Raw genomic sequence first — 55969 nt, 5'->3', positions numbered from 1 at the left:
CCTGCCCGGCATTGACGATTTCTGCGGCCAGCTCCGCTACGCGTTCGTGGATATCTGGGGGTATTTTCATCATGTCGATTGGCAATGCGGGGGTTGAATTCTAGAGACTCAACCCGGCAAACGCGGGAAGCCATGGGCGTCTCGTTCCTCGGCCACCGCCTGGTCCTGTATCTGCTGGTGCAGGTTGCGGCGTTGGATCGGTTGTACGGGCTGGCCGCGGCGTTCGCGCACAGCATTGAGCAGGCATTGGTTTGCCAGCGCCTGCTCATCCTGTGCGGCAAACACCTCGCCCAAGGCTTCCCAGGCGTCCGCACCGGCATCCTGGGCGATGGCGCGGTGCAGGAACTCCTCGGCTTGCGCCCATTGGCCTTGACCAGCGGCCAGGCGCGCCAAACCCAGCAGCAGGGCTGGGCTGTTGGGATGCGACTGCAGCCAGCGTTGTGCGCTGGCGCGGCGAGAATCGAATTTCTCCACCGGCAGCTGCGTGTACAGGCTGACCAGCGCTTCGTCCCAGTGGCTGTCGAGGGTCTGCTCGATGCTGCGCAGGGCGACATCGGTCCAGTTCAATGCAACCGCGCGCTGTGCGTAGCGCGCCACCGCCTGCGGGCTGACCCGCAGCGACTTGGGCAGCACTTCCCAGCGTGCAGCAAGCGTATTGACGTCGCTGGCTTCGTCGAGCATCTGCAGGGCGAGCGTGGTTTCCAGTCCGGCAACGGCGCTTGGTGGCAGCACCTGCTGCTGGCGTAATGCACCCAATTGGCCGTACGCCTCCTCGGCGCGACCGGCGCGTTGCAATGCCTCGGTATGCAACCACAAGCCGCGTGGCGGCAGCGGTTGCAGGGCCGGCAGGTCCAGCGCGTTGATCGCCTCCAACGGCTTGTCCAGCTGCAACCAGCGCTCGGCGCTGTGCAGGGCGTGCAGGTGTGGATCGGCTTCGGCCAACTGTTGCAGGTGTTGGCCGGCGCTGCTGTTGTCCTCGCGTGCTTCAGCCGCGCGCATCGCGGCGACCAGGGCGATCGGGCGTACGGCTTTCTCGGTTGCGGCGCTCTGCAGCAGTTTTTCGGCGCGCTGCCATTGGCCGTTATCCAGTGCCTGCAGGCCATCGATCAGACGTGCGCGGCCCTGCTTGCGGCGATGCCGTGCCCAGGCCCGGAACGGGGTGCTGATCAGCGACCACAGCAGCCATACCAGCAAGGCGGCGATCAGCACCGCCAACGCGGCCTGCGGCAAGGTGGCGATGTAGTCGTGGTTGCCAGCACGGACGATCACTTCGCCCAGGGCGCGTACCGAGTCCTGGCCCAGCCACTGCGCACCAAAGATGCCGGCAGCGGCGACCAGCAACACCAGCAACAGGGAGCGGAAAGCCTTCATGGTGCGTCCTTGGCGGCGCGTGTACTGCGCAGTTGCTGCAGGGTGCTGCCAAGCTCGGGCAGGTTGGGGCGCAGTTCCACGCCGCGCATCTCGCGCAGTTCGTGGCGCCGCTGCTGGCGTTGTGGTGAATCCGGCCACAGCCGTTGCAGCCAGCCGTCGACACGGTCCAGTGCCTGCTGCCAGGCCTTGTCGTCGCCGCGCTCGAGGGCGGCGCGGGCCAGGCTCAGCTCGATCTGCAACGAATCGTTGGCGGCGATGCGCTCGGAGCGGGCAACCAGTACCTTGCCGTCGGCCGGGCGGATCTGCACCAGCGGCGACAGCATCTGCTGCCACCATGGCTGCTGGCTGTCGGCTGGCAGCTGCAGGTGTTCGGGCAGGCGTTCCAGTTCAGCGGACCACTGTTCAAGCTGTGCAGCGGTGCGGGCGCGCACGCCGGGGCCAAGCGCATCCAGCGCATTGCGCTCCTGGATCAAGGCCTGGCGCAGGTTGAGGTAGTCGGGGCTGTCGATGCCTTCCAGTGCGCTGGCGGCCAATGCATATAGGCGACGCGCACCGTCCAGATCACCGGCAAAGGTCAGCCGCTGCTGGGCCTGGTTGAGCAGCAGTTCGGCCTCCTCGCGGCGCACGGCCTGCGCGCCCTGGCGCGAACTGTCGGCCAGCTGGGCGAGGTTTTCTTCCAGCAGTGCGTTGCGCTGGCTCAGCCCCAGCACTTCATCGCGCAGCACGCGGTTGGTGGCGGCGGCGTCCTGGATGCTGCGGGCATTGGCGCGCTGGTCGCGGCGCAGGGCTTCCAGCCCCTGCTGCATGGCGGTCAGTTGCTGGGTTGCGCTGTCGCGGGCCAGGTCGGCCTGCTGCTGGCGGGTCTGCCAGCTGTGCCAGCCAAACCAGCCGGCAGCGCCAAGCGCGGCGATGGCGATCAGCGGCAGGAGCCAGCGCAGCGGGCGGCGCGGTTGAGCGGGTGCGACGTCTTCATTCATCGGGGGGCAACATCCTTGGCGGGCATGGCCACGACACAAGGGTGACCACGCTGTTGGTGCAGGCAAAGCATCGCCCGCGCGCTGCATGCCTGCAAGTCGCCTTTGTGGATGCGCTCAGCCTGCGGCCGGGAAAAGTGCGGCGTGGGCGGCGCTGGCCAGCTGTGCAGGCAGGGGCCCGGTGGCGATGCTGACGTTGCGGAAGCCAAGTTCGGTGGCAAGTTCGGCCAGCCGCGCGCTGGCGGCGACCGCTGCGGCCTGCTGCCAGCGCTGCAGCAGGTCCGGTGGCAGATACGGCAACACCGTCTGCAGTGCTTCGCCGCTGCTGATCGCCACAACATAAGGCGTGGACAGCGCCTGCAAGCGGGCAATGGTGGCCTTGCTGACCGGCAACGGCACCCGTTCGTAGACATCGATGCGTTGCAGCTTGGCGCCACGTTCGCGCACCTGTGCGGCAATCACCCCACGGCCACCTGGCGCGGTGACCAAGGCCACACGCAGGCCGTGCAGGTGCTGCATGGCGGGCAAGGCCAGCAGGCCCTCGCTGTCCATCCGCGTCGGCGCCTGCACGCTGGTTGCGCCACGGCGGCGCAAGGCGCGAGCGGTGCCTTCACCGACAGCTATCAGGCTGCCTGCACGAAGCTCGGCCAACGGCAACAGCCGCGCAGCGGCTTCGGCGGCAGCAGGGCTGGTGAACACCAGACGATCGTATTCGCTGGCTGCGTTCAGCTGCTCGCGGGTGGCCTCGTCGGTGCGCATCTGCAGCCGCCAGGGTGACAACGCCAGCGTACGTGCACCCAAACGCGCAGCTGCGCTGCGCAAGGTGTCGTGCTGCCCTTGCGGACGCATCGAGATGAGATGCCAGACCGTGTCGGCTGGCACATAGGCGGGGCGGTTCATTCCATGCATTATGCGGGCGCTTTCCGTTTTGCGTGCGCGTCCATGTCCGAACATTTTGATGACCCCGTGTTGCTGGAAAACCTTCAGCGCACTCTCTCCGCAATGCCGCCGGTTGCGGCGATGGGCATCCACATCGCCGGCTACGACAATGGCGTGCTGCGCATGCAGGCGCCGCTGGACGTCAACATCAACGACAAGGGCAATGCCTTCGGTGGCAGTCTGGCGTCGGTGATGACACTGTCGGGCTGGGCGCTGGTCAGCATGCGCCTGGGTTTGGCCGGCAAGCAGGCCGAGGTCTACGTGGCCGACAGCAACATCCGCTACCGCGCGCCTGTTTATGGTGACCTGCTGGCGACCGCGCGGCTGGCACCGGACCAGGATTGGGATGATTTTCTGACCACGTTCAGCAAGCGCGGCCGTGCGCGGGTGACGGTACGGTCGGCGATCGAAGGTGGCGCGGCCGAATTCGAAGGGCGCTTCGTTGCCTTCGGCAAAGGCTAAGATCGGCCATCACCGAGGGGGCCTGCATGTACCGAAACCTGTTCCAGTCCGTTGTCGTCGCCCTGTTGCTGGTGGCCGGTGCAGCCCAGGCAGAAGGGCCGAGCCGGTCCCAACGCAGCAAGTTGTTGCCGACCCAGGATGCCTATGTCGCGGCCGTGCGCTGGGGCGATTTCGACAAGGCGGAAGAGTTCATCGACCCGCTGTACCTGCAGCAGCATCCGATCACCGACCTGCAGCGTGAGCGCTACCGGCAGGTGCAGGTGTCCAGCTACCGCGAGCGTTCGGGCGGCACCGGTGCCGATGGCAGCATCGAGCGTCGCGTCGAAATGGGCGTGATCAACCGCAATACCCAAGCCGAGCGCAAGGTCATCGTCAACGAGCGCTGGCGCTGGGATCCGGAGGCCAAGCGCTGGTGGCAGGCAGCCGGTTTACCGGACTTCTGGCAGGGCCAATGAGGCATTGGTTGCATTTTCACCGGCTGTGCGACAATCCCTGCCCTCTTATCGACCCGTGACCTGAGTGAATTACGAAGAGTTGCTGGCCTTCGCCGGCCGAAATCCGATGCTGTCGCTGGCCCTGGTCGGCCTGACGGTGGCCATCATTGCCACCGAGATCGCCCGCCTGTTCCGTGGCTACAAGTCGCTCAAGCCGTCCGAATTGACCCATATGATCAATGCCGGCGGTGCGACCGTGATCGATCTGTCGGCTGCCGCCGACTTCGATAAGGGCCATATTGCCGGTAGCCGCAATGTGCAGCCGGCACAGTTGACCCCCGCGCACAAGCTGCTGGCCAACGCCAAGCAGAGCCCGGTGGTACTGCTGTGCCGTACCGGCAATGCCTCGGCAACAGCAGCAAAAACGCTGAAAAAAGCCGGTTATGAGCAGGTTTATGTGCTCGATGGCGGTTTGCCGGCATGGCAGGCAGCAGATCTGCTGTTGGTCAAAGGCCGCAACTGAGTCAGCAAATTTTCAGTCAGGGCTTGTGTAGGTGGGCAACCGCCCCCATCGCTGGTCTTGTACTAATCCCATTCAATGAACAATCTGTTCTGGAGTCTTGAGCAATGTCCGAAGAGAACACCAACGGCGTAGTCCCGGCCGACGAATCCGCCAACGGCCCGGCTTTCACCATCGAGAAGATCTACGTCAAGGACGTTTCGTTCGAGTCGCCGAACTCCCCGGTCATCTTCAACGAGAACGTGCAGCCGGATCTGCAGCTGAACCTGAACCAGAAGGTGCAGCGCCTGTCCGACACCGCTTTCGAAGTGGTGCTGGGCGTGACCCTGACCTGCAAGGCCGGTGACAAGACTGCCTATGTGGCCGAAGTTGAGCAGGCTGGCGTGTTCGGCCTGATCGGCCTGGAGCCGCAGGCAATCGACGTGCTGCTCGGCACCCAGTGCCCGAACATCCTGTTCCCGTACGTGCGTTCGATGGTGTCGGACCTGATCCAGGCTGGCGGCTTCCCGCCGTTCTACCTGCAGCCGATCAACTTTGAAGGCCTGTACGCCGAAACCCTGCGTCAGCGTCAGCAGCAGGGCGAGCCGTCGCTGGCCGACTCCGAGCCGGCTGGCAACGCCTGATCGGCGTCTGCGCTTCAGTATGAGTACGAACGACGCAGAAAAGATCGCCGTAGTCGGCGCGGGCTCCTGGGGCACCGCGCTGGCCACACTGTTGGCCCGGCACGGTCATACGACCGTGCTGTGGGGACGTGATGCAGCGGTAATCGAGGCGATTGATCAGCGTCATGAGAATCCCCGGTATCTGCCGGGGATTCCCTTGCCAGAATCCTTGCGCGCCAGCACCGACCTGGCTGCCACCGTTGCCGGGGCAGACTGGATCCTGGTGGTGGTGCCTTCGCATGCCTTTGCCGAAACCGTGCGCGCGCTGGCGCCGCTGCGGCCGGCCGGGGCAGGTGTGGCTTGGGCGACCAAGGGCTTCGAGCCCGGCTCAGGCCGTTTCCTGCATGAAGTAGCGCGTGAAGTGCTGGGCCCGGACGTGCCGTTGGCCGTCGTTACCGGCCCGTCCTTCGCCAAGGAAGTCACCCTGGGCCTGCCCACCGCGATCACCGTCCACGGCGATGACGACGCATTCTCCCAGCAGGTGGCCGACGCCATGCACGGTCCGGCATTCCGCGCCTATACCGGCGACGACATGGTCGGTGCCGAGTTGGGCGGGGCGATGAAGAATGTGCTGGCGGTAGCTACCGGCGTAGCCGATGGCATGCAGCTGGGCCTGAACGCCCGCGCTGGCCTGATCACCCGCGGCCTCAATGAAATGCTGCGGCTGGCGGCTGCCATCGGTGGCAAGCCAGAAACCCTGATGGGTCTGGCCGGCCTTGGCGATCTGGTGCTGACCAGTACCGGCGACCTGTCGCGCAACCGTCGCCTGGGTCTGGCGCTTGGCCGCGGCCAGAGCCTGCCCGATGCGGTGAAGGAAATCGGCCAAGTGGTGGAATCGGTGCAGACCGCCGATGAAGTCATGCGTCAGGCTGACCGGCACGGCATTGACCTGCCGATCTCCAAGGCAGTGCAGTCGGTACTGCACGGCGAACTCAGCCCATCCGAAGGCCTGCAGCAGCTGCTGGCCCGTGAGCAGAAGCCGGAATACCCGGACACGCTGTTCAAGTAAGGATGAGCGAAGTTTGACGAAGAAGCCCGGCAATGCCGGGCTTTTTTGCGCGTCCTGTAGTGCTGAGCCATGCTCGGCAGGGGCTCTACCGGTGAAGCTTCTGCCGAGCATGGCTCGGCACTACCGCTTTAGCCCCTCTCCCGCTTGCGGGAGAGGGTTGGGGTGAGGGCAGCTTTCGCTGGTAAAGCCCCTGCCGAGCATGGCTCGGCACTACCGGCGGGCGCCGCCCAAAAAAAAAGAAGCCCGGTCGGGGGAGGACCGGGCTTCCAGCGGCGCGTGGGAGAGAGGTCACGCGCCATACAACACCGCTATCTGTTACTTGTTGCTTTGTCGCTTACCAGCTGAAACGCGGGCCGACGAACCATTCCTTGTCGCCAGCCTTGGCCAGCTTCACTTCGCCGGTCAGGCCCCAGTTCGGGTTGAACTTGGCGGTGGCGCCAACGCGGCCGTAGAACTCGCCGTCCGGATCGTAGCCACGCTTCTTGCTGTAGTTCTCGTAACCGGCCAGGGCGTAGCCCTCGATGTTCTGGGTGAAGGCAGTGCGCACGCCGACTTCAGCGCTGTAGCCGCTGAACTTCGGGCCGTACTCGAGATCCAGCTTCTGGTAGGCCGCACGGGCCAGCAGGTCGGTGTTCGGGGCCACGGTGTAGTTGTAGCCAACACCCAGGCGCCACTGGTCCACGTCAACCTTGCTCTTGTCGGTTTCCTGCGCGTTGTACTCACCGAACACATGGAAGTTCGGATGTACCGCGACCGAGCCCTTCACCGCAAAACCGTCGGCGTCGCCGCCCTTGGTATCGGTGTTCACATAGCCGCCTTCCACATAGTTGTAGGACAGGCCATCGGCAGCCGAAGCGGCGAACGGCAGGGCGGCCAGCAGGCCCAAAGCGATCAAAGAAGTCTTCATTTCGGCATTACCTCGTTATTGGTCTTGATCGTTACGGCCTGAATCTGTGGCCGTTCGATAGTTGTGAATTATCCGTTAGCCGACGGAATCCACCCTGAATATAAAACTGACCAGTACATAAATTAAGGTGAAGAACGGGGAACTTTGCGAGTGGCCAGTGAAGTGCTGAAAACGGCCGAAATCTGTCGCCGGCCGCGTCGGCGTCCGTAGCTGCGCTGCGGAAGGGTGGCTGATCGAGTCTGACGAGCGTAGCCCTCGCCTTTGGCGCATCGGCTGCCAACCGTCGTCGGGGTGGGGGATGAGCAGCAGGATGCTGGCGTTGTCCGTCCTGGTTTGTCAGGAGCGAGGCGATCAGTGGAAGCAAGTGAGGCGCGTGGACACGCAGGACCGCGTTTGGCCGCTGTTGTGATTTCTGGAGTGAAACCAAATGAAGCGAATTTCCAACGTTTGGCGACAACTAGTTTCGCTGACGAATCTGTGCGTTTTCAACGCAAAACATGGGTGTGGTTTCAAGCTGATTCCCATGTTGCTCCCCAAGGCAGCTGCCGATAATCCCCCATGTGTGCTGCATTGATTGCTTGCGCCGCCAATGCGCTTCACGCCAGCAGGGAGACTTGTTGCCGTCTTTGAAAAATGAAGGGACGCCCGCCATGTAGCGGTGCGCCAGGCTTGGACGGGTGCTACGGCACGCGGCCTTGATCGGGACCTGAAAGCGTTTGGCGCGCTGCACGGTCGTTTGATGGCCATGTAGCAGACACCATCAAGATGGCGATTCAATGCGCCAGGGTAGAGCGCTCCAAACCCTTGATTGGAGCGCTACGACGAGTGGCTAGGGCAGACGTCTATACGTTGCTTTGATCAACCACGCGGCATCAGACACGCGTTTGTCGGCAACGAACTCCAGCAATAGCGCCGGAGGGCGCGCCGCCGTGCGCGTGCAGATAGCGCCATGACCCACAGGCTCAGTTCTGGGGTCAGGTGCACAGCTGCTGCAACCCAGTTGCACGGCCTATTCAAGTCAATGGAGACAACAAGTGAACGCAGTGAGTTACGGCCAGATCCCGCAGACGGCGAAGTTCAAACATCTCGATGTGTATGCCGGAGGCAGCGTCCCTGTGATCGAGGCGATCATCGACGATCAGGGCAGCAGGACGGGTGATATCGGCAACGGTGGCTATACCGATGATGGTCGCCCGGAGATCACCGGCAAAGGCAATCCCGGTGATCTCATCCATATCTATGATGGTTCCGAACTGCTGGGACGTGTTCGGGTGGCAGCGAATGGTGTGTGGACGTTCACACCGACATTTCCGTTGTCTGATGGCAGGCACAGCATCACCATCCTGCACGAATCCGACGACGGCGATGTCAGCGATCTGTCCGAACCGTACGTCATCTTCGTTGACAAGGTCGCGCCAGACGCGCCGTCAATAAGCGAGGTGCTGGATGATGTTGGGCCGCAAACCGGCGCGATCAGCAATGGCGGTGGCACGGATGACAATACGCCCACGCTGTCGGGCAAGGGCGAGGCAGGTGCTACCGTCACCATCATCGACAATGGTCGGGTGATTGGTGAGACGCTGGTCGCCGACGACGGCAGCTGGGTGTTTACTCCGGATGCCGAGCTTGCTGATGGTCAGCACGAGTTTGAAGTGGTGATGACCGACCAGGCCGGCAATGCCTCCGACCATTCGGAGAAGCACATCATCGTGGTCAAGGCAGCGGTGCCCACGCAGATTGCCACCGTCACCGCGATGGGCAAGGACTGGGGCGTGAGCAGCAGCGATTGGCTTACCAATGATGGCGGCGCCGGGCGCCTGATGCAGGGTTCGCTCAGCGCGCAACTGGCTGCAGATGAACGCCTGTTGGTGTCCACCGACGGTGGCGTGAGCTGGAGCGTGGCGTCGGTGGATGGTCTCAGCTGGGCCGCGCAGGACAACAACAGCCACAGCGGCAACTGGTCTATCCAGACCATGGTGGTGAATGATGCCGGCCGCAGTGGCGAAGTGGAATCGCGAGCTGTATTCCTCGATACCTTGGCCCCGGATGCACCAACCAAGCTCAGCGTCGACGGTTCCTACCTGACGGTGGCATTCAAGACAGCGGCCGTGTCTGCTGGTGACATCGTCAGTGTTGTGTTGAATGGACAGCGCTTTGATCAGGCGCTGACCGTCAAGGATGTGGCGGCGGGAAGCGTGCGGGTTTACCCAGGATTCGCTGTCGCCAGCGGCGACGTCATGGCCGCGATCATCGACAAGGCAGGCAACAGCTCGAAGTACCGCGACATGGGCGACAACAAGCTTATCGATTTCAACAACGCCGGCTACGTAAACCTCAGTAGCGGCAAAAGCACGACCTACAACGGGCTGCGGATCACTTCCGAGGTCGATCATGATGTCTGGCAGATACCTGACGCGATCACCGGGCTGACCAGCTACGATCCCGCGGTCTATACCGGCATGAAGATCGGCGTCACCGGGCGCACCCGCATCGATTTCACCGAAGGCCCGGTTTCCGAGCTCAAGTTCCTGGTGACCAACCTGCAGACTGGCTACTTCGATCCCTCCGTGGTCAAATTCTACACGGCCAGTGGTGCGTTGGTTGGGCAGTTGTCGCTGTCAGCGTATTGGCCGAACTCCTTGAATGCTTCGTTCAAGGCGCCGGCCGGGCAGGACTTCTCGTACATGGTGGTGAGCACCGGCTACAAGGTGCCGGGTTACACGGGTATTGGTTCGTGGGACTGGATTGGGCTGGATGACTTCCAGATACGTGGCGGCAGCAGCGAGCTCAACGTGCTCACCAACCAGACGATCGATGGCAAGGCTGGCACCTACTATGGCGGTGACGAGGACAACGTGTTCTCGCTGGCCAATGTCGCCAACCTGACGGCTACCGGCAGCGGCGGTGTTTCCGGTGGCGCAGGCGTGGATACGCTCAAGCTCACTGGCGCCAATCAGACGTTGGATCTGGCGGCGTTGAAAGACAGGGTCGATTCCATCGAAATCATCGATATCACCGGTAACGGCAACAACAGCTTGAGCCTGTCACTGCAGGATGTATTGGCCAATGGCCAGGTTGACCTGTTCCATCAAGGCGCAAAGCAGACGGTGCAGATGATGGTGAAGGGCAATGCTGGTGACGTGGTCAAGCTGGATGATCTGCTCGGTGTTGGCGGCCCGGATCTGGGCGACTGGGCATCGATGGGTAAACAGTCCATCGGCGGCGTCTCGTATGTTGTCTATCAGCACTCTGGTCTGGATGCCGAGTTGCTGGTGCAGGATACGGTACGGGTGGACCTGATCTAAGGCCTGCCGGAGGCAGCGACTGGCCGCTGCAGGCGCAACAGCAAAGCGGCGCCGAGAGGCGCCGCTTTCTTTGTTCTTGCCTGGTAGTGATGATTGCGGCCATATGTGCACCAGCGCGCAAAGACGGACACTGCCATCCTGATCGCTCACGTTGATGATGGGTTTGTCTGAGCGCCCTCATTCAACGATGGGCAGGTTGATGAAGCTTGGATGCTCGCTGCTGTTCCAGATACGCTGCGTGGCCTTGCGGTAGTCACCGGGCTGGGCGAAGAAGATGTTGTCCACGTACTTTTGCGGGTTGCGGTCGTAGAGCGGGAACAGGCTGGACTGCACCTGCACCATCAAGCGGTGCCCGGGTTGCAGAGTCTGGTTCACGTTGGGCAGATCGAAGCTGTAGGTCTGCGGTGCATCCGGCGTGATTGCTTTCGGCTGGCTGAAACTCTCGCGATAGCGGCCGCGGAAGATGGTGACCGCCAACGGCAGCTGGTAGCCGGCCATCTTCGGGTTGTCGGGATATTGATCGGGATAGACGTCGATCAACTTCACTACCCAGTCGCTGTCGCTGCCGGTGGTGGATGCGCTGAGCTGTATCTGCGGAATGCCGGCCAGCTTCATTGGCTTGTCCAGCACCGGGCCGGTATAGGTCAGCACATCGGTGCGGCCATCGACAAAACGCTGATCGCGCACCAGCCATGTCGTCCAGACATCACGGTCGCCCATGTTGACCGGGCGTGGCACGAATGGAACAGGCTTGGCCGGGTCGGAAATGTATTCGGCGTACTGCGCACCGGTACTGGCGCTGTTGAAGGCCAGCTGCGCGTCGGTGTTGAGATAGAGTCTGCGCGAGTTGGCGGTGCAGCCTTGCGGGCAGCTCTGCGGCCAGTTGCTGTAGCTGTCCCAGCGATTGCTGCCGGCGTTGTAGACCCACACCGGCGGCGTGTTGGCGACCGCTGCGCCGTCCTTGAGGTATTGATCGAAGAATGGCTTGAGTACGTCACGTCGCCACTGCAGGGCGGTGTCGCCGTTGAAGTCCAGCGCACCCAGTGAGCTGCCGTTGTAATTGGCGCCACTGTGCCGCCACGGCCCGATCACCAGGAAGTTGCGCTTGTTGTCGTGGTCTTTGGGCTCGAGTGCGGCCCAGGCGGTATGTGCGCCGTAGATGTCCTCCTGATCCCACAGGCCTTGTTCCCACATTGTTGGAACGCTGATCTCCGGCAGCTTGGCCAATAGCTTGTCCAGCGCCTGCTGCTGCCAGAATGCGTCGTATGCCGGGTGCTCGCTGACCTTGTGCCAGGCAGGTATCTGTTCCAGCCCCAGGGTCTTGGCAAAGGCACCAACCGAACCCGCCTGCAGGAAGCTGCTGTAGTCGTCGCCGGTCGGCATGGCGATTTTTGCGCCGGCACCGCGTGCAGTCATCTGGCCGCTGAAATAACCGAGGTTTACCTGTCGATACGCGCCATGCTGGAACCAGTCGTCGCCCATCCAGCCGTCGATCATCGGGCTCTCCGGCGCAGCCACTTTCAGTGCCGGGTGCGGATCAAGCAAGGCCATCACCACGGTGAAGCCTTCGTAGGAAGAGCCGAGCATGCCGACCTTGCCATTGGACTCGGGCAGGTGTTTCACCAGCCAGTCGATGCTGTCCCAGGCATCAGTGCTGTGATCGATCTTGCTAGGGTTGAGCGGGCCACGTGGCGGCCGCGTCATCACGTAATCACCTTCCGAGCCGTACTTGCCGCGCACATCCTGGAACACGCGGATGTATCCGTCCTCGGCGAACACCGTGTCGCCTTGGGCGAGGGCATCGACCAGATGCGTCGCACCCGGTGTGCGATCAACCCGGCCAGCCGCGTTGTAAGGCGTGCGGGTAAACAGGATCGGCGCGTTGTGCGCGCCCTTGGGAATCATGATGACGGTGTAGAGCTTGACCCCATCGCGCATCGGGATCATCACCTCGCGCTTGTCGAAGTCGCGGGCTGGCTGCGGGGCGATGAACTTCTTGCCGGTGATGTCCGGTGTCATCGGCGCGACCTGCGCCGCGGCTGGCGTTGCCACGGCCAGGCAGGTGATGGCAGCGATGGCTGTTGCCAGCGTCAGGGTCCGCATTGCGCCTACCTCAAGTGCTTGGGTAAAGGCTGACGCTATGCCTGTGTAGTGCTGGTTACACATGGCAAAGGTCATGGGGCAATGCGAAAGGCACCCCTCCCCAACCCTCCCCTGCACCTTCGGTGCAAGGGAGGGGGCTGTTTGCTGCGCCCTGTCAGATCAACGCAGGCCCCGCTTCCACCCCCTCCCTTGCGCGTAGCGCAGGGGAGGGCTGGGGAGGGGTGCTTTTGAGCGTCTGCTTTTGATCTTGCCGGCAGACAGAAGCAACCCAACCACCATCACCCCGCAAGCAACTCCACATGTTCCCCAGCGGGCCCGCGCAGACTGCGCCGTTCACCAATCACCGCCACTTCCCAGCCAGCATCGCGCAGCACAGCAGCACCCACCGCCGGCAAACGCAGCCCCAGGCTGTACTGACCTGCATGCCGCAGCTTGGGTGAAGCAGGCAGGTCCACCTGGTCAATCTCCACCATGCACTGCCCTGGCATCGGCACCACCGCCACCGGGTAGCGTCCGTCCAACGCCTGCCCATAAGCACGATTGAGCACGGTGATCTTGGTATCGAAGGCCCAGCCCTTTGCGTCCAGCAACGCAGACCACGCACGTTGCGAGGCATCACGATCCGGCGTGGTCATCACCCCGATGAAGGTGTTCGCAACTGTAGCGTCGGTCATCGGCAGGTCGAACGGCGGCACCGGCCCCTTGATCTGGGTGAGGTAGAGCAATTCACCGCAGGGGCCCAGCACCTGTGCGGCGCGGATGGCATCGCTCAGTTCCAGATTCGCAGCCGGTCCCAATACTTTGAAGGGAGCCCGCAGGCCGGCGGCCAATGCATCGATATCGCCCACCAGCACTTCCAGCGACAACCAGCCATGGCGGAACATGGGTTCGGCAACGACTGCATGCGGGTCTTCAATCACCCGCAGCACCGGCTCGCCAGCGCTGTTGGCCAGCCATGCCAGCGGTGCGCCGATCAGATCCGACAGGTCGAGTGCGGCAGCATCCTCAGCACCAAGCGTGCCGCGTTGCTGTACCTGCAAGGCCAACTGCGTGACATAGGCATCGCAGACCTGCTGCAGGTCCGGCGCAATCAAGGTCGCATGGATGATGCCCTGTTTTAAATGCGGCGCGTTCATGTGCGCAGCTCCGTGGCCAGCTTGCGCTCCAGCCATGGCATCAGGCCGCCGCCGGCAACGATTGCCATCAACTCGGTGGGGATCTTCTCGCAGTCGAATGCGCGACCTGTGCTGTGATTGATGATGCGCCCCTCCACCGGCCGTACTTCCAGTTCGTCGCCGCGCGTTGCTTCAAGCGTCGCACAAACCAGCGCGGGAACGCCGAGATTCAGTGCGTTGCGATAGAAGATGCGTGCGAATGACTTGGCGATGATGGCGCCTACGCCGAGTTCAGCCAGTGCCTGCACCGCTTGTTCGCGCGAGGAACCAATGCCGAAGGATTCACCACCGACCACGATGTCGCCGCGCCGTACTTCGCTGGCGAAGGCCGGGTCCACCGCTTCCAGGCAGTGGCTGGCGAGAACGCTCATTGGGTCGCGCATATAGGGACCCGGTGCCAGCACATCGGTATCAATGCGGTCGCCGAACACGAAGGCTTTGCCACGGACGTTCAAACGTTTTCTCCCAGCAACTCACGTGGATCGCAGATTTCACCCTTCACCGCGGCAGCGGCAACGCTGTACGGCGAGCCAAGATAGACCTGCGCCTCGGCCGAGCCCATGCGGCCCTTGAAGTTGCGCGCGGTGGTGGACATGCACACTTCGCCGCTGCTGAGCATGCCCGCGCCCATGCCGGCACAGGCGCCGCAGCCGGACGGCAGCAGGATGGCGCCGGCTTCGGTCAGTGTCGCCAGCGTGCCTTCGGCTGCTGCCTGCGCTGTCATCGCCACCGAGGCCGGGGCGATCAGCAGGCGCGTGCCTTTGGCGATCTTGCGGCCTTTCAGGACTTCGGCGGCCATGCGCAGGTCAGTGAGCTTGGCGCCGGTGCAGGCGCCAATGTATGCCTGATCAATATGCACTTTGCCGTGCTCGGCAACCGGACGGCTGTTTGCGGGGCTGTGCGGTGCGGCAACATGCGGTGCGATCTGCGCGGCGTCATAGCGATAGTGGTGCAGGTAGTTGGCATTGGCATCGCTGCGCCATTGCGCAAGATCACCAAGGAAGGGTTTGCCTGCCTGTTCCAGCGCGGCCAAGGTGGTCGCGTCGGCTTCGACGATGCCCGTCTCAGCGCCGAGCTCGGCGGCCATATTGCACAGGGTCAGGCGCTCATGCATCGGCATCGCCTGTACCGCGCTGCCACCGTACTCGAACACCTGACCTTCGTTGCCCATGCCGTGTTGACCGCACAGCATCAGCATCACATCCTTGGCACTGACGCCGGCGCCGAGCACGCCATCGAGCTGTACGCGGGTGGTTTGCGGCACCCGCAACCACACTTCACCGGTGACCAGTGCGCCTGTGATGTCGGTGGCACCCATGCCGACCATGAAGGCACCAAACGCACCGCCGCTGGGCGAGTGCGAATCACCGCCGACGCAGAACATGCCGGGCTGCACATGGCCGTGTTCCTGCAGCACCACATGGCAGATGCCGAGCATGTCGTAGTGGATGACGCCCCGTGCCTGCGCCCACTTGCGGGTCAGGGCGAGGATGTCAGCGCTTTCCATGTCCACGGCCGGCACGAAATGGTCTGAGACCACCACTACTTTGTTCGGGTCCCAGACTTTGGCACCGAGCTTTTCCAGCCGTGAGGCGACCCGGCGGGGTCCGCCGGAGTCATGCATCATCAGCAGGTCGAGCCTGGCGGTGAGGATTTCACCCGCCTGCACGGCCGCACGCCCGCAGGCACGGGCAAGGATTTTTTCAGCAAGCGTTGCACTCACAGTTGCACTCAAACAAATGTCTCCGGCTTGTTGGCTTCGTAGTCCAGGCGCATCTGGTAGCGCAGCTGGTCAGGGCGGTATTGGATATCGAGCAGGTCCAGCAGCTGCTGGTCGGGGCCGTAGGAGCGGCGGGTCAGGTTCATCACCGCCTGGCCGGGCGACATCTGCAGGTGCATGGCGGTCATCGCACCGGCACGCAGCGCACTGACGGTCTGCTGGACCTGCAGGAAGCGGATGCCGCAACGGCGGAACAAGGCGATGCGCGAGCCGTAGGCCAGTTGTTCGGCGTTGAACTCCGGATGTGTGGTGCGGGTCCAGCTGGCGTAGTAGCCAAAGGCCTGCCCGTGCCGCGAGCGCACCCGCACGCAATGCACCAGGGCTTCCTGCGGGCCGCTGCCGAACTGCTCGCGGATCGGTTCGGGTGGCACCACGCGTTCCCAGCCCAGCAGGCGCACCTGGGTATTGCTGGCCAGGGTATCGAGGCTGTGGATCAACTCGCCCAGTGGGGTCTTCAACGGCATCGGGATGCTGGAGCTGCGGCTGCTGCTGCCACCGACCACACGGGTGCCGCGGCCGCGCTGGCGTACCAGCAGGCCATCGTTGGCCAGCAGCTGCAGCGCCTGGCGCACGGTGACACGCGAGATGCGCAGGCGCCGGGCCAGCTCTTCTTCGCGCGGTAGCTGTTCACCGTCGCCGATCTCGCCACGCTCGATCAGCCCGCGCAGGAAACCCTGCAGCTGGTGGTACAGCGGCGCATGCAGGTCACGGCGGAGGATGCCCTCCAGGGATTGGGTGGTGAACGGGTCCACGGTGAGTTGCCGGCTGGTCCGAAATAATCTTAATGATATATCTATATATCTAAAAGGGTCGTAGGTATAGACCTTGTTGTGTTTCGGGCAGGGGTTCGCTTGGGTTGGGAGGCGCTCTCACTGGCTGATGCGTCGCCGGGAAGGCCCCTGCCGTGCATGGCTCGGCATTAACGCTTTAGCCCCTCTCCCGCTTGCGGGAGAGGGGTTGGGGTGAGGGCGCTCTGGCCTTGGCGGGTGAAGCCTCTGCCGAGCATGGCTCGGCACCACCTTGAGCCCTCACCAGAACCGGTAGCTGAACTCCACGCCGTAGGTGCGTGGCACGTTCGGGTAGATCACGCCTACACCCAGCCCGGCAATATCAAAGCCGCCGGTGGAGGCGAATTCATTGCTCAGGTTCTTGCCCCATAGCGCCATCGACCACTGCGCATCACGCGGTTCGTAGGCGATGCGCGCGTTGTACTCATGCCCGGCCTTGCGCATGATCAGACGCGAGGCATCCTGGTTCTGGAAGTAGTCGTCGGTGTAGCGCGCCTGTGCGCTGAACACCAGGTCGGCATTGCCAAGCGGCTGCACGTAGCTGCTGCCGAAGGTCCATTGCAGCTTGGGTGCGTTCTTCATCGGGTGGCCGCGGAAGTAGGCGGCGTTGATGGCCTTGTACTTCTGGTATTCCGAATCGATGGTGCCGAGCGTGGCGTTGAGTTTCAGTCCGCGGGTCAGCTGCGCCTCGGCTTCCAGTTCGATACCCTGGATCAAGGCGCCGGTGGCGTTGGTCACCACGAAGATGCCTTCCGGGTTCACTGCGGCCAATTGGATGCCGTCGTAATCCAGCCGGTAGTAGTTGCCGTTCAAACGCAGGCGGTTGTCCCACAGCGTCGACTTGATGCCGATTTCATAGGCGCGCAGGGTTTCAGCATCCACCTGCACCAGGGTTGCCGGGGTGCTGCCGCGGCCATTGAAACCGCCACTCTTGAAGCCGGTGGTGACGCTGGCGTAGCCCATCACGTTGTCGCTGAAGTTGTAGGACAGCAGCGCCTTCCAGTCCGGACGGTTCCAGCTGTTGCGCATGTTCTTGCTGAAGTTGGGAGCGCCATTGGCCTTGACCGCGCGCACCGAGAAATCCTTGCTCTCATAGCTGTAGCGGCCGCCCAGGGTGAGGGTCAGCTTGTCGGTGAACTTGTAGTCACCTTGCGCGTAGATCGCATACGCCGAAGTGTCCTGGGCGATGTAGTTGGTGCCGCCGCGCACGAAGATGTCGCTGCGGGTCGGCTGGTCGTTGTGTTCCTTGAACGCGAATACGCCGGCCACCCAGCTGAAAGGACCGTCCAGCTGTGAGGTGAACTGTGCCTCGTAACCCTTCTGGTTCTGGCGCTGGTCCTGTTCAAGGTGATAACGGGTCTGCGCGGTGCCATCCACGTCCATGTAGAAGTGATGGTCCAGCGTGCGGTAGTGCGCGATGCTGCGCCAGGAGAACACACCGAAGTCGGTTTCATTGGTCAGGGCCACGCCGAACTGGTCGATGTCGTTCAAGCCCAGCGTGTCGGTTTCGGTCTTGTAGAAGCTGCCCAGGCGCGGCACCTGGTTGCCATTTGCATCCAGCGCTACCGGTGTGCCCCAGGCAGGGGTGGAGCGCTCGCGCAGGCGGTCGATACTCAGCGTGGCATAGGAGGCTTCACCCCAGGTCGAGGCCAGCGACAGGCGCCCGGCCAGCACGTCCTGATCGTTGACCATGCGGTTGTGGGTGATGTCCTTGAGGATGCCATCGCGCTGGCGGCTGAGCGCGGCGGCGGAGATGTCCAGCGTCTCGCCGATGCGGGTGGCAAAACTCACACGTGCGTCGCGGCGGCCGAGGTTGCCGATGCTGCCATCCAATGCCAGCTTGCTTTCGCCGGTGGGCTTGCGCGAGATGTAGCGGATCGCGCCGCCGGTGGCATTGCGGCCGTACAGCGTGCCCTGCGGGCCGCGCAGCACCTCGATGCGTTCGACGTCGTACAGGTCGAACATCGCCCCGTTCTGGCGCGGGATGTAGACATCGTCGATGTACAACGCCACCGCCGGATCATTGGTGAACATCGACTCATCGGCACCCACGCCGCGCATGAAGATCTTGGCGCCGGAGCTGGTGCCGGTGTTCTGTTCGATGATGATGTTGGGTGCGGCGAACTTGATGTCGTCCACGCGCTTGACCTGCATGCGGTCAAGCTCCGGTCCGCTGATCACGCTCATGCTCAGCGGCGTCTTCTGCATCTGCGCTTCGCGGCGTTGCGCGGTGACGCTGACCTGATCCAGCTGCACCGCCTGATCGTCACTGCCGGCCTGCTGCGCCAGCGCGGGGTTGCTGCCAAGAGCGGTCACGATCGCGACTGCCAGCGCACTGCGGTACAGAACTTCCTTCATTGCCTGCCTCATAGCGTGAACGGGGATAGGTGGCGCAGGCGCACGGTTGTCAGTGGCGTGCCGGTGCGTCTGTTATCCAGTCTTTCGCTATTTGTCCGGACAATCAATGTGGCTTGAGTCGTGCAGGCACAGCTGCGTCGTGCGCCGCAGCAAGCGCATAAGCAACTGATCGAACTCGGAAAGCAGCAGAAATTGCAGCCCTCCCGTGTTGCACTGCAAAGGCATATAGGTCTTAGCCTTATGTCTTTCCGGCCCGGCAGCGCAGCCTGCCAAACGCAAAACGCCGCCCGGTCGGGGCGGCGTTTTCGCAGCGGGGAGCTGGTGGTGTTGTCGGCTTACAGCGGGGTGCCGTCGTCCACGTCCAGGGTCATCTGGTAGGTGAACTGATCGGGCCGGTACTGCACGTTGAGCAGGTCGACCAGATTGCCGTCGCCATCGTAGGAGCGGCGTTCCAAGGCCAGCAGTGCCGTGCCCGGCTCCACTTTCAGGTGCAGGGCGGCAATGGCGTCAGCGTTCACCGCTGACAGTACCTGTTCCACCTGCTTGATCTGGATGCCGGCAGCCTGGAACAGCTTCAAGCGCGAGCTGTTGGCCAGCCGTGCCTCGTTGAATTCAGGGTGATCGGTATTGGTCCAGCTGATGTAGTAGCCGAACGGGACATCGCCACGCAGGCGCAGACGAATGGCCTGCACCAGCACGTCGCGTGGGCCGGTATCGAACAGGGCGCGGATCGGCTCCGGCGGTACCCCGCGGCGGAATTGCAGCAACTGCACCTTGGTGTGTTCGGCCAGCACTTCCAGACTTTCCAGCAGCCCGGTCAGCGGACTGTGCATCGGCTTGGGCCGGGAGCGGTGGATGACATGGGTGCCCTTGCCGCGGCGGCGCTCGACCAGCCCTTCGGCGGCCAGTTCGTCCAGCGCCCGTTTGGCGGTGATGCGCGACACCCCAAAGCCGTCGGCCAGGTCGAACTCGGTGGGAATGCGGGCGCCGCGCGGGATCTCGCCATTGAGGATGCGGTCGCGCAGCAGGCTGAACATCTGGTGGTAAAGCGGCGTCGGCAAGTCATTGCGCAACAGCTTGTGCGCGTTGGCACTCAACAATGTGGCCAGTGTGTCTTGGGACATCTCGCTTCACCCTCCTTTGGCTTAATGCTATAACGATAGAACAAATAGGATAGGCCATGGTCACTGAAGAAACCGTGATTTGCTGGAGCCGTGACGGCGCGCTCGCCCGCATCGGCATCCACCGACCCGACAAGCGCAACGCCCTGGCCACCCGCCACTGGGCGGCGATCGAGGCCGCACTGGACGAAATTGCCGCCAGTGATGCCCAGATCGTGGTGGTATCCGGCGTGCCGGGGGCGTTCAGTGCCGGCGCCGATATCGACGAACTCGGTCAGCTGCTCACCGCTCCGGCCGCCTTTGCCGCCAACAACGCCCAGGTCCAACGTACCCAGCTCAAGCTACAACGCCTGCCGCAGACCACGCTGGCCGTCATCGACGGTGCCTGCGTGGGCGGCGGCCTTGGCCTGGCCTTGGCCTGCGACCTGCGCCTGGCCAGTGCCCGCAGCCGGTTCGCTATCACCCCAGCCAAGCTCGGTTTAGTTTACAGCGCCGATGACAGCCGTCGGCTGGTCAACACGGTCGGCATGGCCCGCACCCGCGAAATGCTGCTGACCGGACGCCTGCTCGATGCCACCACCGCACTGGATTGGGGCCTGGTCAACCAGTTGGCGGGCGAGGACGGCATCGAGGCGCTGGAGCAGGCACAGGTCCAGCAGCTGTTGGCCACCTCCGGCCAGGCCAGGCGCGCGATCAAGACCGTGCTGGGTCACCTCGGTGGCGATGCCAGCATTGGGCCGGCGCAGGCCGAGGCGGCTTTCAATGACGCCTTCAGCAGCAGCGATTTCGTCGAAGGCGCGGCTGCCTTCCTCGAAAAGCGCGCGCCGCGCTTCGGCTGAGGCCGGTAGACATGCCGGTCTATCTGATCATCGAAGCGCACATCACCGACCCACAGGGTTTTGCCGACTATGCCCGCGCAACCCCGGCCGTCGTCGCACGCCATGGCGGCCACTACCTGGTGATGGGCGGCGAACAACACAGTCTGGAAGGCGTGCATGCGCCAAGCCGCACGGTGATTTCCTGCTGGCCCAGCCGTGATGCAGCCATGGCGTTCTGGCACAGCGCCGACTACGCCGCGATCAAACCGCTGCGCGCCGGCACCGGCAGCTTCCGTGTGCTGCTGGCCGATGGCGTGCAGACGCAAGACCTCAACGACATCGCAACCGAAGGGAAGGCTCCATGATCGACGCTTATCGCGCGCTGGCGCTGCAGACCACCTGCCGCGCCATCAATGCCTGTGCAACACCGGCCGCAGCCGCGGCGGCGGTGGCTGACAACATCGAACGGGTAGGTCGGCAGATCCGCGCTTCCAAGGCCTTCATCGGCGCCGACCTGAAGCTGGTGGTGCTGCCGGAGTACTTCGCCACCAGCTATCCGCTGGGTGACACCATTCCCGGCTGGGCGGCCAAGGGCTGTTTCTCCATGGACGGCGCCGAGTACGAACAGCTGGGCCGCATCGCCCAGGACAATGGCGTCTATCTGTGTTCCAACGCCTACGAGCGTGATCCGAACTTCCCGGAGCTGTACTTCCAGTCCTCGGTGATCCTGGACGACAGCGGCAACCAGATCCTGCGCTATCGCCGGCTGATCTCGCTGTATGCACCCAGCCCGCATGATGTCTGGGACAAGTATCTGGACGTATACGGCATCGACGGCGTGTTCCCGGTCGCGCGCACACCGCTCGGCCGCCTGTCCTGCATCGCATCGGAAGAAATCCTCTACCCGGAAATCGCGCGGGCGATGGGCCTGCGTGGTGCCGAGGTGTTCCTGCATTCCACCAGCGAAGTCGGCAGCCCGGAGCTGACCCCCAAGGACATCGCCAAGCGTGCCCGCGCGCTGGAAAACATGGCCTATGTGGTTTCGGCCAATACCGCCGGCATCAGTGGCGTGGATATTCCGCTGGGCAGTGCCGATGGCATGAGCAAGATCGTCGATGACCAGGGCCGGGTGCTGTCCGCCGCCGGTACCGGTGAGTCGATGGCCGCCTACGCTGATCTGGATATCGCCGGCCTGCGCCGCCGCCGCCTGCGTCCGGGCATGGGCAATTTCCTGTCGCGGCTGCCGCAGGCGGCGATCAATGCCGGCCTTGGCAACACCGCCTTGAAGCCGAACGCACTGCTGGACGGCGACAGCTTGAAGATTCCGCAACGGGCCGACTTCGCCGCCCGCCAGAAAGCCACCCTTGATGCACTGCTGAACGCCGGAGTATTGGGCAATGACTGAAGCCACCACGCTGCCGCTGCGCAATCCGCGCACCGGTCTATCCGATGGCGAACTGCCGATTACCTCCGCTGCCGAGGTTGCGGCCTTGGGCGCAGGCCTGCGCAAGGCGCAGCTCGATTGGGCCGCGTGCAGCATCGAAGAACGCTGCGCGCGCTTGAATGCTTTGGCCGATGCGTTGGTCGCGCGCCGTGACGGCTTGCTCGACGCCTTGCTGGCCGATACCGGCCGCTGGCACGAATCGCAGATCGAAGTGGATGGAACCGTTGGCGCGATCCGCCGCTGGGCGCAGCAGGCGGCAGGCTGTCTGGCGGAAAAGCCCGCCCAGCAGGAGGCCATTCCCTTCATCCAAAGCCAGCAGACCTGGGTGCCATATGCGGTGGTGGGTGTTATCAGTCCGTGGAACTTCCCGCTGATGCTGACCCTGATCGATGCGGTGCCGGCGCTGGCAGCAGGCTGCAGCATCCTCGCCAAGCCCAGCGAAGTCACCTCGCGCTTTGTGCCGCTGCTGCGTGAAGCTCTGGACGAAGCGGGTCTGGGCGCGGTGTTCAAACTGGTAACCGGCGCTGGTGCTACTGGCCAGGCGGTGATCGAGGCCAGCGACCAGATCTGTTTTACCGGCTCGGTCGCCACCGGCCGCAAAGTCGGCGAAGCCTGTGCGCGCCGTTTCATTCCGGCGTCGCTGGAACTGGGCGGAAAGGATCCTGCGCTGGTGTTGTCCGATGCCAATATCGAACATGCGGCACGCGCCCTGGCCTGGGGTAGCTTCGTCAACGGTGGCCAGAGCTGCATGTCGATCGAGCGTGTCTATGTGGAAGCGCCTGTGGCCGATGCCTTCATCGCGGCACTGGTGAAGGAAGCTTCTGCATTGGAGTTGGCATGGCCGGACCCGAAGCTGGGTCAGATCGGCCCGGTGATTGCCGCCTCGCAGGTTGAGCTGGTGCGCAGCCAATTGGCCGACGCCAAGGCCAAGGGCGCGCGTGCGCTGACCGGCGGCGAGTTGATCGACCATGGCGGTATCTGGTGCCCGCCGACGGTGTTGGTTGATGTCACCGACGATATGGCGGTGGTCGCTGATGAAAGCTTCGCCAGCGTGCTGCCGGTGATGGTGGTGGCCGATGAAGCCGAAGCCATCGCGCGCGCCAATGCCACCGAGTTCGGTTTGTCGGCAGCGGTGTTCACGCAAAGCCCCGAGCGCGCACAGCGGGTGGCGCGTCAACTGCAGGCAGGCGGCATTTCGATCAACGACGCCTGCTTGACCGGCATGGTGCAGACTGCCGAGAAGCAGAGTTTCAAACTCTCCGGCATGGGCGGCTCGCGCATGGGCACGGCATCAATCCGGCGATTCGTGCGCGCACGCGCGCTGCTGATCAACACAGGTACGGCATCACCCTGGTGGTTCGCGCCGGCCTGAGGATCTGCCTCAGCACACCAGTACGAACTGGCCCAGGAAAATACCGAAGCCCAGCATCCACATCGCCAGCATCGCTGGAACCCCGGCGATGCGCAGCAGCCAGCGCGGCTGCGGCCGCGCATTGCGTGTTGCGCGGAAGATCAACAGCAGCAGCACAATGCCGGCGCCAACGAACAGCGCGAAGATCGACCAGCCCAGCAGCCAGAACGCAGTGGATTTGCTCGATTCCTGCGGGCATTGGGCCATGGCCGAGGCCAAAGACGGCAAGGTACAAAGCAGTGCGGTGGTCAAAGCGGTGAACTTGCTGCGGCTTGCTGGTCGCATTGGACGACGCGTCCCCTTATGCAGTCTCCAGCGCACATCCTGCCACGTGATGCGCCTGCGTGCAGTCGATGGGCCTGTAGCGCAGTGACGGTGAGGTGGGCGGAACTTCGCCGCACCCAGGCTTTCAGGCAGGGAATTCGATCACCGGCCCTGGTTGTACCGCTGAAGGCTGCAGCTTCACGGATGTGATTGAGGCGGTTTTAACCTGACGTTTCGCCCGCCCGTCGCATACTGGGTTTGCGGGCCCCCGCGCCTGGTCCGCCTGTTGCATGAAATCCGGCGCGTGAAGCCAACAGGAGCGATGCTTATGAATCCGAATGCGCAGTTTGATCTGAGCGGCAAAGTGGCCATCGTCACTGGCGGCGGCAACGGCATCGGCCGTGCCAGCTCGCTGATGTTGGCGGCCTATGGCGCCGCGGTCGCCATCGCCGACCTGAAGCTGGCTGCAGCCGAAAAGGTGGCAGCCGAAATCGTGGCAGCTGGCGGCAAGGCCTTGGCCTTGGAGTGCAATGTGCTCAAGGATGAGGATCTGGTGCGCACGGTCGAGCGCACGGTCAGCGAGCTTGGTGGCATCCACATCCTGGTGAATAACGCCGGTGGCGGTGGCGCCGGCCGCGAGAGTCCATTCGAGATCACGCTGCAGCAGTTCGAGCGGCCGTTCCAGATCAACGTGTTCAGTGCGTGGCGGCTGTCGCAGCTGTGCGCGCCGCACATGGAAAGAGCGGGCTACGGCTCGATCATCAACATGTCGTCGATGAGCTCGATCAACAAAAGCCCGGCGATCAGTGCTTACGCTGCCTCAAAAGCAGCGATCAATCATATGACCGCGAATCTGGCGCATGACTATGGTCCGGCGGGAATCCGGGTCAACGCGGTGGGGCCGGGGGCGGTGCGCACCGATGCGTTGGCTACCGTGCTGACGCCGGAAATCGAGGAGCGCATGCTGTCGCATACGCCGATCAAGCGGCTTGGCGAGGCAGATGATATTGCGGGTGCGGTGCTGTATTTCGCCGCGCCGATATCCAACTGGGTCAGCGGCCAGACTTTGTTCGTCAATGGTGGCGGTGTGCAGACGCTGGATTGATGCGCTGCCTATTCGGGTAGTGTTGACAGAAATTCGATCACGGCCTGGCGACGCGCCGGGTCGGCGGTTGCGTTGACCATCTTGCTGCCGGGCACCTGTTTGGTTGGCGATTTGATGAAAGCGTCCAGGGTCTGTGCATCCCAGGTGATGTTGCTGGCCTTCATTGCTTCGGAGTAGTTGTAGCCGGGAGCGGTGCCGGCCTTGCGCCCGATCACGCCGTGCAGGTTGGGACCGACGCGGTGGCCGAGATTGGCGCGGGTGTCATGGCAACCGGCGCAGATGGCGAAGGCGCGTTCGAGTTCACGTTGATGCGGATCAGCGCTGGCGCTGTGGTTGAAGGCGTCGCGCTGGCCGCAGGCGCTGAGCGTCAGGCAGGCGAGGGCGATTAGTGGCAGGCGGGGCATTGCTTTCTCATTGCGATGGCGGCCGAGGTTGTGCGGCGCTGGCAATGATGGCCGGTGCTGGGAGTGGAAAGCAAAGGCGAGGAGCTGGGTGCGGATTGAGGTGATTGAGAACGCTTGAAGCAAATATCAAGATCAAAGGCCCCCACATCCGCCCGCTGGGCACCTGCATTCGGCAAATCCATGTACCTCACCCTTCGGGCGGCTTCGCCGTGCAACCCGGCAATCCTGCCGGGTTGTCGTCCCGCATGCGGAAGAAGGGAAGGGTCATGCATTTTGGGGTCTGTCGGAAAGAGCTCGAAGCAGAAGCTCGAAGCAGAAGCTCGAAGCAGAAGCTCGAAGCAGAAGCTCGAAGCAGAAGCTCGAAGCAGAAGCTCGAAGCAGAAGCTCGAAGCAGAAGCTCGAAGCAGAAGCCCCCTCATCCGCCCGTCGGGCACCTTCTCCCGCACGCGGGAGAAGGGATGTTTCAGAGCATTGCTTGAGCGGTGGGTCTTCGGCTCCGGATAGATTTCGCGGAGTGCGTCGAAGTCAGCAATGCCGGCCCAAGCAGAATCGTGCCGGAGTAGTCCCCTCTCCCGCACGCGGGAGAGGGGTAGGGGTGAGGGCAGCTTCTGAGCTCTTTGAATTTCAAGCTCTTAAGCTTTCAAGCTTTCAAGCTCCCAACTTCAAAAGCCCTGAACCCCAACACTCACTTCTTCCCAGCAAACGTCCTATCCAGACTCTGCTCGAAGGTGTGGTACCCGATCCGCTCATACAGCTCCTCGCGGGTCTGCATGGTCTCCACAACATTGCGCTGGTGGCCATCACGACGGATAGCGGTATACACATTCTCCGCCGCCTTGTTCATCGCGCGGAACGCCGACAGCGGGTAAATGCACATCGCCACACCTACCGAACCCAGCTCTTCGGTCGAGAACAGTGGCGTCTGCCCGAACTCGGTCAGGTTGGCCAATACCGGCACCTTCACTGCATCGACAAAGCGCTTATAGGTCTCCAGGTCATACGAGGCTTCGGCAAAGATGCCATCGGCGCCGGCCTCGACGCAGGCCAGCGAACGCTCAATCGCCGCGTCCACGCCTTCCATCTGGATCGCATCGGTACGCGCGATCAGGAAAAAATCGGCATCGGTCTTGGCATCGGCCGCGGCCTTGACCCGGTCCACCATCTCGCCCAGCGACACGATTTCCTTGTTCGGGCGATGGCCGCAACGCTTGGCGCCGACCTGGTCTTCGATATGGCAGGCCGCCGCACCGGCCTTGATCAGCGACTTCACCGTGCGCGCGATGTTGAACGCGCTCGGGCCAAAGCCGGTGTCGATGTCCGACAGCAGCGGCAGGTCGCAGACGTCGGTGATGCGGCGGATGTCGGTGAGCACGTCGTCCATGGTGTTGATGCCCAGGTCCGGCAGGCCCAGCGAGCCGGCGGCGACACCGCCACCGGACAGGTAGACCGCACGGAAGCCCGCCCGCTTGGCCAGCAACGCATGGTTGGCGTTGATCGCACCGGGGATCTGCAACGGGCTTTCCTGCTTTAGCGCTTCGCGGAAGCGGGCGCCTGGACTGACAATGCTCATCAAAACTCCTGTGGGTTGATGGCGACGTTTACATCGCCGGATAGTTCGGACCGCCACCACCCTGCGGGGTCACCCACACGATGTTCTGGGTCGGGTCCTTGATGTCGCAGGTCTTGCAGTGCACGCAGTTCTGCGCGTTGATCTGCAGGCGGGTATCGCTGCCTTCGCCGACGAACTCGTAGACGCCGGCCGGGCAGTAACGTGCTTCCGGGCCGCCGTAGGTGGCCAGGTTGACCTTCACCGGCACGCTGGCGTCCTTCAAGGTCAGGTGGCTAGGCTGGTCTTCCTCGTGGTTGGTCGAGGACAGGAACACCGAGCTCAGGCGATCAAACGTCAGCACGTTGTCGGGCTTGGGATAGTTGATCTTCGGCTGGCTGGCGGCCGGCTCCAGGCACTCGTGGTCGGCCTTGGTGCGATGGATGGTCCACGGCGCGTTGCGGATGCCCAGCTTGGGCAGCAGCCATTGTTCGATGCCGGTCATCAGCGTGGCCAGGGTGCGGCCCTTCTTGAACCACTGTTTGAAGTTCTTGGCCTGCATCAGCTCGGCCTTCAGCCAGCTGTTCTCGAAGGCTTCCGGATAGGCACTCAGCTCATCGCGCGCGCGGCCGGCGACCAGCGCATCGAATGCGGCCTCGGCGGCCAGCATGCCGGTCTTGATCGCGGCGTGGCTGCCCTTGATGCGGCTGACGTTGAGGTAGCCGGCTTCGCAGCCGACCAGCGCGCCACCCGGGAACACAGTCTTGGGCAGCGACAGGATGCCGCCGGCGGTGATCGCACGCGCGCCGTAGGCGATGCGCTTGCCGCCTTCCAAGTGCTTGCGGATCGCCGGGTGGGTCTTGAAGCGCTGGAATTCCTCGAACGGGCTCAGCCACGGGTTCTTGTAGTCCAGGCCGACCACATAGCCGATCGAGACCTTGCCGCCTTCGGCGTGGTACAGGAACGCACCGCCGTAGGTGTCGTTGTCCAGCGGCCAGCCAGCAGCATGCACCACCAGGCCCGGTTCGTGCCTGGCCGGATCGATCTGCCACAGCTCCTTGATGCCCAGGCCATAGGCCTGCGGGTCCTTGCCGGCGTCGAGCTTGAACTTGCTGATCAGCTGGCGGCCCAGATGGCCGCGCGAGCCTTCGGCGAAGATCGTGTACTTGGCATGCAGTTCCATGCCGCGCTCATAGTTCGGGCCCGGCGTGCCGTCCTTGTGGATGCCCATGTCGCCGGTGGCCACGCCCATCACCGCGCCGTTTTCGTCGTACAGCACTTCGGCGGCGGCAAAGCCCGGGAAGATCGACACTTCCAGCGCTTCGGCCTGCTGCGCCAGCCAGCGGCTGACTTCGCCCAGGCTGATGATGTAGCTGCCATCGTTGTGGAAGCACTCCGGCAGCAAGGCATGCGGCGTGCTCTTGGCGCCGGTTTCATTCAAGAACAGGAATTCATCGCGGGTGACGGCCTGCCGCAGCGGCGCACCGCGTTCCTTCCAGTCCGGGAACAGCTCGTTGAGCGCGCGCGGGTCCATCACTGCGCCGGACAGGATGTGCGCGCCGGGCTCGGAGCCTTTCTCCAATACGCACACCGACAGTTCCTGGCCCTTCTCCACCGCCAGCTGACGCAGGCGGATGGCGGTGGCCAGACCGGCAGGGCCGGCGCCGACGATGACGACGTCAAATTCCATCGCTTCGCGCGGCGGCAGGGCGGTGTTGGCTTCAGTGTTCATGCAAGGGCTCTTGGGTAAAGGCCGGCGCGGGTTGAGCGACGACGGTTGCCTGGAACCGCCGCCTCAACGTGAGGCGGCGATGATCTGCGAAGGCGCAGCGTTCCAGATCAGCCCTGCGTTGTCTGCCAGATGGGCGAACACGCGTTCCAGGTGCTTGATGCGGTGCGGCTGGCCCATCACCCACGGATGGATGTTGAGCGCGAGCAGGCGACCCTGTCCGCTGCGCTGCGCTTCCTCCAACAGGAAATCACAGGCATCGACCATCTGGTCCGCATACTCGGCCTCGGCATGCAGATTTTCGCCGACGATGAAGCGATCTTCCAATTCCAGTGACAACGGCAGTGCGGTGAGCGGGCCATTGGCGGTCTGGAAGGGGTAGGGCAGCTCGTCGTTCATCCAGTCGCCAAACCACTGCAAACCGGCCTGTTGCAACAGTTCCGGGGTGTTCTCGGACTGCGAGCGGGCCGGTGACAACCAGCCTTGGATGGGGGCGTCCGAATACGGGGCCAGCGCGGCCAAACTGCGCTGGATGTATTCAGCTTCGCGCGCCGGGTCCAGCCCGCCGTAATGCACGCTGTCCATGTTCCAGCCGTGCGCGACCAGCTCGGCGCTGCGCGCCTTCAACCTGCGCAGTAGGGCCGGGTAGCGCTCGGCAAGTTCGCCGTTGACCGCGGTGCTGGCGCGCAGACCGTACTTTTCCAGCGCATCCAGTACGCGGAACACGCCGACCCGGTTGCCGTAGTCGCGCAAGGTGTAATGGCGCAGGTCCGGGTAGGGCATGACCATGGAGCCGTGCGGCTTGAAGCCCTCGCCCTTGGGGTTGAGCGGGAAGTGTTCCAGGCTCAGGTTGATCCACAGCGCCAGCGGCTTGTCGTCGGGCCAGCGCACGGCCGGGCGTTCGGCCAGCATCGACCAGCTGTAGCGCGCATGGTCCATGCCGTGGCGCAGTTGCGGGTACTCCAGGAAGCTGCGATCCAGGCTCATGCTGCGTCCTCCGCGTTGATCGCCGCCATCGAGGCCAGCGCATCGTCGTAGTGGTTATCCAGATAGTGCTGGGCGATCTCGCGGCCGGTGGCCTTCCACACCTTGTCGTGGCTGCAGATGTAGTCCATCGCGTCGTGGAACGCGGCCAGGCGATGCGGATGGCTGACCTGGTAGGCATGCAGCGGCACGCACATCACCGTGCCGGAGTTTTCACCTTCGGCGTACAGGCGGTCGAATGCATCCTTGATCATCTGCCCGTAGCGGCGCGGTTCGATCTTGTTGGTGACGTAGACGATGGTGTCGTTGAGCTCCAGCGAGTACGGCACCGACACGAAGCGCTTGCCTGAGCGGGTCTTTACCGGCGTCGGCTGGTCATCGTGAAACAGATCGCAGGTGTACAGGCCGCCGGCCTCGGCAAACAGGTCGATGGTGGCGTCCGAATGCGACAGCGCCGGTGCCAGGTAGCCATCGCAGTGCTGGCCGGTGTGCTCGGCGATCAGCGCCATCGAGTGCGCGATCATCTCCCGCTCCTGCGCCTCGTCCATGCCGTAGGTGTAGCGGGTGTTGTAGATGCCGTGGCTGAAGAACTCCCAATTGCGCTCGGCCGCCATCTGGATCACTTCCGGGTGGTGCTTGAGCATGGCCGTGGACAGCGATACCGAGCCGCGCAGGCCGTACTGGTCCATCACCCGCATCATCCGCTGGTGGCCTACGCGGTTGCCGTAGTCACGCGTGCCATAACCCTGGATGTCGGGCAGCGGCCGTGGCCACGGCTTGCGCTGCGGGTTGGCCGGCGGCGCGTACTCGTAGAACTCGATGTTGGGCGCGATCCATAGCGCCACGCGGGCGCCGCCCGGCCATTCGATCTTCGGCCGGCTGTCGTAGGGCCAGTAGTCGAACAGACCCGGATCGGACTTTGGTGTGGGGTTCATGCGCGCAAGCCCTGCAGCTGCGCGGCCACGTGCGCGACCGATTCCACGTCGCCGTACTTGAGCATGATGTCGCTGAGGTTGGCGAAGTGCGGGATCTCGTGTTTATCGGCCACGCATTCTTCCGGGACGATGCTGCGGTAGCCGCGCGACAGGCTGTCGATCACGCAGGCACGGATGCAGCCCGAGGTGGAGCCGCCGGTGATGATCAGCGTGTCGATCTTGTGGAAGGTCAGCAGCGACCACAGGTTGGTTTCGAAGAACGGGCTGGCCATACGCTTGTGCATGACGATATCGCCGGGCTGCACATCGGCACGCGGGTCGAACTGCGCGCGCTCGGAGCCGTGCTTGATGTTCTGCAGCGAGTCCGGCGTGTTGGTGCGGGTGCCCCAGGTGCCGGCGTCTTCGCCCGACTCCAGGTAGGCCACATAGGTCCACACCACCGGCAGGCCGAGCGCGCGCACCTGCGCCGACAGCGCATTGATGTGCTCGATCTGGCGCGGGTCGGTCTCGTACGCGGTCTTGAACGCGGCCATGTCGGTATAGGCGCGCTGCACATCGATGTTGACGATGGCCGGGCGCGCGCCGAAGCCGAATTTGGCGCGATTGGGGTTGGCCTTGACCTGCTCCCAGTACTGGCGGGCGGTGAGGTTGGACGTTTCCATCACGGGCATGGGGTCTCTCCGTTGCAGCAGTAGGGGTCAGGCGGCCGAAGCGCGCGAACGTTCGTCGCGCACCAGCGTTGCGGCCAACAGGGCCAGCACGATCAGCACGCAGATCAGGCTGAAAGCAATGTGGTAGCTCTTGGTGATGTCGAAGATCTTGGCCGTCACCCAGATGCCGAGACCGGCGGTGGTCGCATCGAGCAGGGTGATGGTGCCGAGGATCTTGCCGGCTGAGCTCAAGCCGAAAGCGTTGACCGCGAGCAGCTGGATCATCGTGTACAGGCCGCCCCAGCCCAGACCGAACAAGGCCAGCGAATACCAGATCAGGTCGGCGCGCATGGTTGCCAGGATCAACGCGCCTACGGCCATGATGCTCAGGTTGAGCAGGAATACGCGCTTGGCCGGCAACACGTCGGCAAGGAAGCCGAACACGAACTTGCCGACCATCGCCAAGCCGAACATCAGGCCAAGGCCATTGCCGGCGGTAGCCGGTTCAAAGCCCAGGTCGCGCATGTGCAGGAACAGGTTGGAGGCCACCGCCATGATCGAGAAGAACGTCGTCATCGCCACGAAGGCCAGCACCCAGAAAGTGCGCGTACGCATCGCCTGCTGGTAGCTCAGGTCTGGCAGCGAGGCAGCGGCCGGCGTGCCTGCTGCGGCCTTGGCGGCCAGGGTGTCAGCGCCCCATGGCTGGATGCCGCCCGGTCGCGGGCTGCGCACGAACAGGAAGGCGATGATCAGGAAGGCCAGCGGAATCGCGGCTTCCCACAGCAGCGCGGCACGCCAGTCCATGGTTTGCATCAGGTGCACGCCAAGTTTGGGGAACACCATGCCGCCGAGGCTGGTGCCGACCAGGGCAATGCCAATTGCGGTGCCGCGATGGGTGGCAAACCACTGCGAGACGAAGATCACCGCCACATTCAGGCCGGCGGCGACCAGCACCGCGGCAAAGCCGACGTGGATCCAGTACAGGTGGGCCAGCGTATGGATGTGCGCATACGCCGCATACAGCGCCGCCAACAAGGCGATGCCGGCCAGCACCAGCTTGCGCGGGCCGACCTTGTCGATCAGCGCGCCCAGGAACGGTGCCATCCAGCCGGCCAGCACCAGGGTGATCAGGTCGCGCAGCTTGAGCTCGCTGCGGGTCCAGCCGAAGTCCTTGAGCAGGGATTCGTCAAAGGCGGTCAGACCGGTCACGGTCAAGCCGTTGGAGACCAGCAACACCAACATTCCCACTACCGCCATCAACCACGGGTAATAACGCTTCATCAAAGCACCTCAATCGTTTGGGTTACGGCAGGTAGATACGCCGGTGGGGGTTTTCCGTCGCCGGCGTTGACCGGGGACGAATGGCATGCCTACACTTTGTCCGGACAAAGTGTGCCACAGTCTTTTACCTGGGAGGAAGCCATGCAAACCGTGATCGTCCTGTTCAACCTCAAAGCCGGCGTCAGCCGTGAGGAATACGAGGCCTGGGCGCGTGCCAGTGACCTGCCGGTGGTCAATGCGCTGCCGTCGGTGGAGAAGTTCGAGGTACTCAAGGCCAGCGGTCTGTTGATTGGTGAAGGCAGCTCCCCGTACGAGTACATCGAGCTGATGCGGATACCGGACATGGCTGCGTTCGGCGCCGACCTGGCCGATCCGGCTGTTCAAGCCGGTGCAGCGCAGTTCCAGCAATACGCTGACAATCCGTTGTTCATCCTCACCAGCGCGCTGTAAGCGCACAAGGAACATAGGTCATGGCTCGTTTCCCCGAATTGCAGGGCAAGGTCGCACTTATCACCGGCGCTGGTCGCCGCGCCGGCCTGGGCGAGGGCATTGCCCGCCGTCTGCTGCAGGAAGGCTGCAAGGTGGTGTTGACCGATATCGGCCAGGTGCGTGGCGCCGAGATGCCGGTCACTGCAGTGGAGACCGATGAGGAGTTGGCCCAGGTTGCCGCCGAACTGGCTGCCAGCAGCGGTGGCGAGTGCGTGGCGATGGCCCTGGATGTGCTGGAAGAGGCGCAGGTGGAGGCGGTGGTCAAGGCCACGGTCGAACGCTTTGGTCGCCTCGACATCCTGGTCAACAACGCCGGCATCGGTTACCTGATGAAGCCGCTGGTCGACATCGATGCCAAGGAATGGGACGCGGTGCTGGGTGTGAACCTGCGCGGCGCCTTCCTGACCATCAAGCATGCCGGCCGGCAGATGATCGCGCAGGGCGGCGGCCGCATCGTCAACATCGCCTCGCAGGCGGCCAAGTCGGCGTTTCCGCATGCGGCGGCTTATTGCTCGTCCAAACATGGTTTGGTGGGGTTGACCCGGGTTGCTGCGCTGGAGCTGGGTGCGCATGGGATCAACGTCAATGCGGTGTGCCCGAACCATGTGACCACCGGCTTGGGTGCCTGGCAGAACGAATATTTCGCTGAAAAGCAGGGCAAGAGCGTGGAGCAGTACCTGGCGGATATGCGTGCGCGCATCCCGGCTGGTCGCCCGGGTCTGCCTTCGGATACAGCGGCTGCTACAGCGTTTTTGTGCTCGGACGATGCGGTGTACATCACTGGCGAGGCGATCAATGTTTCGGGTGGTGAGGAGAACCATTGAGAAAGGGGCTCTTCGCGTCCCCTGACAGACCGCCATTCCCGACAAATTTTCAGATCGTCATTCCCGCGCAGGCGGGAATCGCTCTGGCTCTGGCCCGTCATTCCCGCGCAGGCGGGAATCGCTCTGGCTCTGGCCCGTCATTCCCGCGCAGGCGGGAATCGCTCTGGCCTTTGACTTCCACGGCAAAGGCGAAAGGGCAAAGGCAAAGGCGAAGAGCGATTCCCGCCTGCGCGGGAATGACGGCATAAAAGCAGAAGCAGTAAAGCGAGACAAAAAAGCAAAGCAGCAAAGAAGAAAAGCAGAAAAGCAGAAAAGCAGAAAAGCAGAAAAGCAGCAGTCCCCCACCACGCAACCAACAACCGCACCGAGACCACCATGTCCAAACCCGCCTACCAGTGGCCCAACAATGCACGCCTGGCCTTGTCCGTGGTCGTCAATGTTGAGGAGCTGTCCGAGTACAACGTGGGCCTGGGTGACAAGATCACCGAGCCGGTGGACGAGCTGCACGTCACCCTGTCCAAGCCGGTGCGCAACTACGGCAACGAATCCAACTACCGCTACGGCGTCAACGAAGGCCATGCGCGCGTATCCGCGTTGCTGGACAAGTACAACGTCACCAGCACCTATACCGCCGCTGCGGTGTCGCTGGAGCGTGCGCCGGAAATCGCTGACTACCTGCGTGGCAGCCGCCACGAAGTGTGTTCGCACGGCCACCGCTGGATCCACCAGTTCCGCTTCAACGAAGACCAGGAACGCCAGTTCATCCGCGACGCTGCTGACAGCATCGAAGCCACTACCGGCGTACGCCCGGTCGGCTGGCTGTCGCGCTACCTGCATACCGCTTCTACCCGTCGCCTGCTGCAGGAAGAAGGTTTCCTGTACCACATGGACGACTACTCGGCCGATGCGCCGTTCTGGGGCGAGGTCGATGGCAGCGACAAGCCGATGATCGTGGTGCCGTACCAGCTCGACACCAATGACATGAAGATGTGGGTGGCACCGTCCTACCTGCCCAAGGACTGGCTGGACTATGCCATCGACAGCTTCGACACGCTGTACGCCGAAGGCGAGCACACACCGAAGGTGATGTCGCTTGGCCTGCACCTGCGCATCATTGGCCGCCCGGGCCGCATCGGTGCGTTCGAGAAGTTCCTGCAGTACGTCGCGCAGAAGCCGGGGACCTGGTACGCCACCCGGCGCCAGATCGCCGAATACTTTGCTTCACAAGTGAGCGCAGCATGAGCGCCGCATTGAACAATCCGCGTCGTTGCCTGCTGTTCGTGCCGGGCTCGCGCCCGGAGCGCTATGCCAAGGCGGTGGCCACCGGCGCCGACCAGGTCTGTATCGATCTGGAAGACGCGGTTGCAACGGGTGACAAGGAAAGTGCACGTGCTTCGCTATTCGCGTTTCTTGCGGAGGGACACGATAGTCGTGGCGAAATAGGCCTGCGCATCAATCCCTTGTCCACCGAGCTTGGTCAAGCTGATCTGAAAGCACTGGCCGCTTCCGGGTTGGCACCGGCCTTCGTAATGCTGCCAAAGGTCGAAACCGTGGCCGAGCTGCAGCAGGCCGATGCCGCTCTCGCCGCCATCGACACCGTGTTCATCGCGCAGATCGAAACGCCGAAGGGCTTGCTCGATGCACGCGCGCTGGCCACCGCCATCCCGCGCCTGCAGGCGCTGATGTTTGGTGGCTTCGACTACATCGTCGCGCTGCGTGGCCGCGCCGGCTGGGACAGCTTCTTCCATCCGCGCGTGCAGCTGGCGACGATTGCCGCCGAAGCCGGTATCGGTTGTCTTGATGTGCCCTTCCTCGACATCAAGGACGAAGCAGGCCTGGTCGCTGAAACCGACCGTGTGATCGACCTTGGCTTCACCGCCAAGGCGGCGATCCATCCGGCCCAGGTCGACCCCATCCAAAGCCGCTACCTGCCAACCGCTACCGAATATGACCGCGCCCAGCGTGTGGTCGCGGCATTGGCCGCCAGCGGCGGCGAAGCCATCCAGCTCGACGGCAAGCTGGTGGATCGCCCGATCGAAATTGCCGCCGAACGCGCAATCGCACTGGGTGCACTCGGCGTGCGCGCCGGCTGACCGCAACCCTCCATTGAACGCCTGATCACACCCCCTCTTTGACCAAGCTGCGCCCAGCGCCAGCCCAACCCGCACCAAAAGGACATTGTCATGGTTCAGAACGTCAAGCAGATTTCCGAAAACCGCTTCCGCGAAACCTTCGGCCGCTACTACGAAGAGTTCAATGTCGGCGACATCTACGAGCACCGCCCCGGCCGCTCCATCACCGAGACCGACAACACCTGGTTCACCCTGCTGACGATGAACACCCATCCGATGCATTTCGACAAGGAGTACGCCAAGGCCTCGGAATTCGGCAAGGTGATCGTCTGCTCGCCGTTCACCGTGGCCTTGATGGTCGGCATGAGCGTCACCGATGTCAGCCAGAAGGCCGTGGCCAACCTCGGTTGGAGCGAGATCAAGATGACCCATCCGCTGTTCGTTGGCGACACCTTGGTGGCCGAATCGGAAGTGCTGGAAAAGCGCGAATCCAAGTCGCGTCCGGGCGCCGGCATCGTCACCTGCCGTACCGATGGCTTCAACCAGGACGGCAAGCTGGTCTGCACCTTCAACCGCACCATGCTGATCGCCAAGCGCGGCCACTCGGTGGAAGACAAGGTCAACTACTGAGAGCGCAATGATGAGCACCGAACAGGAACAACTGTGGGGCCCTGACGAAGAGCAGGCACTTCTAGCCTCGATTGACCATTGGGTGGAGAAGTCGGTCGCGCCTATCGCGCAGGAATACGATCTCGAAGACAAGTACCCGCATCACCTGGTCGAGGAGATGAAGGACCTCGGCCTGTTCGGTGCCACCATCTCGCCCGAATACGGCGGGCTTGGCCTGCCGGCGCGCATCTACGCCAAGATCGTGATCAAGGTGTCGTCGGTATGGATGGCACCGACCGGTATCTTCAACTCGCACCTGATCATGGCCGCGGCCATCGAGCGTTGTGGCACCGAAGCGCAGAAGCAGAAGTACCTGCCGCGCATGGCGACCGGTGAGCTGCGTGGCGCGCTGGGCCTGACCGAGCCGAATGCAGGCACCGATCTGCAGGCGATCCGCACGGTTGCCAAGCGCGACGGTGATCATTACGTCATCAATGGCGCCAAGACCTGGATCACCAATTCCATGTACGGCGACATGGTGCTGCTGCTGGTCAAGACCGACCCCGAGGCGCAGCCGCGCCACAAGGGCATGACCATGTTCATCGCCGAGAAGGGCGAGGGCTTCATCGTCGCCAAGAAACTGAAGAAGTCCGGCTACCGCGCCATCGATACCTGCGAGCTGGTGTTCCAGGACTACAAGGTGTCAGCGGACTGCATGCTTGGCGGCGTTGAAGGGCAGGGCTTCCAGCATGCGGTGGGTGGTCTGGAGTTGGGCCGAATCAACGTTGCCGCGCGCGGCTGCGGCATTGCCGAGGGCGCACTGCGCCTGTCGGTGCGCTATGCACAGGAGCGCATGACCTTCGGCAAGCCGATCGCCGAGCATCAGGCCATCCAGCTCAAGCTGGGCGAGATGGCAGCCAAGGTCGAAGCCTCCAAGCTGCTGATCGAGAGTGCGGCCAATGCCTACGACAAGGGCCTGCGCTGCGACATGGAAGCGGGCATGGCCAAGTACTTCGCCACTGAAACTGGCGCGTATTGCGCGCAGGAAGGCATGCGCATCTTTGGCGGCTACAGCTACTCGGTGGAATACGACATCGAGCGTTTCCACCGCGACGCCATGCTGATGTGCATTGGTGAAGGCACCAACGAAATGCAGCGCATCATCATCGCCAAGCAGTTGGTAGCAAGAAACAAGATCTAAAAGCTCAAGCAGACCAAAGCCCCTCTCCCGAATGCATCAGACGCAAAGCCCCTCTCCCGCTTGCGGGAGAGGGGTTGGGGTGATGGGAAGCTCTACAAGCAAAGCCAGAAGAGCTGAAGCCCCTCTCCCGCCTGCGGGAGAGGGGTTGGGGTGAGGGGGGCTCTACAAGCAGAGCCAGAAGAGCTGAAGCCCCTCTCCCGCCTGCGGGAGAGGGGTTGGGGTGAGGGGAAGCTCTACAAGCAGAGCCAGAAGAGCTGAAGCCCCTCTCCCGCGTGCGGGAGAGGGGTTGGGGTGAGGGGGGCTCTACAAGCAGAGCCAGAAGAGCTGAAGCCCCTCTCCCGCTTGCGGGAGAGGGGTTGGGGTGAGGGGAGGCTCTACAAGCAAAGTCAAAAGCTCCCCTCATCCGCCCTTCGGGCACCTTCTCCCGCTTGCGGGAGAAGGGATAGAGCAACAGCAACAGCAACAGCAACAGCCAAGGCCAAAGCCAAAGCCAAAGCCAAAGCCAAAGCCAGAACCAAAGCCAGAACCAAAGCCAGAACCAAAGCAACAGCCAGGCAGACGCAACAGCAGCATCCCTTCACCGCGGTCATCAACCGCCGCGGTGCTTTTTACAAACCAGAGGCCACACATGAAAGACCTTCCCCTGCAGGGACTACGCATCCTTGCCGTCGAACAGTACGGTGCTGGCCCCTATGGCTCGATGCATCTGGCCGACCTCGGCGCCGAAGTCATCAAGATCGAATCCCCACCGGGCGGCGACGTTTCGCGCGCCACCGGTCCGTACTTCCTGGGCGAAGGCGACAGCCTGTTCTTCCAGACCTTCAACCTCAACAAGCGCTCGCTGCGCCTGGATCTGAAAGCCGCCGAAGGTCGCGAAGTCTTCGAGAAGCTGGTCACCAGCGCCGATGCCGTGCTCAACAACCTGCGTGGTGACCAGCCCGGCAAGCTCGGCCTGGACTACGCCACGCTCAGCAAGCTCAACCCGAAGATCGTCTGCGCCCACTTGTCCGCCTACGGCCGCGACAACGAGCGTGCGGCATGGCCTGGCTACGACTATCTGATGCAGGCCGAAGCCGGCTTCATGGCGCTGACCGGTGAGCCCGATGCGCCGCCGGCACGCTTTGGTCTGTCGATGGTCGACTTCATGACCGGCACCACCATGTCGATGGGTCTGCTCGCCGCCATCATCGGTGCGATGCGTACCGGCCTTGGCCGCGATGTGGATGTCAGCCTGTTCGATGTGGCCCTGCACCAGCTCAGCTATCCGGCCACCTGGTATCTCAATGAGGGCCACCGCACCGAACGCCTCTCACGCAGCGCGCACCCGTCCACCGTGCCGTGCCAGGTCTATCGCACCGCTGATGGCTGGGTGATGGTGATGTGCATGCTGGAGAAATTCTGGCAGACCTTCGTTGAAGGCATCGGTAGTCCTGCATGGGCCGCCGAGCCGCGTTTTGCCAACTTCGCTGAGCGCCGCAAGGTACGTGAGGAGCTGACGGTGCTGGTCGACGCAATCCTCAGCACTCAGCCCACCGCTCACTGGACGCAGAAGTTCGCTGGCCGTATTCCAATCGCGCCGGTGCTGGATATCGCCCAGGCGCTCGACAATCCCTATGTGCGCGATGTCGACATGCTGCAGGACGTCGAGCACGCACAGGGCACACAGCGCCTGCTGCGCAATCCGATCAAGCTCGACGGCCAGCGGTTGAGCGGTAGTGCTTGTCCGCCGCTCAATGCGGATGCCGACGCATTGCTGCGCGAGCTGGGCTACAACGATGCAGATCGCGCGCGCCTGCTAGACGCATGACGCAACGGAGTCGATGATGAAACTTGAAGGTGTACGCGTACTCGATCTGTCGCTGTTCCTGCCGGGCCCACACCTGACCATGATGATGGCCGATCATGGCGCCGACGTGATCAAGATCGAGCCGCCCAGCGGCGAGCCGGTGCGCGAGGTAGGGCTCAAGCAGGCAGGTGTTTCCACCTGGTTCCGCAATACCCATCGCGGCAAGCGCTGCATCGTGCTGGATCTGAAGAGCGCCGATGGTAAGGCCGCCTTCGCCAAGCTGGTGGAGTGGGCCGATGTGGTGGTGGAGGCGTTCCGCCCCGGCGTCGCAACGCGCCTGGGCATCGACTACGACAGCTGCAAGGCGATCAATCCGAAGCTGGTGTACTGCTCGATCAGTGCCTTTGGCCAGACCGGCCCCAAGGTCAATCGGCCTGCCCACGATCTGGCGATGCAGGCCGATACCGGCGTGGTCAGCTTGAACCGCGCGCCGGATGGCACGCCGGCAATGCCGCATATGCCGGTGGCCGACATGGCAGGCTCGCTGATGGCGCTCAACGGCATCCTGATGGCCTTGTTCCGCCGCGAGCGCACGGGTGAAGGCGACTACATCGATCTGTCGATGCAGGATGCCTTGATGGCGTGGTTGCCAAACGTGCTGGGCCCGCCGTTCGCACTCGGCCGCGACCCGGTGGTCAAGGAAGAACGCAGTTGGGGCGGCAATGCCTTGTACAAGCTGTACCGCTGCTCCGACGATCGTTGGATCGCACTCGGCGGCGCAGAGCACAAGTTCGCCGAGAACCTGTTGAGCGCGCTCGGTCGCGCCGACCTGATCCATCTCTGCCATCTGCCACCGGGCAGCGGTCAGGACCCGGTCAAGGAGTTCCTGGCCGAAACCTTTGCCCGCCGCAGCTTGGTGGAATGGACGCTGTTCCTGCACGACATCGACGTGTGCTGGGCGCCGGTCAAGACGCTGACCGAAGCCTTCAATGATCCGCATACGCGTGCGCGCGATATGGTCTGGACCGATGCACAGGGCGGCACCCACCTGGGCATTCCGATCAAGTTTGCCAACGAACCGGGGCGTATCAATCCGCAGTTGGATGGCATCGGCCAATCCACCGCAGCCGTATTGGCAGAACTAGGTCTCTAGCAAGCTGCAGGACCTGCTCCCTCCCTTGCGCTACGCGCAGGGGAGGGTTGGGGAGGGGGGCTTTTGATTCAAGCACCACCCCAAAAACCAAACTCAGGCGTCGCTACCGATATCGCTGGTCTCATCAGTCACGCTGGCCGCATGACGGCGGCGCTGCGCGATCTGCCGCGACTTGGCCTCGATGGCCTCGTTGTCACGCTTGTTCTTGCGGTACAACGCATAGCCAATTAGCCCCAGGCCAACGGCCGCAACCGCGACGGTAGCGGTGGGGTTGCGCTTGGCGACGCGGGTAACGGCACGGCCGCCGGTCTTCATCGCACCAATGGCCGCGCCGGTCTTGAGCCATTCGGCTGCGCTGGAACCACCGTGCTTGATGTTGCCACCGGCGCTGTTGACCAGTTCCAGTGCACGTTCCAGTGCCGGGCCGGTGATATCGCTGAACTTGCTCATGTGGGGACTCCATGTAGATGAGGGCCAGACCCTGAGTTTTACCAGAGGGACGTGTACGGGATGTTAGCCGGGAAGGGTTGGGCGTTGTTGTGGAAGGCTGAAGCGGGAGTAACGATAGCTGCGAACGTCAAAAGCTACCCCTCCCCAACCCTCCCCTTGCCTGCGGCAAAGGGAGGGGGCGGTTCTTGGCAATCTGTCAGAGTGCAGCGCCCCGCTTTGCTCCCTCCCTTGCGCGAAGCGCAGGGGAGGGTTGGGGAGGGGTGCTGTTGCTCTCGCTTCTGCCTTGGCCCCAACCCAAGCAACCCCAATCAAGTCCCCCGAGGCTTCGCCCTATGCGTCGCCGTAGCGCTCCAAGGATCATCCGGCCATGGATGCCGCGGATAGCGCCCCTTCATTTCTTTCTTGACTTCGGCATAGGTGTTCTGCCAGAAATTACGCAGGTCGCCGGTTACCTGCAGCGGCTTGCCGCCCGGTGACAACAGGTGCAACAGCAACGGCACACGCCCATCGGCAATACGCGGCGTATCGGCCAAGCCGAACAGCTCCTGCAGCTTCACCGCCAACACAGGCGGGCGCGGATTCATGCCGTCATCATCCAGCGCGTACTCGATGCGCCGTTCCATCCCCGAAGGCACGCTGACGCGCGTGGGCGCATGACGATCCACCAGCTGGCGCTTGTTCCAGTCGATGCCGGATTTCAGTGCTTCGCTCAGCTCTTCCTCGGACAAGGCTTCCAGACGCGTTTTGCCGTTGAATGCAGGCAGCAGCCAATCATCCAGTGTGTCCAACAGCGCAGCGTCGGATAGATCGGGCAGCTCCAGTTCCGGCATCCAGCGACGCAGGCCCATCACCCGCCAGCGCAGTTGCTGCAGGTTCTCCGTCCATGGCAATGCATCCAGTCCCAGCTCGCGTACCGCATCTGTCAGTGCGCGTGCTGCGCGCGCAGGGTCCACCTGGCCGGCAGGGCGGCTGTCCAGCACGATGCGCTCGAAGCTGCTTTCGCGACGGGCTTCCAGTGCTCGCTTGGCACTATTCCAGCGCACCACGTCCTGGATCTTGAAGCGGCTGGGGAAGTCGCGTCGCAGGCGCTGTTCGTCCACCGGTGCCGCGCGCAGGATCAAGGCATCGCGTGGGTCGTGGCGTAGTTCGCTGATCACCAGCCATGGCTCGCCACGCAGATCGCTGTTGTCGAACTGGCGTGCACTGCGGCCATTGGCCAGCTGATAGCGCTGCGGATCATTCGGGTGCTGGGTGGCGATACGGTCGGGGAAGGCATGGGCGAGCAGGTCGCCAAGTTCATGCGCTTCGATATCTGTGGGCGGCGTGGCGTCGCAGCGCAGGCGGCGCCGCCATTGTTTGGCGGCCGCGTCGATGGCGGCCAGCCCGCCGCGATTGGCATCGAAAGGTGCGCGGCCATTGCGGAACGCTGCGAGTGCACGCCAACGCGCGGCAAGGGCATCGCCGCCCTGCCGCAGCGGGTCACGTGCATCCAACAGTGCTGCAAGGTCCGCCGCCAAGGCCTGCTCACGCGGATTGCCTGCAGACAGCAGCATTGCCGCCATGCGCGGATGCGTGCCCATCGCCAGCATGCGCTTGCCCAGTGCGGTGATGGTGTGGGCTTCGCTCAAGGCGCCCAGGCGCTGCAGCAGCTCACGCGCGGCCGACAATGCACCACTGGGCGGTGGATCGACGAAGCGCAGATCGTCACTGCCCCAGGCCGCCAGTTCCAGCGCCAGCCCGGCCAGTTCCACCTGCGCCATCTCCGGGCGGCGCTGTGGCTCCAGTCGCTGTGATTGCGGCCACAGCCGCCACGCCCAACCAGATGCCACGCGGCCGGCACGGCCGGCACGCTGGTCGGCCGAGGCCTGCGAGATGGTCACCGCATCCAAGCGCGAGAAGCCGCTGTTGGGGTCGTAGCGCGGTTCGCGCGCCAGCCCGGCATCGATCACCACGCGCACGCCGGGCAGGGTGACCGAGGACTCGGCGACGTTGGTGGCCAGCACAACCCGGCGGCGGCCGTCGGGATCGGGCTGCAGCACGCGGGTTTGCTGCTCGATTGGTAGCTCGCCGTGGAGGGGGAGCACGTCGAGCCCTTCTCCCGCCGGGAGAAGGTGGCGCGCAGCGACGGATGAGGGTTCGGGCGAAGCCAGATGCAATTGGGCGGTGCGGGTGGCGGCGCCACTTACCCTCTCCCCAACCCCTCCCCCGGAGGGGGAGGGGCTTAAAGCGGCTTGCACCCGCGCTATCTCCCGTTGCCCCGGCAGGAACACCAGTACATCGCCCGGATGCTCGGCCACCGCCTGTTCCACTGCGCGCCGGGTCTGTGCTTCCAGCGCCTCGTCGCGCCGCGCCGGGAAGTGGCTGACCTCTACCGGATAGCTGCGGCCTTCGCTGGACAGACGCGGCGCATCCAGGAACTGCGCCAGCCGCTCACCATCCAGCGTGGCTGACATCACCACGATGCGCAGGTCATCGCGCAGCTGTGACTGCACGTCCAGCGCCAATGCCAGACCTAGATCGGCCGACAGGTGCCGCTCGTGGAATTCGTCAAACAGCAGCGCGCTTACGCCTTCCAGCAGCGGATCATCCTGCAGCATGCGGGTCAGGATGCCTTCGGTGACCACTTCAATGCGGGTACGCGCGGACACCTTGTTCTCGAAGCGGATGCGGTAACCGACGGTTTCGCCGACCGGCTCACCCAACTGCTTGGCCATGAAGGTGGCGGCACTGCGCGCGGCTACCCGGCGCGGTTCCAGCATGATGATCTTGCCGCCCTGCAGCCACGGCGCGTCCAGCAGCACCAGCGGCACCTGGGTGGTCTTGCCGGCGCCGGGCGGCGCTTCCAGCACCAGCCGCGTGTGCGCGGCCAGCTGCTGGAGGATGTCGGGGAGCAGCGGAGTGATGGGAAATGCTATTGCCATTGCAGCATTGTAGAAGCCGTGCGCTTCAAGCGCCGCCAGGAACCCGGCTATACCGGCTCGTTCATCCTGCGAAGGGCTTGCCAGCGGCCAAACCTCTACAATTCCCTGTTCCCGCCTCACCACATCCAGCTCAATGCAACTGATCGACATCGGCGCCAACCTTACCCACGAATCCTTTGATCGCGACATCGACGCGGTGCTGGAGCGCGCCCGCGCCGCTGGCGTGGTGCAGATGGTGATCACCGGTGCCAGCCGCGAGCATTCGCCGATGGCGCTGGATCTGGCACGGCGTCATTCGGGTTTCCTGTACGCCACCGCTGGCGTGCACCCGCACCATGCCAGTGAGTACACCGAAGAATGCGATGCGGAAATGCGTGCATTGCAGGCGCATCCGGAAGTGGTGGCGGTGGGCGAATGTGGCTTGGACTACAACCGCGATTTCTCGCCGCGCCCGGCCCAGCGCAAGGCCTTCGAACGTCAGCTGCAGATCTCCGCTGACCTCGCCGGCAAGCCGCTGTTCCTGCATCAGCGCGACGCACATGACGACTTCATCGCGATGATGAAGAACTTCGACGGCAAGCTCGGCCCGGCGGTGGTGCATTGTTTCACCGCCGAGCGCCGTGAGTTGTTCGACTACCTGGACCGCGATTGGTATATCGGTATCACCGGCTGGCTGTGCGACGAGCGTCGTGGTGCGCACCTGCGTGAGCTGGTCAAGCACATCCCGGCCGAGCGGCTGATGATCGAGACCGACGCGCCGTACCTGTTGCCGCGTACGATGCGGCCGCTGCCCAAGGACCGCCGCAACGAGCCGGCGTTCCTGTCGCACATCGTCGAGGAACTGGCCCGCGATCGTGGCGAAGATGTGGCGGTCACCGCTGCCAACGCTACCGCCGCGACCCGCGCCTTCTTCCGCCTGCCGCCGGTCTGACGGCAGGCGCAAGGCCGAAACCTCAAACGGCGCGCTGCGCCTCGTAGGCCTGCAGGTGGCAGTACGCTGCCTGCAACAGCGGCGCCGATTGCCCAGCAGCAAGTGCCCGGCCCAGCATGTCGCCGACGATATGTGCGGCTTCCACGCGCTGCCCGGCTTCCAGATCACGCAGCATCGAGGCTTTGATCGGCGAGCCGGGCTTGGTGATCGCGCCCAGCGCGATTTCCTGTGCTTTCGCTGGAATTGGCTGCCCGGCCTGCGCGGCGACCGCAAGGCATTCGGCGTACAAGGCCTGCATGAAGGCGGTGCCGTGGTCGCTGGCAACGATGCTGCCGACATCGGCGCGCATCAGGCAGGTGCCGGCGGCGAGTGTGGTCAGGAAGGTGTACTTGATCCACTGTTCCTGGGCGATATCGGCCGAGGCGACATGGTCGATGCCGGCCTGTTCGCAGGCCTTGGCCAATGCAGCGACGCGTGCGCTGTCGGTTGCGCCATCGCGCTCGCCGAAGGTGATCTTCGCCGGCTTGTCCAGATGCAGCACCGCACCGTCCTCGGCCTTGGTTGCGCTGATGAAGCACAGGCCGCCAAGTACGTTTGCACGCCCGAACCGCGCATCCAGCGCAGCGTAGTGACGCAGGCCGTTGAGGATCGGCAACACGGTGGTATTGGCGTCAACCGCAGGCGCGATGGCATCGATCGAGCTGTCCAGGTCATAGGCCTTGCAGCTGAGGATGACCAGATCGAATGGCTGATCCTTGGCCAGTTGCGGCAGGGCATCGGCGGTGACGTGGGCGACCGGGAATACCGCATCGCCGAGTGGGCTGCGTATCACCAGGCCGTCGCGGTCGAGCTGGGCTGCGCGGTTGGGTCGCACCAGGAAGGTGACATCAACGCCGGCCTGGGCCAGCCGACCACCAAAGTAACCGCCGGTACCGCCGGCACCGAGAATCAGGATGCGCATCAGCTTGGATATCCATCAACGAAGGGGAGTGAAGCCATCATAGGTGTTCGGGGGTGTTGTAGGAGCGGCGTCAGCCGCGAAGCTGTTCCCCCTCCCTTTGCCGAAGGCAAGGGGAGGGCTGGGTAGGGGTTGCGCTTTTCGCTGTTGGATCTTTTGCTTCGCGGCTTACGCCGCTCCTACAAATCCCAAAAAAAAAGGCGCCTTTCGGCGCCTTTTTCAGCTACGCAGGCCTACGCCTCGTCGCAGCAGCCACAGCGCCAACGTGGTGAGCACGGCAACAAAGCCCAGCATCAACGCATACGACACCCACAACGGCACATCGCTGCTGCCGAGCAGGCCGTAGCGGAACGCATTGACCATGTAGAAGATCGGATTGGCGTGGGTCATCGCCTGCGCCCAACCCGGCAACAAGGTCACCGAATAGAACACGCCGCCCAGGTAGGTCAGCGGGGTCAGGATGAAGGTCGGCACGATCGCCACGTCGTCGAACTTCTTGGCGTAGACGGCATTGATGAAGCCGGCCAGCGAGAAGATCGTTGCGCCCAGCAATACCGTGGTCAGCGTCACCAGCGGGTGCGGAATGCGTACGGGGGTGAAGAACATGGCGATGATCAGCACGATCACGCCCACCATCAAGCCACGCAGCACCGCGCCTGCCACATAGCCGCCGAGGATCACCCAGTTCGGCATTGGGCTTACCAGCAGTTCTTCGATATGCCGGCCGAACTTGGCGCCGAAGAACGAGGAGCTGATGTTGCCGTAGCTGTTCTGGATCACGCTCATCATCACCAGGCCCGGCACGATGAACTGCATGTAGCTGTAGCCGCCCATCTGCCCGATCTTGGAGCCGATCAGGCCGCCGAAGATCAGGAAGTACAGGGTCATGGTGATCGCCGGCGGCACCAGGGTCTGGCCCCAGATGCGCAGGATGCGGTTGACCTCGCGACGAACGATGGTGCCCAGCGCCACCCAGTTGCGGCTGCTGTCGGTCACGGGAACGGGGGTACTCATGCTGCGCTGTTCTCCAGGTTGCCGGTGAGGCGCACGAATAGCTCCTCCAGGCGGTTGCTCTTGGTACGCATCGAACGCACGCGGATGCCGGCGGCATTCAAGGCGTCGAAGACTCGGTTCAAATCCATCGCGCGCGGCATGTCCAGGTCCAGCGTGTGCGCGTTGCTGGCGGTCAGCACGGCGCCTTCGATATGCGGCAGCTGCGCAGGCAGGTCACCGTCGATGTCGAACAGGAAGCCTTCCACGTCGAGCTTGGCCAGCAGGTCACGCATCGGCCCCTGCTCGACGATCTGGCCGTGGTTGATGATGGCCAGGTTGCGGCACAGCTGCTCGGCCTCTTCCAGGTAATGCGTGGTGAGGATGATGGTGGTGCCGGCGGCGTTGATTTCCTGCAGCGTTTTCCACATGTCGCGGCGGATCTCGATGTCCACGCCAGCGGTGGGCTCGTCAAGGATCAGCAGGCGCGGTCGGGTCATCATCGCGCGGGCAATCATCAGCCGGCGCTTCATGCCGCCGGACAGGGTGCGGCTCATCATCTGCGCCTTGCCCCACAGGTGCGCGCGCTTGAGTTCTTCCTCGGCGCGGACCTCGGCCTCGGCACGCGGAATCCCGTAGAAGCCGGCGTAGTTCACCAGGATGTCGAAGGGCTTTTCGAACAGGTTGAAGTTGATCTCCTGCGGCACCAGCCCGATCAGGCGCATGGTGGCGCTGCGTTCGGCCACCAGGTCGCTGCCGAACACCTGTACCTGGCCTTCGCTCAGGTTCACCAGTGAAGAAACAATGCCGATCAGGGTCGACTTGCCAGCGCCGTTGGGGCCGAGCAGGGCAAAGAAGTCGCCTGGTGCGACTTCCAGCGACACGCCCTTCAAGGCCTGGACGCCGTTGTCATAGGTCTTGCGCAGGTCGGTGATGCGCAGGGCGGCTGCGCCGGGAGCAGTACGGGAGTCCAATCTTGGGCCTTCGCGCCGGGTACAGGCGTCGGATAAGTGCAGGCGGCTATTATAGGAGGCCCCGTGGTCCATACCCGGTTACACACTGTTCCCCTCCTGTGCCAATCCAATTCCCCCTCAAGCTGGTCGGCCGCCACATGCTGGCGCCCAGCATCGGCCACTACCAGTTCGTCCGTGACGACGGTCAGCCGCTGGATTTCCTGCCCGGCCAGTTCATTCAGGTTCACTTCGAGTACGCCGATGGCACCCCGGCCAAGCGCAGCTACTCGCTGGCTACCATCCACGACCACGCCTTGGGCCCGGGCGACGCGGTGGAAATTGCGGTCAGCTTCGTCCCCGGCGGCGCTGCCACGGCCCTGTTCGAGGGCATGGCACTGGGCGACCACATCAGCGGCAGCGGCCCGTTCGGCCGTTTCTGCCTGCAGCCGGGCGACCACAATGCCCGCTATGTACTGATCGCCACCGGCACCGGCGTCACCCCCTACCGTTCGATGCTGCCGCAGCTGCAGGCGGCGATGGTCGAGCGTGGCGTGGAAGTGGTGCTGCTGCAGGGCGCCCGCACGCCGGAAGAATTGCTGTACAGCGACGACTTCTACGCCTTCGCTGCCGCCAACCCTGGCTTCCGCTACATGCCCTGCCTGTCGCGCGAGCTGCCGGAAAACCCGCACGGCGATGTCCGCAAGGGCTACGTGCAGCAGCAGTTGGCCGAAATAGCTCTGGATCCGGCCCGCGATATCGTCTATCTGTGCGGCAACCCGGACATGGTCGATAGCTGCGTGGAAGTGCTCAAGGCCGCCGGACTGCCGATGCCGCAGATCCGTCGCGAGAAGTACGTCAGCCCGCCCGCGCCGAAGCCGCCTGTCGAGCGCGTCTGAGCCGCTCCCTTGGTATGCGGTAGAGGCCTGGTCTCTGCCGACCAAGGGTGTGCGTTGCATGTATGGCAGTCGGCTATACAGTGGCCTTGGTGCAGCGCATCCTCATCAGCAGGTTGCGCTCGCTAGAACAATCACCGCAGATTCTGCATCGGTCCGTTGTCGGGCCGATGGCCCCGTGCGCGCAGCGCAGCGTTGATCCGATAAACCTCGGCTCCCTGTAGCGCAGAAGAGCGAGTGAAGACAAAAGAATGTACTGAAATAATCACGTGGAGGAGCCGGATTCCGCAATCGGCGGATACACGTTTTGCCATTTCGAAAGTGCTTGTGCGTTATGTGATTGCCATCGCGATTGACGACCAACTGAATTCGCCTGGACGGCGCTAAGGTTCCCCGCAAGAGGGAAGGGAGCGGTAGTCAATGACAGCGGAACTGGCCACTTTTTTCGCGGCTATCAGCATCGTGGTGAGCGTTGGTGTCGCCATGGGGTTCTCTCTGGTATTGCTGGTATTGCCGCATAGCCCTGCATTGCGTGCATGGGTGGCAAGTCTGTGGCTGCTGGCGCTGTCGGTGTTCTTCCAGCTGATTGCCGCGCCACCGATCGGCTGGCCGTTGAAGCTGCTGGTCATGCTGTCATCACTGTTCGGCGCAGCGTTGTTGATAAAAGGCGTCGCCCTGCATGCTGGGCGACGGCTGGCCATCTGGAGACCGATGCTGGTGATGGGGCCGTTCTTCCTTGCGCTGTTGATCGATGCACAGCTGCTACATGTCAGTGGCATGCAACGCGATCTGTCGAACCTGTCGGCACTGGTGATGTACACATGGATCACCTGGATGTTGCTACGTGATACGCCGCAGAGCCTGCGTTTGAGTTATCGCCTGGCGGGCGGTGTATTCATTCTGCATATGCTGTTCTGTCTCTACGGCCTCGGCTTCTCCGGCGAAGTTTCCGGCGGCAGCGCGGATGAACTTTCCTTCGCCGTGCTGCTCAGGATCTGCGGCGGGATCGTGTTGTTGATGGCGCAGTGCTTCGCGCTGATGCTGCTGCTGGTGGAGCAGTTGTTCTGCGAGCTGCGCGACCGCGCCACGCATGACGGCATGACCGGCCTGCTCAACCGTGCTGCCTTGATGGCAGAGGGTCGCAAGCGGCTGGCTGAGGCCGTCGCAAAAGGGCAGCCGTTCGCGGCCTTGATCATCGATCTGGATTACTTCAAGCGCATCAACGACAGCTGGGGGCATCTGGCGGGGGACGAAGTGTTGATGCATTTCTCCCGGCTGGCGCGCGACTGCGTTGCCGACCAGAACAGCCTGCTGTGTCGCTACGGCGGTGAGGAGTTCGTGCTGTTGTTGCCTGGCGCTTCGGCAGCCGAGGCGATCGCGATGGCGCAGGAGATTTTGACGAAGGTGCGGGCTGCCAACGTGACGGCGGCAGGGCAGGCGCTTGGCTACACGGTCAGCATAGGTGTGCATGTGGCGCGCACCGCGGCAACCTTGGAGCAGGTGCTGACCCATGCTGACGCGGCGTTGTACCAGGCAAAAGCGGCCGGCCGCGACCGTGCCTGCATGGCCGATAGCGTTGAGGCGGTCGGGGCGCGATGGAAACCTTCCGCGCGCCGCGCCGCGATGGGGTGAGCTTTGCTGGCAGGTGACGGCAAGGTCGTGACCCTGCCTGTAAAGGACGCTTGACAAGAGCCCGGGGCCGGTATCAGGATGTGTAAAGCATCCTTTACAGGACTTGTCATGATCGTCTTTCGCCGTAGTCGAGCTTTGCGCACTGTGGTCCCGGCAGGGGCCGCCAGCATCGCAGCACAGCTGTACCGCAGGCCGTCATCGGCGTCTGCGGGCAGGAACCGGCCATGAAGCGCAACGCCGTTTCCCTGTGGTTGCTGTTGGCGGCTGGGATTCTGGCTGTCGTCGGCGCATTGTTGAACACCTATGCATCCTCGCGCGTCGGTAGTTATGCGGTGGGGATCGTGTTCGGCACAGCCTTGGGCCTGGCCGCCGCCGCCGCGTTGCGCCGGTTGATGCCCGACGGCTGCGATGTTGCGCCGGCCAAGCTGCGCAAGCGCTATACCCGCGAGGTGATGCTGGCCATGGCCGGCTACGTGGTGCTGTTGGTGCTGTCGATCCTGCTGCTCAAGCGGGTCGAGGACGGCGTGCTGCGCGCCCTTATCGCACTGCTACCGGTGCCGCCAATGATGCTGGTGCTGCGTGCGATGATTCGCTACATCCGCGATGCCGATGAGCTGCAGCAACGCATCGAGCTGGAGGCAGTGAGTTTTGCCACGGCATTCATTTCGCTGCTGTACCTGACGGGGGGCTTTCTGCAGTCGGCCAAGGTCATCGATGTGCCGTCCAACGTGGCGATGATCTGGGTGTTTCCCTTGGTCTGCCTGTCGTATGGGCTGGCCAAGGCCGTGGTCGCACGGCGCTATCACTGAGCCCGGGCGATGGATAACCGATTGCGCGAGTTGCGCGAAGCCAAGGGCTGGTCGCAGGGCGAGCTGGCCGAGCAGCTGGAGGTTTCCCGGCAGACGGTCAACGCGCTGGAGACCGGCAAGTACGATCCCAGTCTGCCGTTGGCGTTCCGTATCGCCCGGCTGTTCGAAAGTCGAATTGAAGAAATTTTCTTTCCTGATGTCACATAGCTGCCGCGCCCGCGTCTGGATGCAGGTAGATCCGTTTTTTCTTCAACCGTGAGGGGCTGTTCCGATGATGTCCCGTAAGACCCAAACCATCCTCGCCTTGGCCGTTATAGCCGGCATCGTCGGCTACCGCCTGGTGCGGTCAACCGATACGCCAGCGTCAGTGCCTGCTGCGACCGGAGCCACAGCTGTATCGGCTGCGCCCGGCAAGCCGCAGACGCTTGGCAGCTTGAACTTCCAACCCTGCAGCCTGAGCTCGGCCGGCAGCCGCGACAGCCTGGAAGCGCAGTGCACCACGCTGGAAGTCCCCGAAGACCGGGCAAACCCGCAAGGCCGCAAGATCGCCCTGAACATCGCCTGGGTTGCACCGGAGAAGGAAAGCGACCTGCAGCCGGATCCGGTGTTCTTCCTGGCCGGTGGCCCGGGCCAGGCCGCGGTCGCTACCTATCCGCAGGTGGACCCGGCATTTGCCGAGGTGCGCAAGCACCGCAACGTGATCCTGGTCGACCAGCGCGGCACCGGCAAATCCAATCTGCTGGCTTGCGATACGCCGGACGATGCGGATTTCAGCACGGCCTCGATGGTGGCAGCGGCGCAGAGCTGTGCAACCGAGCTGGCAAAGAAGGCCGACCTGCGCTTCTACACCACCACCGATGCGGTGGCGGATCTGGATGCGGTGCGCCAGGCCATCGGTGCGACGCAGATCAATCTGGTCGGTGTCAGCTACGGCACCCGTGTGGCCCAGCAGTACGCCATGCGTCATCCGCAGGCCACCCGCAGCATCGTGCTCGACTCGGTAGTGCCGAACAGCCTGCAGCTGGGCAATATCTTCGCGCGCAACCTGGATGATGCGCTGGCGCTGCAGTTCGCCCAATGCACCAAGACCGCCTCGTGCAAGGACAAGCTGGGTGATCCACGTGCCGAGCTGGACACGCTGCTGGCCAAGCTGCGTGCGCAGCCGGTGACGGTTCAGTACCGCGACGCCAGCACAGGCGAACAGCAGCAGGGCGAGCTGCGTGCCGAAACCGTTGCCGGACTGGTGCGCATGTATGCCTACATGCCGGCTGCCGGCGCGTTGCTGCCCAAGCTCATCCATGAAGCCAATGGCGGCCGCTACGACAACCTGATGGCGCTGACGCAGATGCTGCAGGGCGAGATGAAGGATGCCATGGCGATGGGCATGCAGCTGTCGGTGGTGTGCAGCGAAGACAAGGAAAGCATGGTCGCCAAAGGTGCCGACGCGGACACCGTGCTCGGCAACCAGATGGCCGAAGCCATGGGCGCGATGTGCGCCAGCTGGCCCAAGGGCACCGCACCAGCCGACTTCCACAAGCCGCTGGCCGGCAAGGTGCCGACGCTGGTGCTGGAAGGCGAGTTCGATCCGGTGACGCCGCCGCGCTATGGCGAAGAAGTGGTCAAGCACCTGGATAACGCGCGCCTGTTCGTGCTGCGTGGCCAGGGCCACAACGTCATCGGCGCTGGCTGCATGCCCAAGCTGTTCGCGCAGTTCATCGAAAAGACCGACCCGAAGGCGCTCGACGGTGCCTGCCTGGAAAAACTCAACTACGTGCCGCCGTTCACCAGCTTCAATGGCTGGGAACCGTGACATCACCGCATCACTGAGGATTAGCTTCCATGATCGTTGCAGAACGACTCCGCAAGACCTTCCCCGGCAGGGGCAAGGACAAGACGCCGGTGATTGCCGTGGATGACGTCGGCTTCACCGCCCACGACGGCCAGATCACCGGTCTGCTCGGCCCCAATGGCGCCGGCAAGACCACCACGCTGCGCATGCTGTACACGCTGATGACGCCGGAAAGCGGCCGCGTGCTGGTCGACGGCATCGATGCCGCGGTCGACCCCAATGCGGTGCGGCGCAGCCTCGGCGTGTTGCCTGACGCGCGCGGCGTGTACAAGCGCCTGACCGCCCGCGAGAACATCGACTACTTTGGTGAACTGCATGGCATGAGCTCGGCCGCCATCGTCGAGCGCACCGCGCGCCTGGCCAAGGCGCTGCAGATGGAAGATTTCCTCGATCGTGCCACCGAAGGTTTCAGCCAGGGCCAGCGCACCAAGACCGCGATTGCCCGCGCGCTGATCCACGACCCGCGCAATGTGATTCTCGACGAGCCGACTAATGGCCTGGACGTGATGACCACCCGTGGCTTGCGTGGCTTCCTCAAGGAGCTGCGCGAGGAAGGCCGCTGCGTGATCTTCTCCAGCCACATCATGCAGGAGGTCGCTGCGCTGTGTGACCGCATCGTGATCGTCGCGCAGGGCAGGGTGGTTGCCCAGGGCACGCCGGATGAGCTGCGCGAGCAAGCCCATGAGAGCAACCTGGAGGACGCGTTCGTGAAGCTGATCGGCAGCGAGGAGGGCCTGCACGCATGAGCCAGACTGGATATTTCCGCGCCATCTTCACGGTGATGCGCAAGGAGCTGCGCGACTTCGCCCGCGATCGCCGCACCTTCCTGTTGACCTTGCTGACAGCACCGTTGCTATACCCGTTGCTGTTCCTGGGCATGAACAAGCTCACCAACCTGCGCGCTGAAACGCAGTTGGAAAAGGACTTGAGCATCCCGGTGGTGGGCATCGCCCGTGCCCCGAATCTGGTCGCCTTCCTGGCCAGCCGCGGCATCAATGCCACCGAGGCACCGGCTGACTACGAAGCATTGATCCGTAGCCAACGCGAAGATCTGGCCTTGGTCATCGACGAGAACTTCGCTGCCGACTGGCAGGCCGGCAAGCCGGCCAAGGTGGAGATCGTCGCTGATACCACGCGCCGTACCGGCGATGTGCAGATCGCCCGCGTACGCAGTGTGCTGACTGCCTACGGGCAATCGGTGGGCGCCTTGCGTCTGCTGGCACGCGGCGTCAATCCGGCGGTGGCCGCACCGGTCAATGTCGGCATCCGCGATCTGGCAACGGCCGAAGCCAAGCGCGGTATCTTCCTGTCGGTGGTGCTGCCGCTGGTGCTGATGTTGTTCGCCTTCATCGGTGGCTCGCACCTGGCGATGGACACCACCGCCGGTGAGCGTGAGCGGCAGTCGCTGGAGCCCTTGCTGGCCACGCCGGCTGCACGTGGCGCCCTGGTCAGCGGCAAGATGCTGGCAGCGGTGTTGTTGGGTCTGGCGTCGATGCTGCTGATCCTGATCTCCTTCAAGGTCAGTGCCAGCATCGGCGGTGGCGCGGCACGCTCGCTGGACGTGAGCTTCGCGGCGATGGGCAAACTGCTGGTGATCCTGCTGCCGCTGGTGCTGATCGGCACTGCCTTGCTGACCTGTCTGTCGGCCAGCTCGAAGAGCATGAAGGAAGCGCAGAGCCATATGGTCTGGTTGATGCTGCTGCCGATGTTGCCGGGCTACGCCCTGATGGCCTACCCGCTGAAGGACACCCAGCTGTGGCAGTACGCGGTGCCGTTCCTGTCGCAGAACCAGATGCTGGTGAAAGTGACCCGCGGCGAGATGCCGTCGGCCACCCAGTGGGCGGTGTATCTGGCCGCCTCGGTGCTGCTGGCAGTGCTGCTGTGGGCGGTAGCGGTATGGCGATATCGCCAGGAGCGCCTGGCAATCTCCGGCTGATAAGGCGTCTCCTGTAGTGCCGAGCCATGCTCGGCATGGGGGCTCTACCAGCAAGGCCTCTGCCGAGCATGGCTCGGCATTGCCAAAACAACAAAGGCCCGGATCACTCCGGGCCTTTGCTTTGCTCAGCGCTGCGTCGTTGCTACATACCGGACGAATTGCCCATCCTCGAAAACATAGCGGAAGACCTGCCGGCTCACGATTGGCGCCCGCCCATTGCGGCCCTCGTGACTTACCCGGGTTTCGCTGAGGTCAACAACACCGTCACCATCAAGGTCGACGAAATCCCATTCGCTGGCATGACGGTAGTAGCGGTAGCTACGCTTGCCCCAGGCGCCTTCGTTGTCATCAAAATCGACGCTGCGGATGGCCTTGGCCAAGCACCCTTCGAACTGCACAAGGTAGCGCCTGCCGCTGATGCTGCCGCCACCAGAGGCGATGCTTTCGAGCACGATCTCGGAAACGCCGTTGTTGTCGAGATCCAGGACGGATCGGATGTGACCGAAGCCGGTGTGCTCGCACACCAGACCACGCTGCGGAAAAACAATCAGTACACGCGCCGAGAAGTTTCGACCACCGGGGCCCTCTGCTTCCAGCAGGTAGCCGGGCTCCCTGCTGTGGCTGTGGAACGGCAGTGCGGTGCTGGAGTCGAAGCTGAGTATCGGGCGATCAGGATCCTGCGCAAATACTGCATAAGGGTTGGCATTGTCCGTGATCTTGAAGACAGCGTTGCTGCGGTCAACGACGAACACGGATTGCCCGCTGTTGCCCAACCAGCGCTGTATCTGTACGCCGCTGGGGGGTTCCGCCAGCGCAATTGCCGGCATCAACAGCAGTGCCATGCCCGCCCATGTCTTCATTTGCTGATCCCTGCCTGCCGGCTGCGCCGTTGGGTGGATGATCGGGTAGCGGTTGGTTGAAAGAAAGAGCTCGGCGGAGGCGGAGCTGTTTGGGAGCATGCTTCAAACAGCCGGGCCACGCTGCTGTAGTGCCGAGCCATGCTCGGCATGGGGCTCTACCGGTAAGGCGTCTGC

Annotated in this window: 53 protein-coding genes (1 of these 53 cut by a window edge); 27 read left to right on the top strand and 26 right to left on the bottom strand. The window is 63.4% G+C overall.

Features of this window, described 5'->3' with window-relative positions; all coding sequences use genetic code 11:
- The 4 genes from ACVOLZ_RS10295 to ACVOLZ_RS10280 form a co-directional block, all read right to left on the bottom strand.
- Nucleotides 1–70, bottom strand: the 5' end (the start) of a protein-coding gene (locus ACVOLZ_RS10295) for a hypothetical protein (RefSeq protein ID WP_481516043.1). The gene continues 368 nt to the left of window position 1, outside the view; only the first 70 of its 438 coding nucleotides appear in the window; the start codon lies at nt 68–70; its stop codon lies off the left edge, out of view.
- Between the two features lie 38 nt (nt 71–108).
- A complete protein-coding gene (locus ACVOLZ_RS10290) occupies nt 109–1371 on the bottom strand; it encodes a heme biosynthesis HemY N-terminal domain-containing protein (protein ID WP_481516042.1) in 1263 nt (420 codons plus the stop codon).
- Complete coding sequence (locus ACVOLZ_RS10285) at nt 1368–2348, bottom strand: uroporphyrinogen-III C-methyltransferase (RefSeq protein ID WP_481516041.1); 981 nt, start codon at nt 2346–2348, stop codon at nt 1368–1370. The genes ACVOLZ_RS10290 and ACVOLZ_RS10285 overlap by 4 nt, the downstream gene beginning before the upstream one ends.
- A gap of 114 nt (nt 2349–2462) precedes the next feature.
- Nucleotides 2463–3245: a uroporphyrinogen-III synthase gene (locus ACVOLZ_RS10280; protein ID WP_481516040.1), complete on the bottom strand. Its 783-nt coding sequence runs from the start codon at nt 3243–3245 to the stop codon at nt 2463–2465.
- Between the two features lie 42 nt (nt 3246–3287).
- Between ACVOLZ_RS10280 and ACVOLZ_RS10275 the strand changes: the two genes are divergently transcribed.
- The 5 genes from ACVOLZ_RS10275 to ACVOLZ_RS10255 all read left to right on the top strand — a co-directional run bounded on the left by ACVOLZ_RS10275 (nt 3288) and on the right by ACVOLZ_RS10255 (nt 6371).
- A complete protein-coding gene (locus tag ACVOLZ_RS10275; RefSeq protein ID WP_481516039.1) occupies nt 3288–3746 on the top strand; it encodes a YiiD C-terminal domain-containing protein in 459 nt (152 codons plus the stop codon).
- A 26-nt stretch (nt 3747–3772) separates the two neighbouring features.
- Nucleotides 3773–4201, top strand: a complete 429-nt coding sequence (locus ACVOLZ_RS10270) for a hypothetical protein (protein ID WP_481516038.1) — start codon at nt 3773–3775, stop codon at nt 4199–4201.
- 64 nt (nt 4202–4265) lie between these two features.
- Nucleotides 4266–4703 (top strand): rhodanese-like domain-containing protein, encoded by a 438-nt coding sequence (locus tag ACVOLZ_RS10265; RefSeq protein ID WP_481516037.1) that lies wholly within the window; start codon nt 4266–4268, stop codon nt 4701–4703.
- A 104-nt stretch (nt 4704–4807) separates the two neighbouring features.
- Complete coding sequence (secB, locus tag ACVOLZ_RS10260; protein ID WP_481508655.1) at nt 4808–5323, top strand: protein-export chaperone SecB; 516 nt, start codon at nt 4808–4810, stop codon at nt 5321–5323.
- 19 nt (nt 5324–5342) lie between these two features.
- Nucleotides 5343–6371 carry an NAD(P)H-dependent glycerol-3-phosphate dehydrogenase gene (locus ACVOLZ_RS10255; protein WP_481508654.1) on the top strand — a complete coding sequence of 343 codons (1029 nt, stop codon included), beginning with the start codon at nt 5343–5345 and terminating at the stop codon, nt 6369–6371.
- 334 nt (nt 6372–6705) lie between these two features.
- On the opposite strand, the gene ACVOLZ_RS10250 is transcribed toward ACVOLZ_RS10255, so the two are convergent.
- Complete coding sequence (locus ACVOLZ_RS10250; protein ID WP_481516036.1) at nt 6706–7278, bottom strand: OmpO family porin; 573 nt, start codon at nt 7276–7278, stop codon at nt 6706–6708.
- Between the two features lie 1034 nt (nt 7279–8312).
- On the opposite strand from ACVOLZ_RS10250, the gene ACVOLZ_RS10245 reads away from it, so the two are divergent.
- A complete protein-coding gene (locus tag ACVOLZ_RS10245; protein WP_481516035.1) occupies nt 8313–10583 on the top strand; it encodes an Ig-like domain-containing protein in 2271 nt (756 codons plus the stop codon).
- Nucleotides 10584–10760: 177 nt separating this feature from the next.
- On the opposite strand, the gene ACVOLZ_RS10240 is transcribed toward ACVOLZ_RS10245, so the two are convergent.
- The 7 genes from ACVOLZ_RS10240 to ACVOLZ_RS10210 all read right to left on the bottom strand — a co-directional run bounded on the left by ACVOLZ_RS10240 (nt 10761) and on the right by ACVOLZ_RS10210 (nt 19911).
- Nucleotides 10761–12686: a CocE/NonD family hydrolase gene (locus ACVOLZ_RS10240; RefSeq protein ID WP_481516034.1), complete on the bottom strand. Its 1926-nt coding sequence runs from the start codon at nt 12684–12686 to the stop codon at nt 10761–10763.
- A 278-nt stretch (nt 12687–12964) separates the two neighbouring features.
- Entirely contained in the window at nt 12965–13822 is an 858-nt protein-coding gene (locus ACVOLZ_RS10235) for a hypothetical protein (protein ID WP_481516033.1), read from the bottom strand.
- Nucleotides 13819–14316 carry a LeuD/DmdB family oxidoreductase small subunit gene (locus tag ACVOLZ_RS10230; protein ID WP_481516032.1) on the bottom strand — a complete coding sequence of 166 codons (498 nt, stop codon included), beginning with the start codon at nt 14314–14316 and terminating at the stop codon, nt 13819–13821. Before ACVOLZ_RS10230 ends, ACVOLZ_RS10235 begins: the two co-directional genes overlap by 4 nt.
- The gene (locus ACVOLZ_RS10225; protein ID WP_481516031.1) at nt 14313–15584 is read right to left on the bottom strand and encodes a 3-isopropylmalate dehydratase large subunit; all 1272 of its coding nucleotides are present in this window, start codon (nt 15582–15584) and stop codon (nt 14313–14315) included. The genes ACVOLZ_RS10230 and ACVOLZ_RS10225 overlap by 4 nt, the downstream gene beginning before the upstream one ends.
- Nucleotides 15585–15592: 8 nt before the next feature.
- Nucleotides 15593–16393: a GntR family transcriptional regulator gene (locus tag ACVOLZ_RS10220; protein ID WP_481516030.1), complete on the bottom strand. Its 801-nt coding sequence runs from the start codon at nt 16391–16393 to the stop codon at nt 15593–15595.
- Nucleotides 16394–16669: 276 nt separating this feature from the next.
- On the bottom strand, nt 16670–18787 hold the full coding sequence (locus ACVOLZ_RS10215) for a TonB-dependent receptor (protein ID WP_481516029.1): 2118 nt from the start codon (nt 18785–18787) through the stop codon (nt 16670–16672).
- 335 nt (nt 18788–19122) lie between these two features.
- Nucleotides 19123–19911 carry a GntR family transcriptional regulator gene (locus ACVOLZ_RS10210; RefSeq protein WP_481516028.1) on the bottom strand — a complete coding sequence of 263 codons (789 nt, stop codon included), beginning with the start codon at nt 19909–19911 and terminating at the stop codon, nt 19123–19125.
- A gap of 56 nt (nt 19912–19967) precedes the next feature.
- Between ACVOLZ_RS10210 and ACVOLZ_RS10205 the strand changes: the two genes are divergently transcribed.
- From ACVOLZ_RS10205 to ACVOLZ_RS10190, 4 genes are read left to right on the top strand one after another with little or no spacing between them, the layout of a single operon-like run.
- Nucleotides 19968–20747, top strand: a complete 780-nt coding sequence (locus ACVOLZ_RS10205) for an enoyl-CoA hydratase/isomerase family protein (RefSeq protein WP_481516027.1) — start codon at nt 19968–19970, stop codon at nt 20745–20747.
- An 11-nt stretch (nt 20748–20758) separates the two neighbouring features.
- Nucleotides 20759–21091, top strand: coding sequence for a DUF1330 domain-containing protein (locus tag ACVOLZ_RS10200; RefSeq protein ID WP_481516026.1), 333 nt, complete (start codon nt 20759–20761; stop codon nt 21089–21091).
- Nucleotides 21088–22131, top strand: coding sequence for a nitrilase-related carbon-nitrogen hydrolase (locus ACVOLZ_RS10195; protein WP_481516025.1), 1044 nt, complete (start codon nt 21088–21090; stop codon nt 22129–22131). Before ACVOLZ_RS10200 ends, ACVOLZ_RS10195 begins: the two co-directional genes overlap by 4 nt.
- Nucleotides 22124–23542, top strand: coding sequence for an aldehyde dehydrogenase family protein (locus ACVOLZ_RS10190; protein ID WP_481516024.1), 1419 nt, complete (start codon nt 22124–22126; stop codon nt 23540–23542). Before ACVOLZ_RS10195 ends, ACVOLZ_RS10190 begins: the two co-directional genes overlap by 8 nt.
- A gap of 9 nt (nt 23543–23551) precedes the next feature.
- Here ACVOLZ_RS10190 and ACVOLZ_RS10185 read toward each other — a convergent pair whose 3' ends face one another.
- Nucleotides 23552–23866, bottom strand: a complete 315-nt coding sequence (locus ACVOLZ_RS10185; protein ID WP_481516023.1) for a hypothetical protein — start codon at nt 23864–23866, stop codon at nt 23552–23554.
- A 307-nt stretch (nt 23867–24173) separates the two neighbouring features.
- On the opposite strand from ACVOLZ_RS10185, the gene ACVOLZ_RS10180 reads away from it, so the two are divergent.
- Nucleotides 24174–24950: a glucose 1-dehydrogenase gene (locus tag ACVOLZ_RS10180; protein ID WP_481516022.1), complete on the top strand. Its 777-nt coding sequence runs from the start codon at nt 24174–24176 to the stop codon at nt 24948–24950.
- A gap of 8 nt (nt 24951–24958) precedes the next feature.
- Here ACVOLZ_RS10180 and ACVOLZ_RS10175 read toward each other — a convergent pair whose 3' ends face one another.
- From ACVOLZ_RS10175 to ACVOLZ_RS10145, 7 genes are all read right to left on the bottom strand, one after another.
- Nucleotides 24959–25354: a c-type cytochrome gene (locus ACVOLZ_RS10175; RefSeq protein WP_481516021.1), complete on the bottom strand. Its 396-nt coding sequence runs from the start codon at nt 25352–25354 to the stop codon at nt 24959–24961.
- A gap of 685 nt (nt 25355–26039) precedes the next feature.
- Nucleotides 26040–26924 (bottom strand): methylisocitrate lyase, encoded by an 885-nt coding sequence (gene prpB, locus ACVOLZ_RS10170; protein WP_481516020.1) that lies wholly within the window; start codon nt 26922–26924, stop codon nt 26040–26042.
- A gap of 28 nt (nt 26925–26952) precedes the next feature.
- A complete protein-coding gene (locus ACVOLZ_RS10165) occupies nt 26953–28632 on the bottom strand; it encodes an electron transfer flavoprotein-ubiquinone oxidoreductase (protein WP_481516019.1) in 1680 nt (559 codons plus the stop codon).
- Nucleotides 28633–28695: 63 nt separating this feature from the next.
- Entirely contained in the window at nt 28696–29616 is a 921-nt protein-coding gene (locus tag ACVOLZ_RS10160; RefSeq protein WP_481516018.1) for a polysaccharide deacetylase family protein, read from the bottom strand.
- Nucleotides 29613–30548: a polysaccharide deacetylase family protein gene (locus ACVOLZ_RS10155; RefSeq protein WP_481516017.1), complete on the bottom strand. Its 936-nt coding sequence runs from the start codon at nt 30546–30548 to the stop codon at nt 29613–29615. Before ACVOLZ_RS10155 ends, ACVOLZ_RS10160 begins: the two co-directional genes overlap by 4 nt.
- Complete coding sequence (locus tag ACVOLZ_RS10150) at nt 30545–31219, bottom strand: isochorismatase family protein (protein ID WP_481516016.1); 675 nt, start codon at nt 31217–31219, stop codon at nt 30545–30547. Before ACVOLZ_RS10150 ends, ACVOLZ_RS10155 begins: the two co-directional genes overlap by 4 nt.
- Before the next feature lie 27 nt (nt 31220–31246).
- Complete coding sequence (locus tag ACVOLZ_RS10145) at nt 31247–32479, bottom strand: MFS transporter (protein WP_481516015.1); 1233 nt, start codon at nt 32477–32479, stop codon at nt 31247–31249.
- A 141-nt stretch (nt 32480–32620) separates the two neighbouring features.
- Between ACVOLZ_RS10145 and ACVOLZ_RS10140 the strand changes: the two genes are divergently transcribed.
- From ACVOLZ_RS10140 to ACVOLZ_RS10105, 8 genes are all read left to right on the top strand, one after another.
- The gene (locus ACVOLZ_RS10140; protein WP_481516014.1) at nt 32621–32929 is read left to right on the top strand and encodes a hypothetical protein; all 309 of its coding nucleotides are present in this window, start codon (nt 32621–32623) and stop codon (nt 32927–32929) included.
- A gap of 20 nt (nt 32930–32949) precedes the next feature.
- Nucleotides 32950–33792: an SDR family NAD(P)-dependent oxidoreductase gene (locus tag ACVOLZ_RS10135; RefSeq protein ID WP_481516013.1), complete on the top strand. Its 843-nt coding sequence runs from the start codon at nt 32950–32952 to the stop codon at nt 33790–33792.
- 375 nt (nt 33793–34167) lie between these two features.
- Complete coding sequence (locus ACVOLZ_RS10130; RefSeq protein WP_481516012.1) at nt 34168–35034, top strand: polysaccharide deacetylase family protein; 867 nt, start codon at nt 34168–34170, stop codon at nt 35032–35034.
- Nucleotides 35031–35885, top strand: a complete 855-nt coding sequence (locus tag ACVOLZ_RS10125) for an HpcH/HpaI aldolase/citrate lyase family protein (protein WP_481516011.1) — start codon at nt 35031–35033, stop codon at nt 35883–35885. Before ACVOLZ_RS10130 ends, ACVOLZ_RS10125 begins: the two co-directional genes overlap by 4 nt.
- Before the next feature lie 90 nt (nt 35886–35975).
- Nucleotides 35976–36494 carry a MaoC family dehydratase gene (locus ACVOLZ_RS10120; protein WP_057634054.1) on the top strand — a complete coding sequence of 173 codons (519 nt, stop codon included), beginning with the start codon at nt 35976–35978 and terminating at the stop codon, nt 36492–36494.
- A 10-nt stretch (nt 36495–36504) separates the two neighbouring features.
- Entirely contained in the window at nt 36505–37674 is a 1170-nt protein-coding gene (locus tag ACVOLZ_RS10115) for an acyl-CoA dehydrogenase family protein (protein WP_481516010.1), read from the top strand.
- A 628-nt stretch (nt 37675–38302) separates the two neighbouring features.
- Nucleotides 38303–39481, top strand: coding sequence for a CaiB/BaiF CoA transferase family protein (locus tag ACVOLZ_RS10110; protein ID WP_481516009.1), 1179 nt, complete (start codon nt 38303–38305; stop codon nt 39479–39481).
- 16 nt (nt 39482–39497) lie between these two features.
- Nucleotides 39498–40613 (top strand): CaiB/BaiF CoA transferase family protein, encoded by a 1116-nt coding sequence (locus tag ACVOLZ_RS10105; RefSeq protein ID WP_481516008.1) that lies wholly within the window; start codon nt 39498–39500, stop codon nt 40611–40613.
- Between the two features lie 93 nt (nt 40614–40706).
- Here ACVOLZ_RS10105 and ACVOLZ_RS10100 read toward each other — a convergent pair whose 3' ends face one another.
- The gene (locus tag ACVOLZ_RS10100; RefSeq protein WP_282268299.1) at nt 40707–41063 is read right to left on the bottom strand and encodes a hypothetical protein; all 357 of its coding nucleotides are present in this window, start codon (nt 41061–41063) and stop codon (nt 40707–40709) included.
- A gap of 308 nt (nt 41064–41371) precedes the next feature.
- Nucleotides 41372–43984 carry an ATP-dependent helicase HrpB gene (gene hrpB, locus ACVOLZ_RS10095; protein WP_481516007.1) on the bottom strand — a complete coding sequence of 871 codons (2613 nt, stop codon included), beginning with the start codon at nt 43982–43984 and terminating at the stop codon, nt 41372–41374.
- Nucleotides 43985–44117: 133 nt separating this feature from the next.
- Between hrpB and ACVOLZ_RS10090 the strand changes: the two genes are divergently transcribed.
- Nucleotides 44118–44915, top strand: a complete 798-nt coding sequence (locus tag ACVOLZ_RS10090; RefSeq protein ID WP_481516006.1) for a TatD family hydrolase — start codon at nt 44118–44120, stop codon at nt 44913–44915.
- Between the two features lie 22 nt (nt 44916–44937).
- Here the strand turns inward: ACVOLZ_RS10090 and panE are convergent, their stop codons facing one another.
- The 3 genes from panE to ACVOLZ_RS10075 all read right to left on the bottom strand — a co-directional run bounded on the left by panE (nt 44938) and on the right by ACVOLZ_RS10075 (nt 47837).
- Nucleotides 44938–45876 (bottom strand): 2-dehydropantoate 2-reductase, encoded by a 939-nt coding sequence (gene panE / locus ACVOLZ_RS10085; RefSeq protein WP_481516005.1) that lies wholly within the window; start codon nt 45874–45876, stop codon nt 44938–44940.
- A 216-nt stretch (nt 45877–46092) separates the two neighbouring features.
- Entirely contained in the window at nt 46093–46887 is a 795-nt protein-coding gene (locus ACVOLZ_RS10080; RefSeq protein ID WP_481516004.1) for an ABC transporter permease, read from the bottom strand.
- Entirely contained in the window at nt 46884–47837 is a 954-nt protein-coding gene (locus ACVOLZ_RS10075) for an ABC transporter ATP-binding protein (protein WP_481516003.1), read from the bottom strand. The genes ACVOLZ_RS10080 and ACVOLZ_RS10075 overlap by 4 nt, the downstream gene beginning before the upstream one ends.
- Before the next feature lie 98 nt (nt 47838–47935).
- Here ACVOLZ_RS10075 and ACVOLZ_RS10070 point away from each other — a divergent pair, with 98 nt between their 5' ends.
- The 7 genes from ACVOLZ_RS10070 to ACVOLZ_RS10040 all read left to right on the top strand — a co-directional run bounded on the left by ACVOLZ_RS10070 (nt 47936) and on the right by ACVOLZ_RS10040 (nt 54935).
- Nucleotides 47936–48712 carry a ferredoxin--NADP reductase gene (locus ACVOLZ_RS10070; RefSeq protein ID WP_481516002.1) on the top strand — a complete coding sequence of 259 codons (777 nt, stop codon included), beginning with the start codon at nt 47936–47938 and terminating at the stop codon, nt 48710–48712.
- Nucleotides 48713–49129: 417 nt separating this feature from the next.
- Complete coding sequence (locus ACVOLZ_RS10065; RefSeq protein ID WP_481516001.1) at nt 49130–50341, top strand: GGDEF domain-containing protein; 1212 nt, start codon at nt 49130–49132, stop codon at nt 50339–50341.
- 224 nt (nt 50342–50565) lie between these two features.
- The gene (locus tag ACVOLZ_RS10060) at nt 50566–51150 is read left to right on the top strand and encodes a hypothetical protein (RefSeq protein ID WP_481516000.1); all 585 of its coding nucleotides are present in this window, start codon (nt 50566–50568) and stop codon (nt 51148–51150) included.
- 9 nt (nt 51151–51159) lie between these two features.
- Nucleotides 51160–51357: a helix-turn-helix transcriptional regulator gene (locus tag ACVOLZ_RS10055; protein ID WP_481515999.1), complete on the top strand. Its 198-nt coding sequence runs from the start codon at nt 51160–51162 to the stop codon at nt 51355–51357.
- Nucleotides 51358–51424: 67 nt separating this feature from the next.
- Complete coding sequence (locus tag ACVOLZ_RS10050) at nt 51425–52960, top strand: alpha/beta hydrolase (protein WP_481515998.1); 1536 nt, start codon at nt 51425–51427, stop codon at nt 52958–52960.
- A gap of 29 nt (nt 52961–52989) precedes the next feature.
- Nucleotides 52990–53745 carry an ABC transporter ATP-binding protein gene (locus tag ACVOLZ_RS10045; protein WP_282271996.1) on the top strand — a complete coding sequence of 252 codons (756 nt, stop codon included), beginning with the start codon at nt 52990–52992 and terminating at the stop codon, nt 53743–53745.
- Nucleotides 53742–54935, top strand: coding sequence for an ABC transporter permease (locus ACVOLZ_RS10040; protein ID WP_481515997.1), 1194 nt, complete (start codon nt 53742–53744; stop codon nt 54933–54935). The genes ACVOLZ_RS10045 and ACVOLZ_RS10040 overlap by 4 nt, the downstream gene beginning before the upstream one ends.
- Nucleotides 54936–55060: 125 nt before the next feature.
- Here ACVOLZ_RS10040 and ACVOLZ_RS10035 read toward each other — a convergent pair whose 3' ends face one another.
- Nucleotides 55061–55795: a hypothetical protein gene (locus ACVOLZ_RS10035; protein ID WP_481515996.1), complete on the bottom strand. Its 735-nt coding sequence runs from the start codon at nt 55793–55795 to the stop codon at nt 55061–55063.
- Between the last annotated feature and the right edge of the window lie 174 nt (nt 55796–55969).

The sequence above is a fragment of the Stenotrophomonas sp. STEN020 genome (assembly GCF_056760195.1).
This window is presented reverse-complemented; position numbering and strand designations above follow the sequence as displayed.

Bases quoted from the DNA above. Each gene is read 5' to 3' on its own strand.
- ACVOLZ_RS10290 (WP_481516042.1), bottom strand. From the start codon at position 1,371: ATGAAGGCTTTCCGCTCCCTGTTGCTGGTGTTGCTGGTCGCCGCTGCC.
- ACVOLZ_RS10285 (WP_481516041.1), bottom strand. From the start codon at position 2,348: ATGAATGAAGACGTCGCACCCGCTCAACCGCGCCGCCCGCTGCGCTGG.
- ACVOLZ_RS10280 (WP_481516040.1), bottom strand. From the start codon at position 3,245: ATGAACCGCCCCGCCTATGTGCCAGCCGACACGGTCTGGCATCTCATC.
- ACVOLZ_RS10275 (WP_481516039.1), top strand. From the start codon at position 3,288: ATGTCCGAACATTTTGATGACCCCGTGTTGCTGGAAAACCTTCAGCGC.
- ACVOLZ_RS10270 (WP_481516038.1), top strand. From the start codon at position 3,773: ATGTACCGAAACCTGTTCCAGTCCGTTGTCGTCGCCCTGTTGCTGGTG.
- secB (WP_481508655.1), top strand. From the start codon at position 4,808: ATGTCCGAAGAGAACACCAACGGCGTAGTCCCGGCCGACGAATCCGCC.
- ACVOLZ_RS10255 (WP_481508654.1), top strand. From the start codon at position 5,343: ATGAGTACGAACGACGCAGAAAAGATCGCCGTAGTCGGCGCGGGCTCC.
- ACVOLZ_RS10250 (WP_481516036.1), bottom strand. From the start codon at position 7,278: ATGAAGACTTCTTTGATCGCTTTGGGCCTGCTGGCCGCCCTGCCGTTC.
- ACVOLZ_RS10240 (WP_481516034.1), bottom strand. From the start codon at position 12,686: ATGCGGACCCTGACGCTGGCAACAGCCATCGCTGCCATCACCTGCCTG.
- ACVOLZ_RS10235 (WP_481516033.1), bottom strand. From the start codon at position 13,822: ATGAACGCGCCGCATTTAAAACAGGGCATCATCCATGCGACCTTGATT.
- ACVOLZ_RS10215 (WP_481516029.1), bottom strand. From the start codon at position 18,787: ATGAAGGAAGTTCTGTACCGCAGTGCGCTGGCAGTCGCGATCGTGACC.
- ACVOLZ_RS10210 (WP_481516028.1), bottom strand. From the start codon at position 19,911: ATGTCCCAAGACACACTGGCCACATTGTTGAGTGCCAACGCGCACAAG.
- ACVOLZ_RS10205 (WP_481516027.1), top strand. From the start codon at position 19,968: ATGGTCACTGAAGAAACCGTGATTTGCTGGAGCCGTGACGGCGCGCTC.
- ACVOLZ_RS10200 (WP_481516026.1), top strand. From the start codon at position 20,759: ATGCCGGTCTATCTGATCATCGAAGCGCACATCACCGACCCACAGGGT.
- ACVOLZ_RS10195 (WP_481516025.1), top strand. From the start codon at position 21,088: ATGATCGACGCTTATCGCGCGCTGGCGCTGCAGACCACCTGCCGCGCC.
- ACVOLZ_RS10190 (WP_481516024.1), top strand. From the start codon at position 22,124: ATGACTGAAGCCACCACGCTGCCGCTGCGCAATCCGCGCACCGGTCTA.
- ACVOLZ_RS10185 (WP_481516023.1), bottom strand. From the start codon at position 23,866: ATGCGACCAGCAAGCCGCAGCAAGTTCACCGCTTTGACCACCGCACTG.
- ACVOLZ_RS10180 (WP_481516022.1), top strand. From the start codon at position 24,174: ATGAATCCGAATGCGCAGTTTGATCTGAGCGGCAAAGTGGCCATCGTC.
- ACVOLZ_RS10175 (WP_481516021.1), bottom strand. From the start codon at position 25,354: ATGCCCCGCCTGCCACTAATCGCCCTCGCCTGCCTGACGCTCAGCGCC.
- prpB (WP_481516020.1), bottom strand. From the start codon at position 26,924: ATGAGCATTGTCAGTCCAGGCGCCCGCTTCCGCGAAGCGCTAAAGCAG.
- ACVOLZ_RS10165 (WP_481516019.1), bottom strand. From the start codon at position 28,632: ATGAACACTGAAGCCAACACCGCCCTGCCGCCGCGCGAAGCGATGGAA.
- ACVOLZ_RS10160 (WP_481516018.1), bottom strand. From the start codon at position 29,616: ATGAGCCTGGATCGCAGCTTCCTGGAGTACCCGCAACTGCGCCACGGC.
- ACVOLZ_RS10155 (WP_481516017.1), bottom strand. From the start codon at position 30,548: ATGAACCCCACACCAAAGTCCGATCCGGGTCTGTTCGACTACTGGCCC.
- ACVOLZ_RS10150 (WP_481516016.1), bottom strand. From the start codon at position 31,219: ATGCCCGTGATGGAAACGTCCAACCTCACCGCCCGCCAGTACTGGGAG.
- ACVOLZ_RS10145 (WP_481516015.1), bottom strand. From the start codon at position 32,479: ATGAAGCGTTATTACCCGTGGTTGATGGCGGTAGTGGGAATGTTGGTG.
- ACVOLZ_RS10140 (WP_481516014.1), top strand. From the start codon at position 32,621: ATGCAAACCGTGATCGTCCTGTTCAACCTCAAAGCCGGCGTCAGCCGT.
- ACVOLZ_RS10135 (WP_481516013.1), top strand. From the start codon at position 32,950: ATGGCTCGTTTCCCCGAATTGCAGGGCAAGGTCGCACTTATCACCGGC.
- ACVOLZ_RS10130 (WP_481516012.1), top strand. From the start codon at position 34,168: ATGTCCAAACCCGCCTACCAGTGGCCCAACAATGCACGCCTGGCCTTG.
- ACVOLZ_RS10125 (WP_481516011.1), top strand. From the start codon at position 35,031: ATGAGCGCCGCATTGAACAATCCGCGTCGTTGCCTGCTGTTCGTGCCG.
- ACVOLZ_RS10120 (WP_057634054.1), top strand. From the start codon at position 35,976: ATGGTTCAGAACGTCAAGCAGATTTCCGAAAACCGCTTCCGCGAAACC.
- ACVOLZ_RS10115 (WP_481516010.1), top strand. From the start codon at position 36,505: ATGAGCACCGAACAGGAACAACTGTGGGGCCCTGACGAAGAGCAGGCA.
- ACVOLZ_RS10110 (WP_481516009.1), top strand. From the start codon at position 38,303: ATGAAAGACCTTCCCCTGCAGGGACTACGCATCCTTGCCGTCGAACAG.
- ACVOLZ_RS10105 (WP_481516008.1), top strand. From the start codon at position 39,498: ATGAAACTTGAAGGTGTACGCGTACTCGATCTGTCGCTGTTCCTGCCG.
- ACVOLZ_RS10100 (WP_282268299.1), bottom strand. From the start codon at position 41,063: ATGAGCAAGTTCAGCGATATCACCGGCCCGGCACTGGAACGTGCACTG.
- hrpB (WP_481516007.1), bottom strand. From the start codon at position 43,984: ATGGCAATAGCATTTCCCATCACTCCGCTGCTCCCCGACATCCTCCAG.
- ACVOLZ_RS10090 (WP_481516006.1), top strand. From the start codon at position 44,118: ATGCAACTGATCGACATCGGCGCCAACCTTACCCACGAATCCTTTGAT.
- panE (WP_481516005.1), bottom strand. From the start codon at position 45,876: ATGCGCATCCTGATTCTCGGTGCCGGCGGTACCGGCGGTTACTTTGGT.
- ACVOLZ_RS10080 (WP_481516004.1), bottom strand. From the start codon at position 46,887: ATGAGTACCCCCGTTCCCGTGACCGACAGCAGCCGCAACTGGGTGGCG.
- ACVOLZ_RS10065 (WP_481516001.1), top strand. From the start codon at position 49,130: ATGACAGCGGAACTGGCCACTTTTTTCGCGGCTATCAGCATCGTGGTG.
- ACVOLZ_RS10060 (WP_481516000.1), top strand. From the start codon at position 50,566: ATGAAGCGCAACGCCGTTTCCCTGTGGTTGCTGTTGGCGGCTGGGATT.
- ACVOLZ_RS10055 (WP_481515999.1), top strand. From the start codon at position 51,160: ATGGATAACCGATTGCGCGAGTTGCGCGAAGCCAAGGGCTGGTCGCAG.
- ACVOLZ_RS10050 (WP_481515998.1), top strand. From the start codon at position 51,425: ATGTCCCGTAAGACCCAAACCATCCTCGCCTTGGCCGTTATAGCCGGC.
- ACVOLZ_RS10045 (WP_282271996.1), top strand. From the start codon at position 52,990: ATGATCGTTGCAGAACGACTCCGCAAGACCTTCCCCGGCAGGGGCAAG.
- ACVOLZ_RS10040 (WP_481515997.1), top strand. From the start codon at position 53,742: ATGAGCCAGACTGGATATTTCCGCGCCATCTTCACGGTGATGCGCAAG.
- ACVOLZ_RS10035 (WP_481515996.1), bottom strand. From the start codon at position 55,795: ATGAAGACATGGGCGGGCATGGCACTGCTGTTGATGCCGGCAATTGCG.